General features: G+C 38.4%; 56 protein-coding genes (2 of these 56 running past the window's edge). 18 read left to right on the forward strand and 38 right to left on the reverse strand.

Annotation, left to right across the window (positions count from 1 at the left end):
* From N0B29_RS02815 to N0B29_RS02840, 6 genes are all read right to left on the reverse strand, one after another.
* Window positions 1-128: the beginning of an alpha/beta hydrolase gene (locus tag N0B29_RS02815; protein ID WP_263832169.1), read on the reverse strand. Its footprint begins 640 nt before the window's first position; only the first 128 of its 768 coding nucleotides appear in the window; the start codon lies at window positions 126-128; its stop codon lies off the left edge, out of view.
* Window positions 129-1,394, reverse strand: coding sequence for an exodeoxyribonuclease VII large subunit (xseA, locus tag N0B29_RS02820; RefSeq protein ID WP_263832170.1), 1,266 nt, complete (start codon window positions 1,392-1,394; stop codon window positions 129-131). It abuts the gene before it with no gap.
* On the reverse strand, window positions 1,394-2,113 hold the full coding sequence (ubiE, locus tag N0B29_RS02825) for a bifunctional demethylmenaquinone methyltransferase/2-methoxy-6-polyprenyl-1,4-benzoquinol methylase UbiE (RefSeq protein WP_263832171.1): 720 nt from the start codon (window positions 2,111-2,113) through the stop codon (window positions 1,394-1,396). The genes xseA and ubiE overlap by 1 nt, the downstream gene beginning before the upstream one ends.
* A gap of 148 nt (window positions 2,114-2,261) precedes the next feature.
* Complete coding sequence (locus tag N0B29_RS02830; RefSeq protein WP_263832172.1) at window positions 2,262-3,032, reverse strand: complement resistance protein TraT; 771 nt, start codon at window positions 3,030-3,032, stop codon at window positions 2,262-2,264.
* Window positions 3,033-3,123: 91 nt separating this feature from the next.
* Window positions 3,124-3,849 carry a hypothetical protein gene (locus N0B29_RS02835; RefSeq protein WP_263832173.1) on the reverse strand — a complete coding sequence of 242 codons (726 nt, stop codon included), beginning with the start codon at window positions 3,847-3,849 and terminating at the stop codon, window positions 3,124-3,126.
* A gap of 64 nt (window positions 3,850-3,913) precedes the next feature.
* The gene (locus N0B29_RS02840) at window positions 3,914-4,831 is read right to left on the reverse strand and encodes a manganese-dependent inorganic pyrophosphatase (protein ID WP_263832174.1); all 918 of its coding nucleotides are present in this window, start codon (window positions 4,829-4,831) and stop codon (window positions 3,914-3,916) included.
* Between the two features lie 153 nt (window positions 4,832-4,984).
* Here N0B29_RS02840 and N0B29_RS02845 point away from each other — a divergent pair, with 153 nt between their 5' ends.
* From N0B29_RS02845 to N0B29_RS02865, 5 genes are read left to right on the forward strand one after another with little or no spacing between them, the layout of a single operon-like run.
* A complete protein-coding gene (locus N0B29_RS02845) occupies window positions 4,985-7,066 on the forward strand; it encodes a TonB-dependent receptor (RefSeq protein WP_263832175.1) in 2,082 nt (693 codons plus the stop codon).
* Between the two features lie 10 nt (window positions 7,067-7,076).
* Window positions 7,077-8,525, forward strand: a complete 1,449-nt coding sequence (locus N0B29_RS02850; protein WP_263832176.1) for a 4Fe-4S binding protein — start codon at window positions 7,077-7,079, stop codon at window positions 8,523-8,525.
* The gene (gene exbB / locus N0B29_RS02855) at window positions 8,522-8,980 is read left to right on the forward strand and encodes a TonB-system energizer ExbB (protein WP_263832177.1); all 459 of its coding nucleotides are present in this window, start codon (window positions 8,522-8,524) and stop codon (window positions 8,978-8,980) included. Before N0B29_RS02850 ends, exbB begins: the two co-directional genes overlap by 4 nt.
* Complete coding sequence (locus N0B29_RS02860) at window positions 8,961-9,338, forward strand: ExbD/TolR family protein (RefSeq protein ID WP_263832178.1); 378 nt, start codon at window positions 8,961-8,963, stop codon at window positions 9,336-9,338. The genes exbB and N0B29_RS02860 overlap by 20 nt, the downstream gene beginning before the upstream one ends.
* Complete coding sequence (locus N0B29_RS02865; protein WP_263832179.1) at window positions 9,335-10,015, forward strand: energy transducer TonB; 681 nt, start codon at window positions 9,335-9,337, stop codon at window positions 10,013-10,015. The genes N0B29_RS02860 and N0B29_RS02865 overlap by 4 nt, the downstream gene beginning before the upstream one ends.
* An 11-nt stretch (window positions 10,016-10,026) precedes the next feature.
* On the opposite strand, the gene N0B29_RS02870 is transcribed toward N0B29_RS02865, so the two are convergent.
* Together N0B29_RS02870 and N0B29_RS02875 are read right to left on the reverse strand one after the other, a co-directional pair.
* Entirely contained in the window at window positions 10,027-10,497 is a 471-nt protein-coding gene (locus N0B29_RS02870; protein ID WP_263832180.1) for a hypothetical protein, read from the reverse strand.
* Between the two features lie 24 nt (window positions 10,498-10,521).
* Window positions 10,522-11,097 (reverse strand): hypothetical protein, encoded by a 576-nt coding sequence (locus N0B29_RS02875; RefSeq protein ID WP_263832181.1) that lies wholly within the window; start codon window positions 11,095-11,097, stop codon window positions 10,522-10,524.
* 336 nt (window positions 11,098-11,433) lie between these two features.
* On the opposite strand from N0B29_RS02875, the gene N0B29_RS02880 reads away from it, so the two are divergent.
* Complete coding sequence (locus N0B29_RS02880) at window positions 11,434-12,699, forward strand: coproporphyrinogen III oxidase family protein (protein WP_263832182.1); 1,266 nt, start codon at window positions 11,434-11,436, stop codon at window positions 12,697-12,699.
* On the opposite strand, the gene N0B29_RS02885 is transcribed toward N0B29_RS02880, so the two are convergent.
* From N0B29_RS02885 to N0B29_RS02945, 13 genes are all read right to left on the reverse strand, one after another.
* Window positions 12,692-13,537 (reverse strand): cache domain-containing protein, encoded by an 846-nt coding sequence (locus tag N0B29_RS02885; RefSeq protein WP_263832183.1) that lies wholly within the window; start codon window positions 13,535-13,537, stop codon window positions 12,692-12,694. The two genes, N0B29_RS02880 and N0B29_RS02885, sit on opposite strands and share 8 nt — an antisense overlap.
* Complete coding sequence (locus N0B29_RS02890; protein ID WP_263832184.1) at window positions 13,534-14,715, reverse strand: sensor histidine kinase; 1,182 nt, start codon at window positions 14,713-14,715, stop codon at window positions 13,534-13,536. Before N0B29_RS02890 ends, N0B29_RS02885 begins: the two co-directional genes overlap by 4 nt.
* The gene (locus tag N0B29_RS02895; protein WP_263832185.1) at window positions 14,702-15,370 is read right to left on the reverse strand and encodes a response regulator transcription factor; all 669 of its coding nucleotides are present in this window, start codon (window positions 15,368-15,370) and stop codon (window positions 14,702-14,704) included. Before N0B29_RS02895 ends, N0B29_RS02890 begins: the two co-directional genes overlap by 14 nt.
* 10 nt (window positions 15,371-15,380) lie before the next feature.
* Window positions 15,381-16,349 (reverse strand): NrfD/PsrC family molybdoenzyme membrane anchor subunit, encoded by a 969-nt coding sequence (nrfD, locus tag N0B29_RS02900; RefSeq protein ID WP_263832186.1) that lies wholly within the window; start codon window positions 16,347-16,349, stop codon window positions 15,381-15,383.
* The gene (locus tag N0B29_RS02905) at window positions 16,346-16,912 is read right to left on the reverse strand and encodes a 4Fe-4S dicluster domain-containing protein (protein ID WP_263832187.1); all 567 of its coding nucleotides are present in this window, start codon (window positions 16,910-16,912) and stop codon (window positions 16,346-16,348) included. The genes nrfD (N0B29_RS02900) and N0B29_RS02905 overlap by 4 nt, the downstream gene beginning before the upstream one ends.
* 9 nt (window positions 16,913-16,921) lie before the next feature.
* Window positions 16,922-19,210: a thiosulfate reductase PhsA gene (phsA, locus tag N0B29_RS02910; protein WP_263832188.1), complete on the reverse strand. Its 2,289-nt coding sequence runs from the start codon at window positions 19,208-19,210 to the stop codon at window positions 16,922-16,924.
* A 45-nt stretch (window positions 19,211-19,255) separates the two neighbouring features.
* Window positions 19,256-22,057, reverse strand: a complete 2,802-nt coding sequence (locus N0B29_RS02915) for an EAL domain-containing protein (protein ID WP_263832189.1) — start codon at window positions 22,055-22,057, stop codon at window positions 19,256-19,258.
* 160 nt (window positions 22,058-22,217) lie between these two features.
* Complete coding sequence (gene nrfD, locus N0B29_RS02920; RefSeq protein ID WP_263832190.1) at window positions 22,218-23,171, reverse strand: NrfD/PsrC family molybdoenzyme membrane anchor subunit; 954 nt, start codon at window positions 23,169-23,171, stop codon at window positions 22,218-22,220.
* A complete protein-coding gene (locus N0B29_RS02925) occupies window positions 23,168-23,743 on the reverse strand; it encodes a 4Fe-4S dicluster domain-containing protein (protein ID WP_263832191.1) in 576 nt (191 codons plus the stop codon). The genes nrfD (N0B29_RS02920) and N0B29_RS02925 overlap by 4 nt, the downstream gene beginning before the upstream one ends.
* A 15-nt stretch (window positions 23,744-23,758) precedes the next feature.
* The gene (phsA, locus tag N0B29_RS02930) at window positions 23,759-26,050 is read right to left on the reverse strand and encodes a thiosulfate reductase PhsA (protein ID WP_263832192.1); all 2,292 of its coding nucleotides are present in this window, start codon (window positions 26,048-26,050) and stop codon (window positions 23,759-23,761) included.
* Window positions 26,051-26,230: 180 nt separating this feature from the next.
* On the reverse strand, window positions 26,231-27,886 hold the full coding sequence (gene mnmL / locus N0B29_RS02935; protein ID WP_263832193.1) for a tRNA modification radical SAM protein MnmL/YtqA: 1,656 nt from the start codon (window positions 27,884-27,886) through the stop codon (window positions 26,231-26,233).
* Window positions 27,886-28,233 (reverse strand): nitrous oxide-stimulated promoter family protein, encoded by a 348-nt coding sequence (locus N0B29_RS02940; RefSeq protein WP_263832194.1) that lies wholly within the window; start codon window positions 28,231-28,233, stop codon window positions 27,886-27,888. Before N0B29_RS02940 ends, mnmL begins: the two co-directional genes overlap by 1 nt.
* Window positions 28,234-28,488: 255 nt before the next feature.
* On the reverse strand, window positions 28,489-29,484 hold the full coding sequence (locus N0B29_RS02945; RefSeq protein ID WP_263832195.1) for a c-type cytochrome: 996 nt from the start codon (window positions 29,482-29,484) through the stop codon (window positions 28,489-28,491).
* A 90-nt stretch (window positions 29,485-29,574) separates the two neighbouring features.
* On the opposite strand from N0B29_RS02945, the gene N0B29_RS02950 reads away from it, so the two are divergent.
* Genes N0B29_RS02950 through N0B29_RS02960 form a run of 3 tightly spaced genes read left to right on the forward strand, consistent with a single transcriptional unit; the run spans window position 29,575 to window position 32,379 of the window.
* A complete protein-coding gene (locus N0B29_RS02950; protein ID WP_263832196.1) occupies window positions 29,575-30,558 on the forward strand; it encodes a cache domain-containing protein in 984 nt (327 codons plus the stop codon).
* On the forward strand, window positions 30,555-31,214 hold the full coding sequence (locus tag N0B29_RS02955; RefSeq protein WP_263832197.1) for a response regulator transcription factor: 660 nt from the start codon (window positions 30,555-30,557) through the stop codon (window positions 31,212-31,214). Before N0B29_RS02950 ends, N0B29_RS02955 begins: the two co-directional genes overlap by 4 nt.
* Entirely contained in the window at window positions 31,204-32,379 is a 1,176-nt protein-coding gene (locus N0B29_RS02960; protein ID WP_263832198.1) for a sensor histidine kinase, read from the forward strand. Before N0B29_RS02955 ends, N0B29_RS02960 begins: the two co-directional genes overlap by 11 nt.
* On the opposite strand, the gene N0B29_RS02965 is transcribed toward N0B29_RS02960, so the two are convergent.
* Window positions 32,374-32,589 carry a cold-shock protein gene (locus N0B29_RS02965; RefSeq protein ID WP_025343528.1) on the reverse strand — a complete coding sequence of 72 codons (216 nt, stop codon included), beginning with the start codon at window positions 32,587-32,589 and terminating at the stop codon, window positions 32,374-32,376. The genes N0B29_RS02960 and N0B29_RS02965 overlap by 6 nt on opposite strands.
* A 207-nt stretch (window positions 32,590-32,796) precedes the next feature.
* On the opposite strand from N0B29_RS02965, the gene N0B29_RS02970 reads away from it, so the two are divergent.
* A complete protein-coding gene (locus N0B29_RS02970) occupies window positions 32,797-35,319 on the forward strand; it encodes an EAL domain-containing protein (RefSeq protein ID WP_263832199.1) in 2,523 nt (840 codons plus the stop codon).
* Window positions 35,306-35,620 carry a DUF309 domain-containing protein gene (locus N0B29_RS02975; protein ID WP_263832200.1) on the forward strand — a complete coding sequence of 105 codons (315 nt, stop codon included), beginning with the start codon at window positions 35,306-35,308 and terminating at the stop codon, window positions 35,618-35,620. The genes N0B29_RS02970 and N0B29_RS02975 overlap by 14 nt, the downstream gene beginning before the upstream one ends.
* Here the strand turns inward: N0B29_RS02975 and N0B29_RS02980 are convergent.
* The 14 genes from N0B29_RS02980 to nadA all read right to left on the reverse strand — a co-directional run bounded on the left by N0B29_RS02980 (window position 35,611) and on the right by nadA (window position 49,187).
* Entirely contained in the window at window positions 35,611-36,357 is a 747-nt protein-coding gene (locus N0B29_RS02980; RefSeq protein ID WP_263832201.1) for a sulfite exporter TauE/SafE family protein, read from the reverse strand. The genes N0B29_RS02975 and N0B29_RS02980 overlap by 10 nt on opposite strands.
* A complete protein-coding gene (gene ribD, locus N0B29_RS02985; RefSeq protein WP_263832202.1) occupies window positions 36,347-37,336 on the reverse strand; it encodes a bifunctional diaminohydroxyphosphoribosylaminopyrimidine deaminase/5-amino-6-(5-phosphoribosylamino)uracil reductase RibD in 990 nt (329 codons plus the stop codon). The genes N0B29_RS02980 and ribD overlap by 11 nt, the downstream gene beginning before the upstream one ends.
* A gap of 20 nt (window positions 37,337-37,356) precedes the next feature.
* On the reverse strand, window positions 37,357-37,785 hold the full coding sequence (locus tag N0B29_RS02990; protein ID WP_263832203.1) for an LSm family protein: 429 nt from the start codon (window positions 37,783-37,785) through the stop codon (window positions 37,357-37,359).
* Window positions 37,778-38,155, reverse strand: coding sequence for a 30S ribosome-binding factor RbfA (gene rbfA / locus N0B29_RS02995; RefSeq protein WP_263832204.1), 378 nt, complete (start codon window positions 38,153-38,155; stop codon window positions 37,778-37,780). The genes N0B29_RS02990 and rbfA overlap by 8 nt, the downstream gene beginning before the upstream one ends.
* Window positions 38,152-40,812: a translation initiation factor IF-2 gene (gene infB / locus N0B29_RS03000; RefSeq protein WP_263832205.1), complete on the reverse strand. Its 2,661-nt coding sequence runs from the start codon at window positions 40,810-40,812 to the stop codon at window positions 38,152-38,154. Before infB ends, rbfA begins: the two co-directional genes overlap by 4 nt.
* A 279-nt stretch (window positions 40,813-41,091) precedes the next feature.
* On the reverse strand, window positions 41,092-41,976 hold the full coding sequence (gene thrB / locus N0B29_RS03005) for a homoserine kinase (RefSeq protein ID WP_263832206.1): 885 nt from the start codon (window positions 41,974-41,976) through the stop codon (window positions 41,092-41,094).
* 9 nt (window positions 41,977-41,985) lie between these two features.
* Window positions 41,986-42,249 (reverse strand): hypothetical protein, encoded by a 264-nt coding sequence (locus N0B29_RS03010; RefSeq protein WP_263832207.1) that lies wholly within the window; start codon window positions 42,247-42,249, stop codon window positions 41,986-41,988.
* 191 nt (window positions 42,250-42,440) lie between these two features.
* Window positions 42,441-43,325, reverse strand: coding sequence for a UDP-3-O-acyl-N-acetylglucosamine deacetylase (gene lpxC, locus N0B29_RS03015; protein ID WP_263832208.1), 885 nt, complete (start codon window positions 43,323-43,325; stop codon window positions 42,441-42,443).
* Window positions 43,322-43,918: a septum site-determining protein MinC gene (minC, locus tag N0B29_RS03020; protein WP_263832209.1), complete on the reverse strand. Its 597-nt coding sequence runs from the start codon at window positions 43,916-43,918 to the stop codon at window positions 43,322-43,324. Before minC ends, lpxC begins: the two co-directional genes overlap by 4 nt.
* Entirely contained in the window at window positions 43,915-45,285 is a 1,371-nt protein-coding gene (gene pgp6 / locus N0B29_RS03025; protein WP_263832210.1) for a peptidoglycan metallopeptidase Pgp6, read from the reverse strand. The genes minC and pgp6 overlap by 4 nt, the downstream gene beginning before the upstream one ends.
* Window positions 45,282-46,226: a DHH family phosphoesterase gene (locus N0B29_RS03030; RefSeq protein WP_263832211.1), complete on the reverse strand. Its 945-nt coding sequence runs from the start codon at window positions 46,224-46,226 to the stop codon at window positions 45,282-45,284. The genes pgp6 and N0B29_RS03030 overlap by 4 nt, the downstream gene beginning before the upstream one ends.
* 66 nt (window positions 46,227-46,292) lie before the next feature.
* Window positions 46,293-47,351 (reverse strand): flagellar biosynthesis protein FlhB, encoded by a 1,059-nt coding sequence (gene flhB / locus N0B29_RS03035; RefSeq protein WP_263832212.1) that lies wholly within the window; start codon window positions 47,349-47,351, stop codon window positions 46,293-46,295.
* Between the two features lie 16 nt (window positions 47,352-47,367).
* Window positions 47,368-48,198, reverse strand: a complete 831-nt coding sequence (gene nadC, locus N0B29_RS03040) for a carboxylating nicotinate-nucleotide diphosphorylase (RefSeq protein ID WP_263832213.1) — start codon at window positions 48,196-48,198, stop codon at window positions 47,368-47,370.
* Window positions 48,195-49,187 (reverse strand): quinolinate synthase NadA, encoded by a 993-nt coding sequence (gene nadA / locus N0B29_RS03045; RefSeq protein WP_263832214.1) that lies wholly within the window; start codon window positions 49,185-49,187, stop codon window positions 48,195-48,197. Before nadA ends, nadC begins: the two co-directional genes overlap by 4 nt.
* A 100-nt stretch (window positions 49,188-49,287) precedes the next feature.
* Between nadA and plsY the strand changes: the two genes are divergently transcribed.
* The 6 genes from plsY (at window position 49,288) to N0B29_RS03075 (ending at window position 54,077) form a co-directional block, all read left to right on the forward strand.
* Window positions 49,288-49,914, forward strand: coding sequence for a glycerol-3-phosphate 1-O-acyltransferase PlsY (gene plsY / locus N0B29_RS03050; protein WP_263832215.1), 627 nt, complete (start codon window positions 49,288-49,290; stop codon window positions 49,912-49,914).
* A gap of 2 nt (window positions 49,915-49,916) precedes the next feature.
* Window positions 49,917-50,252, forward strand: a complete 336-nt coding sequence (locus N0B29_RS03055) for a dihydroneopterin aldolase (RefSeq protein WP_263832216.1) — start codon at window positions 49,917-49,919, stop codon at window positions 50,250-50,252.
* Between the two features lie 79 nt (window positions 50,253-50,331).
* On the forward strand, window positions 50,332-51,003 hold the full coding sequence (gene hsrA / locus N0B29_RS03060) for a homeostatic response regulator transcription factor HsrA (RefSeq protein WP_012856039.1): 672 nt from the start codon (window positions 50,332-50,334) through the stop codon (window positions 51,001-51,003).
* A complete protein-coding gene (locus N0B29_RS03065) occupies window positions 50,982-52,292 on the forward strand; it encodes an ATP-binding protein (RefSeq protein ID WP_438874155.1) in 1,311 nt (436 codons plus the stop codon). Before hsrA ends, N0B29_RS03065 begins: the two co-directional genes overlap by 22 nt.
* Window positions 52,293-52,359: 67 nt before the next feature.
* The gene (locus tag N0B29_RS03070; protein WP_263832218.1) at window positions 52,360-52,611 is read left to right on the forward strand and encodes a YfhL family 4Fe-4S dicluster ferredoxin; all 252 of its coding nucleotides are present in this window, start codon (window positions 52,360-52,362) and stop codon (window positions 52,609-52,611) included.
* Between the two features lie 47 nt (window positions 52,612-52,658).
* Window positions 52,659-54,077 carry a Ppx/GppA phosphatase family protein gene (locus N0B29_RS03075; RefSeq protein WP_263832219.1) on the forward strand — a complete coding sequence of 473 codons (1,419 nt, stop codon included), beginning with the start codon at window positions 52,659-52,661 and terminating at the stop codon, window positions 54,075-54,077.
* 62 nt (window positions 54,078-54,139) lie between these two features.
* Here the strand turns inward: N0B29_RS03075 and bamA are convergent, their stop codons facing one another.
* A complete protein-coding gene (gene bamA / locus N0B29_RS03080; protein ID WP_263832220.1) occupies window positions 54,140-56,377 on the reverse strand; it encodes an outer membrane protein assembly factor BamA in 2,238 nt (745 codons plus the stop codon).
* 130 nt (window positions 56,378-56,507) lie between these two features.
* Here bamA and N0B29_RS03085 point away from each other — a divergent pair, with 130 nt between their 5' ends.
* Entirely contained in the window at window positions 56,508-57,335 is an 828-nt protein-coding gene (locus tag N0B29_RS03085) for a prephenate dehydrogenase (RefSeq protein ID WP_263832221.1), read from the forward strand.
* Here the strand turns inward: N0B29_RS03085 and N0B29_RS03090 are convergent.
* Window positions 57,318-57,671 carry the 3' end of a BatD family protein gene (locus tag N0B29_RS03090; protein ID WP_263832222.1) on the reverse strand. Its footprint extends 1,071 nt past the window's final position, so only the last 354 of its 1,425 coding nucleotides appear in the window; the start codon falls outside the window, past its right edge; the stop codon is at window positions 57,318-57,320. The two genes, N0B29_RS03085 and N0B29_RS03090, sit on opposite strands and share 18 nt — an antisense overlap.

Below are 57,671 nucleotides of genomic sequence, written 5' to 3' on the forward strand. Positions count from 1 at the left end.
AAGGATTCAGGCGTTAAGACTAAAAGACGCTCACTGACACTGCTTCGGGTTGGAACATCAATAATACGCGATGTAACATCTGCAAACAACGAAAGGACTGTTAAAACGAAGATGGCAAGAAAACGCATCTATGACTCCTTGGTGAGGACTTTTTTCTCTAATGCTTTGGCTTTTAGAATGGTGTGGGGTGTTTGAAGCTCAAAAATTTCACCCTCAGCTATTTTTTCAAGGGCAATTTTTTTACCTTTTTGAACGACCTGTGCATAACACTCTTTTTGTTCGCGTGTCGGCTCTTTGGAATTTAGGGCAATCGTGTAGGAAGAGAGTAGTTGCTCTTTTTTAGCGAGATTTTGTCTGGTTTGAAAATGGATCTGTTCTTTGAGTAGATGGACGTGGCGTGACTTTTCGCGGTACAAAAGAGCGATTTTATCGTTGTATTGACTGCGTAAAATTGCTATCTCGTTTTTCCACAAAGAGAGTTTCTCATCGATGGAGCGTTTGGCAAAAAGGCGAGTCAGATGCGTCAAACTCTCATCTTTAGAGCGTAAAATGCGACCAAAAACTAGAGTGTACCGCTCCATCATACCATCAATGCGTTGCAACATTTCGGCACTATCAGGCAATATCATCTCCATAGCCGCAGAAGGTGTTGGCGCTCTTAAGTCGGCTACAAAATCGCTGATAACATAGTCTATCTCATGCCCTACTGCGGAGACGATAGGTGTTTTACATGTAAACAAAGCGTCGGCTACAATTTCTTCATTAAATGCCCACAAATCTTCCACACTACCACCGCCTCGTCCGACGATAATAACATCAGCCCCAAGGGCGTCTGCACGTGCAATATTTTCAGCAATGGAAAATTTCGCACCCTCACCTTGAACGAGGGTATCGAGCAGAGTGATTTTCACCAATGGCCAACGCTTCGTTGCAACACGAAGCATATCTTGAAGTGCTGCTCCCGTACCTGAAGTCACAAGTGCTATATGGTTAACGAAGCGAGGTAAAGACTTTTTACGCTCTGCTTCAAAGTAGCCTTTGGCTCCTAGTTTGACTTTAAGCTGCTCGTATGCCTTGGCTAATGCGCCACTGCCTGCTGGCTCCATCATCGTACAGTTGATTTGATAGGTTCCGCGCGGTGAGAAAACGGAAATGGAGCCATGAACAACCACCGCCATTCCCTCTTCCACTTGAAATTTTAAGGTTTTGGTATTACCTTTAAACATCACACAAGAGATGGAAGAGTCGGCATCTTTAAGGGTAAAATAGAGGTGCCCTGAGCTGTGATACGTAGGTCTGGAAACCTCACCTTCCACACTTACATGTAAAAAAGTGGTTTCCAATAATGACTTGATTTGGTTGTTTAAACTTGAGACACTAAGGGTTTGGCTCATTAGCGTTTTTTAGCAATGACCAACGTCGAAATATCCATCGAAAAGCTTTTGACAAATTCCGTTTCAAAACCAGCAATATCAAGCTCTTTTTGAAGCATGGAAGGGGTTAAAAAGCCTTCAATGGAGTTTGGAAGATACTCATAGGCTGCTTTGTTTTTAGAGATAATGCCACCCAAAATTGGTAAAACTTTATTGAGGTAAAAATCTTTGATGGCAAAGAAAAAGCCTTTTTTCTCATCTTTGGTAAATTCTAAAATGACCACATAACCATCTTTTTTGACAACACGCGCAAACTCGCTAAAGGCTTCTTGGCGTCTAACAACATTACGAATGCCATAGCTGATGCTTAAGATGTCGGCACTTTCATTCGGAAGTGGAATTTCAGTCGCTTCAGAGATCACAAATTCAAACTCGGGAAATTTTTGTTTGCCCACATCGGTCATACCAACAGAAGGGTCAACGCCTAAAATTTTGCCGATCTCGCGCCCTGCTTTTTTGGCCTGCTTTGCCCAATAACCCATCATGTCGCCCGTACCACATGCCACATCAACGATAAGATTAATCGGTTTAGTGTAACGTGCAAAGGTCTCATCGCAAGCCGTTTTGCGCCATTGAATATCAATGCCCATACTTAAAACACGGTTAGCAGTATCATAAGTGCCTGCAATCTCATCAAACATTTGAACAATTTTTTGTTGCTTGTTGTCGTTATTCTCCAAAACAATTCCTACATGTAAAATATATTGCCAAATGGATTGGCGAACTTGAGCATTTTATAGTACCAAACTGTTCTGCCTCGCAAGAGGCAAGCTTCAGTACCTAGTGTAACGTAGCTTCTCAAGCTTTGCTTGAAAAGCGTGTCAAATGTTAAAACAATCCTGCCACTTGTTGTGCGATTTTATCTTCCAAGATTGGGGTTGCTTCATACAAGGTGAGATTCATTTTAGTGGCTTCTGCAAACATCATTGTTTTATGCTCTATAAAATCACTCTCATACGATTGTGAATTTGAAGAGTAGGTATTGCTGTACATTTTACCACTTGCATCGGCATCACGAATTGGCCCACCAAAACTGTTCATTGTACCTGATTTTTGACCATCACGAATGCCAGCTTGTCCGCCTACAGTACCTGTATTTGCCATAACTTTGCCTTTGGCTTTTTCACGAATGACGATGTCCACTTGCATTTGGAAAATGGTGTCTTCGGTTGCTTTTCCTATCAATCCACCTACAACGGCACCACCCAATCCTGCAAGTGCCATGCTTTTACCGTTACTACCCGAATTTGCAATAGCGCCCGCGGCGCCGCCCATCACAGCGCCACTAGCAACGTTATTTTCGCTCTTTTTGTTACAGAACAAGATGTTTGTCATGAGCACATACGTTGCCATTTCAGGATCATCCACGATGGTGTATCCTTTAGCATACAATGCTTGAATAATGCGGTTCTCTAAGTTAATCGGAGCCCCACTGGTATTTTTAGTCGAAATAAAAATCGTTCGCTTATCTTTTGCCACAGGGTTTATAAAAACACTCTGTGTCATACGAGCACTTGTCTGAAGTTCACTTGTGGCACAACCACTCATTAAAATAAGCGCAGCACTGAGCGCAAGACCTACATGTAATGTTTTTTTCATTGTTTATCCTTATTTAAAAAATAGGTGCGATATTGTATCGCATTATCCCAAACTATTACTAAAATAGTACTCTATTAATTCAAACAAAATGTTAATAAAGCGCCTTTTTAAGCCTTTTAGCGATGCGAAATTCCTCTTTTTTGAGGTACTTCTTCACAAAGAAAAGCAGTGGCATTTCACTCTTTTTCAAAAGGTAAAAACCACTCTGTTCACGCAGGAAAAAAACCATATCTAACAGCAAAGTTGTATAGGCATGACTTTGCACGAATTTGAGCAATACCGCTCTATCTTCACTCAGCAATGGCTCAAATGCTTTTGCCATTCGCTCTCGCATCACCTCATCAAAAACGCTACTGCCAATACTTAAAATATAACGTATATTTTCAGCTATTTTGCAGAGATTTTTAGGCGCTTTGGCGTCATCGTCTAACAGCAATATCACTTCATGTTTTAAAAACTGCATTTCACGAAATAAAAGCACTTTGAGAACTTTTTGAGTACTCATGCCAGAAGAAAAAGCAAAATCAAAGGGATGTATCCCTAGTTTGTCGCACTTTTTATAAACATCTAAAAGCGAAAAATCATAATTTTGAGGAAGTCCAAATAAAGAAAGATAGCGTTTTTTATAGCGTTTATCACCACTCACATCGGCACATAAAAAATCTTCCAAATCTTTTTCAAAGTCATCAATCTCCCCCAGACTCTCAAAACGAACCCCTAAAACAGCTAGACGATCTGAGGCATGGGGATGATTTTCGACAAAAAGCTGTTGAAGATTTTTTTTATAAGAAGGGAAAGTGGTGAGGATACACTTCACCACCTCCTTTGGGTTTTGAATAAGATAGCGTCTTTTAAAAGTGCATTTTTTCACATGTCAGCTTTTAGAACTGCTTTTCCATGACAGGAATGACCTGTTTTTTACGACTCAGCACACCATCTACCCACATTTCATGGTTGACAAGTTTTGTATTGAAGGCACTTTCGACTTTACTCTCATCATCGCTCACCACTAAAAATTGTGAGCCTTCAATCATAATGTCTGTGAGAAGAAGCATCACAGTATGGCGACCACCCTCTTCTTTGTACGCTTTCATATCGGCAAACAGAGCCTCTTTCATGCCATCAAAGACTTTAAGATCAACCACTTCAAGTTGACCAATACCGATTTTGTTGCCACCCATTTCAAAGTCTTTGTAATCACGAAGGAGCAATGCTCTTGGCGTTGCACCAACCACCGCAGATTTGACCAAAAACATCTCCATACCCAATGCTTTAAAGTCTTCGACACCCGCAATAACGGCGAGTTCTTTAACTGCTTTGGTATCGACTTTGGTGCAGGTTGGTGATTTGAAAAGGACTGTGTCACTTAAAATGGCCATCATCATTGCACCCGCAATATTTTTAGGAATTTCAATTTTATAGTGATCAAACATCTCTTTAACAATCGTATTTGTGCAACCCACAGGGCGAATCCAGCACTCAAGGGGTGTGGTTGTAGTGATGTCACCAAGTTTATGATGATCGACAATACCTAAAATGTTCGTCTCTTTGAGATTGTGTGGTGCTTGCGCGAGATCAGAATAATCGGTAATGTAAAGATTATCGCCTGAAAAATCATTTTTAAGAAGCGGTTTTTCAAGCCCAAATGTCTTTAAAATAAACTCTGTCTCAGGGCTTAACTCGCCTTGACGTGCAGGAATACACGGCTCTCCTAATTGTGTTTTAAGATATGAAAGAGAGATTGCTGATACAACAGAATCAGAATCGGGATTAATATGTCCACATGCATACGTTTTCATGGAAAATTCCTTTAGTATTTTTACATGTAATTATAGCCGATTGTCCCCATTTTTTGAAATAATCCCTCTTAAAACTTTGTTGTCATTTTTATTTAACACAAATTTTATACTTCCTTATAATAATTTAGTTTCAATTTGTTATAAGGATCATATATGATAGACAAGAAGCGCCTCTACCAGACCCTCACTCTTTTGCCTCTCTTCGCCAATGCCGAAACCCTTCAACTCGATTCCATCAGTGTTACAGCAACCAAAGTTGAAACGGGAACCAAAGAAGTTTCTCAATCCATTGCCGTTGTCAACGCGCAAAAAATCGAAGATAAAAATGTCCTTGATGTTAGCAGCGCGCTTGAAAATATCCCTGGCGTTAATGTCGAAAGTTCTAGTAATTCGCCAAGTCCAAGGCTTATTATTCGCGGTGCTGGATTAAAAGCTAGTTATGGTGTGAGAGAAATTATGGTTATTAAAGATGGCGTTCCGATGACTGATCCTGATTCATTTACGCGTTTTGATTATATTGATATGCAAGATGTACAAAGCATTGAGGTGCAAAAAGGACCAGGTTCCATCAATGCGGGCAATACCACAGGCGGTGTTATTCAGCTCATCACAAAATCTGTTTTTGAAGAAGATAGCAACAGCATCAAAGTAGGTGTTGGCAATGATGGACAACGCAACCTCAACTTAAAACTAAGAGAAAAACTTGATGATAACGACTTTGTTTCCATGAACTACTCTCAACGTAAAATCGATAATGGTTGGCGAGATAACAATGCGTTCGATTCTAAACAAATAAGCTTCAAATACGGTCACATTTTTGATGATGATGCAACGCTTGAAAGTGAACTTTCCTATACCGAGTCCAATTTAGAGTTACCTGCATCTATGACAAGAGCAGAGTTTGAAGAATTTAAAAGAACAGGGGAACAGCATAACACCTCTAGCCCTTGGCAATACACAGCGAGGGATTCTAAAATCCTCTCTTTAAACACCAAATACTCCAAAGAGATAGGAAACTGGACCTATAAGCCACGCTTTTACATTAATAAATGGGAGCATTTCCACCCCGTTACGGGCATTATCAACGATGCAGATGAAAACTATGTCTACGGAACCGATTTAGAGGCTGACTATGCGCATAAACTCTTTGATCGCAATGCCATGTTAGTTTTTGGTGTCACCGCCAAACAAGATAGAAGTGATGATTCAAAACAGTATAAGTATGCCGATGTTCTTGTAGGGGGTGGAGGTAGAATTACCAAAACACTCTCAAATAGAGAAGGCGCATTAGCGAATGTCGAAGACTCTCTTGCTTCCTTATATGGCGTGTATGCGATGGAAACATTTTCGCCATTTGATAAAACGACCATTGACATCAGTGCTCGTGCCGATAAGCTTGCTTTTGACGTGAGTGGCACAGAATACAGCTATTTTAATTACAGCACTGGTAAATACGCCACTGGCGTGGGAGCTTATGCGATTGATAAGAGCTTTACACTTCTCTCAACAAAGCTTGGTATCACGTATGCACTCACAGATGCAACCAATATTTACAGCTCGGTTGCTTTTGCCAATCAAGCACCAACAACCAGTGAACTCACAGACAATGAAGCACTCGATAAAACCAAAAGCATCAACTACGAAATTGGCCTTAAAACACGAACAGGCGATTTCTCTTATGATATGGCAATTTATCAAAATGATGTCACAGATGAGATCATTCAAATTAAAGATGCTGGCGGTAACACCATCTACGATAATGCAGGTCAAACACAAAAACGTGGATTTGAGTTTTTAGGAACATACCATGTCACCCCAGCTTTAAATTTTGGACTCTCGTATGCATACAGTGACTTTAAATACAAAAGTTTTCAGGAAAAAGTGGGTGCTACATTTATAAGCCGAGATGGAAACTATCTGCCTTATATTCCAAAACAGCAATACGGACTTGAAGCCAATTATCGAATGGATAATGGCTTTAAAACACGCATTCAAACCAAGACGTGGGGAAACTACTATCTTGATAATGCCAACTCCGATAAATACACCGGATACGATTTTGTCACGGACTTGATGCTAGGGTACGAACACAAAGAGCATCTTATTCAACTCAACATCTACAATATTTTCGACAAACACTACGCAATGCAAGCGGATAAAAGCGTTTACGGTGTCGAGAGTTACAAAGCAGCAGCACCACGAAGTGGTATGGTTAGCTACCGCTACAAATTTTAAAGGATGAAAAATGGTTGATCAACAAAAACGAGACGCAAACGACCTTTTTGCCAATCCATTAAGTGCATTTTTCTTTAAAAACAGAATGTTTTTAATGCTTTTAAGAGTGAGTATTTTAGCCCTATTTGTCTATGCCATCATCTTGGGTTTTATGGCTCCTACCAAAGAGCAAAACAGCTTTACAACCGTTCTTTTTTGGTCGCTCTTTTGGCCGCTTTTTATGGTTGTAACCCTTTCCACTTTTGGACGTCTGTTTTGCGGTATTTGCCCCCATGCTTTTGTGGGTAAATACCTGACACGATTTGGGCTTCAAAAAACAGTGCAAACATGGCTCAAACAACCACTTATCGGTGTTTTATTACTCTTTTTTGGCTGGTGGACGGTCTATTATATCTATCCTACTGCTTATAAATCACCTTTAAATAGTGCAATCTTTTTTAGCGTTATGAGCAGTGTTGCATTTGGTTTTTTCTTTATATTTAAAGAGATGAGCTACTGCAAATACATCTGCCCTATTGGCACACTTACACGCACTTTTTCAAAAGTTTCGTTTACATGGCTTGGAACGTACGCGCAAAGCTGCCAAGTCTGTAAAACGTTTGAATGCACTAAAGCCTGCTCATACAATCTCAAACCTTTTAGTTTTGACACCAAAGCTTCTATGGGAGATTGTACTTTATGTATGAGTTGTGCGCAAAGTTGTGAGTCCGTGAGCTTTAAACTGACCAAGCCCTCTTCTTCACTTTTTCAGAAGTTTCAAACTTCAACGGCTGAAGTCTGGGCAATTTTGCTTATTACGGCTGCTATTACCATCACGATGAGTTTTCACCATGCCCTTAGTCGTGTCGCCATTAGTGACAGCTACTTTTGGGTTCAATTAGGTCAATGGCTTCAAACAAACATTGCCATTAAAGGGATTGATTATGTGGGTATAAGTGCGCTTTTTTTCGCGACTCTCATAACGATAGGCTTTGCAACGGGAGGCACGTTCATCGCTTCAAAACTTTTACATGTAAACTTCAAGTCGGCATTTTACACGCTCTCTTATGCCTTCATCCCCATTTTTATCATCGGTGGCTTGTCGCATACGTATGAATTTTTCTTTGTCCACCATTACAGCACCATCGTCAATGGTTTTATTGATGGACTGCATCTTCCATTTTCACCCGTTGAACCTTTGGCATCTAAAAAAGATGCGTGGCTTAAAATCTTTGGGGTTATGAATTATATTGCGGTATTTTGGGCACTGTTGATTATGGCAAAACGCATAACATTCTTTCAAGCATCCACAACAAAAAGAGTCATAGCCTTTTTCTTTGCTTCCCTTTTAATTTTTCTTTATTTGGGACTCAACCTTTATCGAAGCTACGCTTTTGCAACTTATGGTATGAAACAAGAAGGGCACGCACACCATGGAAGCGCTAAAACTTTGCAAGAGACTCCCAAGGAGATGAAATGATCTCCATTACGCTGTTGCAAGACATTGTGGACTATGGTGTCATTGGATTACTAGGTTTTATGAGTTTTATCACGCTCTTTTTTTGGATTGAGCGACTTTTGTTTTACCGTGCCTTAAAAATCTCACACTATACCTATAAAGAAAAATTAGAGATGGATGTGACCAATCACGTCCATATTCTCTCAACTTTTGGCTCAAATGCCCCTTACATCGGGCTTTTAGGAACGGTGTGTGGCATTATTATCACATTTTACACCATGGGACAAAGCGGGCAAATTGATGTTAAAACGATCATGTCATCCTTAGCATTGGCGCTTAAAGCAACCGCTATGGGTCTTGTAGTCGCTATTCCTGCGATCTTTTTTTACAACCATCTGGTACGTAAAATTGAGAAAATTTTAATGTGCTGGGATATTGCAAAACAAAGTGGAACTGATGAAAATACGTCGCTTTGAAACAATTAATGTCGTACCCTTTATCGACATTATGCTCGTACTCCTTGTTATTGTTCTAACCACGGCAACGTTTGTGGCGAAAGGCATTATACCTGTGGATTTAACACAAGCAAGTTCTGCCAAACCTTTGAGCGAGCAAAAAGAGCTTATCGTTACCATCACACAAGAAGAGAAATTTTTTTTCAATAACAAAGCCGTCGAGGAAGGCTCTCTTGAGAACGAGCTTTTACAGTTTGATGAGCAAACTCCCATTATGATTAATTGTGACAAGCACGCTTCTTTTGAGCCTTTTGTCAAACTCATGGATCTTTTAAAGCAACATCATTACACGCAAATTGGAATTTTAACCAAACAATGAAACGCTACATTCACGCTTTTACAATGAGCTTAATTGTGTACCTTATCGGTGGATTTGGATTGATGTACCACACTTCATTTATACACAAACCCTCTTCTTTGGCTGATTTATCTAAAGAAGTGATGGCAATTACTTTGTATGAACCCAAAAAGGAAGAACCTGAACTACATCCAACACCGCCTCCTCCCTCACCACCAACATTGACACACACACCTCAAAAAAATGTTGCTAAGAAAGAGTCTAAAACCTTGCCAAACGCACCTGTAACAAAAGAGTCTATGGTGGTTTCACAAGAGAGGGAACACGTTGATTTGGAAGAGCAAATGGTAACGAAAGAGGTAAAAGCTGAAGCGATGAGTATGAGTTCAGAAGTGAGTAGTAAAGAGGCTTTACATGTAAAACAAAAAGAGTATCTAGAAAACCTAAAAAGGCGTATTAATGAGCATAAGACCTATCCAAAGATCGCTCAAAATAGTCGCATTGAGGGAAATGTAATGATAGAATTTACGATCTCTCCCAAAGGAGAATTACTTTCATTTGTCGTTTTAGGGGGTAAAAAAATCTTCCATAAAGCGACGGAAGATGCTGTCCAAAAAAGCTTTCCGTTTCCTTTAAACGAAGATCTCTTTACCTCTGTTATGACATTTCAAATCGAACTGAACTATTCATTGCTCTAATGAATTAAACGTTAATACCCTTTTTTCCCGTGCTCTTTGTTACCATTTCCATGGTCTTGGTCATGGTCACCACGGTCACGATCATCACGTCTATCATCAAAATCACGCATATCATGACCGGCTTTAAGTGCTTTAAACTCACTTGAACCTGGTTTTATGCCAAGATCTTTTGCCATTGCACCCCAACCTTTATGCTTGTTAGCTTGATAGTATCTGAGTACATCTTCATGGCTTCTGCCTGATAATTCTGAAAGACGTAGTACCATATATGCATCCGCAGGTGCGCCTACACTTTTTAAAACAACGCTGAGTTGTGATTCTGGTAACCCAAAACGTGAAGCAAGCCCTGATCTATAAGCGTGCGGATCAGAATCTGATCTTAGATTTAGATTGACCATCCAATCAAAATCAGCTGCTATAAGTGCGGATCCACTTAAAAGTACAAAACTTGCAGTTGCTAATAAAAAACTTTTTAATTTCATAATGACTCCTTTAATTTGTTCATATTAGCGTCTATCGCGTCCGTCATCTCTTCGATCATCGTCTCTGTCTCTGTCATGATGCGGATTGTGATCTCGTCTTTCATCTCTTTCATAATCTCTTCTCTCAGGTTGGTAGTGCTGCTCATAATGCCTTGGCTCAACGTAGATTTTACGAACAGGCATCTCACGTCGATCTTCATAATGCTCTCTCGGATGATAGATATAACGTGTATCATATCTCTCGCGAAGCTCTACAAATTCATAAGCATCCGGTCTAATTCCAAGAGAAAACGCAATATCTCCCCAACCATGATGCCTTCGTTCACGATAAACCCTTAGAATATACTCTGGCGGGCGTCCTGATAACTCGGCAAGGCGAAAAACCATATAGGCGTCTGCTGGCTCATAAACACTTGTTAAGATGACCATCACATCTGGCTCTCTATACCCAAAACGATCCACTAAACTATAGCGATAGCCATAAGGATCTGAGTGGGAACGTACATTAAGATTGATCATCCAATCAAAATCAGCTGCTAAAAGCGAAGATGTGCTTATTAAGACACCTAAGCCTATTAAAAAAAGCTTTTTTAATTTCATTGTCCATCTCCATATAGAGTTAATAAAGCGTATTATAGTCAAAAAAGTGAACTTATCGTGAAAACGACAACGCCCCTTTCCCCTTTTTTCACCTTTTTTCTAGGTACTATCACATGTTTACATTAAAATTACTTTTCTCTTTTATAATGTAGGCAAAAGTTTCTTACAACAGTGAATGTTATGAGCGCGCATCGTACAAAAAAGTTTGCCTGTTTATTGAGTTATGTGATAATTTAAATGCAAAAAGAATCTATCTATTAATTTTGGATCATTCTAATATCACAGGCAATCATTATAATTCACTCAAATAGTAAGAAAATCTTAATAAGGATTATTATGCAAGCTCGTCAGTCAAAAATGATTACTAGCGCTACTAGCTATTTTATGAGCCAATATACAAAACACTATTTACATGTAGAAAAACCTTCTTTGGGTTTACCCCCTCCGCCCGAGGCGAAAAAATATCTGCTGTATATTCATGTCCCTTTTTGTACGATGTTTTGCCCTTATTGCTCTTTTAATAAATTTACCTACACCAAAGAGACTGCCGCAAAATACTTCCAGCATCTACGTGAAGAGATTTTACATGTAAAGGCATTGGGGTATGATTTTAACTATTTGGTCATAGGGGGCGGTACGCCTCTCATTGATGAAGAAGAGCTGATTAGAACTATTGAATTGGTCAAAAAACTCTTTAACGTTGAGCATGTTTCCTGCGAGAGCGATCCTAACCATATTCAAAAAGAGACGGTTACAAGGCTCAAAGGATTGGTTGACCGCCTTTCAGTAGGTGTTCAAACATTTGACGATGCTCTTTTGAAAAAACTGGGGCGTTACGAAAAGTTTGGTTCTGGAGAAGAAGTCTATGAAAAGATTGCTTCAATGCTTGGGATTTTACCCATCACCAGTGTTGATCTCATCTTCAATTTTCCAACCCAAACATCAGAAGGGCTTGTCAATGACCTTGAGCGACTCAAAAAACTCACTCCTGAACAGACCAGTGTTTATCCGCTAATGACCTCTTCTTTGGTGAAAAACAGTGTGAAAAAAACGCTAGGCAAATTTAGCCTTGAGAATGAATACAACTTTTTTAAAGTTATAAAAGAGTCCCTTAAAGAAACTTATCCTGCACGACATGGGTGGTCGTTTTCAAAAGAGAGTGATTTGATTATTGACGAATACATCATCGACAATGAAGAGTATGTTGGTGTAGGATCTGGTTCATTTAGCTTTTTAAAAAATACGCTCTACCTCAATGAATTTGCGCTTGATCCGTATGCTAGCCTCATTCAAGAAAAACATAGCGCCATTACGAAAGAACGTACTTTTCCACTCAATTCTCAAATGTATTATCGTTTGATGGTTGACCTGTTCAATGGTACGCTTTCTAAGAAAAAATTTGCCACCATGTTTGGAGTATCGATTAATGATGCACTGGGTAAAGAGCTAATGCTTCTTAAATTTGCTAAAGCAATCAAAGAGACTAAAGAGAACATCATCACCACAGAATATGGTGACTATCTCTTTTTAGTCATGATGAAAGAGTTTTACATGGGCATGGATCGCATTCGCAATGATGCTCGCAAAAATCTTATTATTTAAATGAGGCGAGAGAGAGGCTCTCACTCCATGTTAGAACAAAAAAGCCAATATGTTCACCATTGATGTCTACAATAGGGGTGTAAAGAACATAATTGTCCCCTCGTTTCAAAAACCCCGTTCCTTGAAAATTAACCTCTTTGATAAAATTGAGTCCATTAATCTCTTGATTGACAATCGTGTAGTTATCTAGCATCAGTTTATCATTGTAAGCAACTGCATTAGCAATCGTTCGATACTCATTTTTCATGAGTACATAAAATTCAACACCATCCTTTTTAAAGTAGGTGTTCAAATCTTTAAAATCCACCACCGTTTCGATGGTTCCCACATATTCTCCTTTTTGAAACACCGGAGCAATAGCACGCATAAACATACCCGAACGACCAATTTCAATCCCTTTGATCGGATGTTTTGTCTGTTTTATTTTATCAAGCGCATGACGGAAAGTGCTAAGATCATCATTGGTCTGATTGCTGTAATCCCACAAACGCATAAAGCTTTTAAAATCTTTAGTATGCAGATGCAGACGTGCATTTTCAAAGACATTGGCAAGCGCCATTGTGTTTCGGATATCTAATAAATAGTGCAAGCAGATATTACGATCTTGCCTACTTAAACAATCAATCACATAAGGGCTTTTCGCCAAAATAACCGAACTGGTTAAGGAGACTTTTGTTGTCTCTTCGATTTTATTATGCAAGGTTAAAAGCAAGGCATCCATCTGTTTTTTACGTGTTTCATCTTCTTCGTAAGAGATCGATTTGTCATACAAAAAAAGTATGACAAGCCCAAAAAAGAGCATCAATGCAGCACTGAGAAAAAACCTTTTTTCTTTCATATTTCACCCTTTGTTGCTTCATTATCAACAGTATCCAGCAGCTTCTTTTTATCAAGTTTAAAAATATATGTAAAACGCGAGCCTTTGTTTTCATAAGACTCTATTTCTATATCAATGTCATTTTTATTGCAAATATTTTGCACGATATTAAGCCCTAATCCAAAGCCACCTTGCACAGAGTCTTCCCGCTCAAAGCGTTGAAATACTTTGTAAAGATCTTTAATACCTTGTCCGTAATCATGAAAACAGAGCACACAATGTTCATCATCTTTTCTGGCAAGATTGATCTCTACTTTACCTTGGAAAAAAGAGTATTTGATAGCATTGGAAAGCGTATTGTCAATAATGCGTTGCAATTCTACTTTACTGATATAAATCATCATATCTGGCTCTATCTCGTATTCGAGTACGATAGATTTTGAGACAGCAATATCTTCAAAAAAAGCAATCCTAAGCCCCAAATACTCAGAAAGATTGATCGGCTCTTTGGCATAAACAAGCTTTTTGTGCTTAATGTAATACTCCACATCTTCATACGTCATCTGCATCTGTTTTGTTGCTGCTTTAATGCGCTGAAGATGCTTTGAAGAGGTTACATAACTTGAAAGTAATTCAACGTTGATATTAATAACCCCAAGAGGTGTTTTAAGCTCATGCATCGAATCATTGAAAAAATCATTCATATAGCGTTGCATCTTTTGATAAGGATAGATGCTGGAATTGACAAAAAGATTACTCATCAAATAGACTAAAAAAAGCACAATAAAAAAGAGCATCGTCGTCACAAAAATAATTTTGGCGTAATTGAGTTGCATCTCCACGACAAGAAAAACAAGTTCAGTGTCTGTTTTAATCTCTTTTTGATAATACAAAAAAGGATAAATAACGCGTACTTTAAAGTTCAAGTCATCAAAATTTTGCTGAATTCCCTGATACATGAGCTTATGAGCGTCATCGTAAATATTGAGATGGAACCGCACACTGCGAGGAATATCAAAACTCTCTTTAGCAAAAATACTTTTTTCATGCGCTTCAACCCACTCAAGAATTTCTTGGGTTGCTTTGTATTTTTCCTCCATGATGGTACTTTGAATGGCAAAGTAACTGGGCACACAAAAAAGTGTCATGATAAGAATGGTATAGACTAAAACCGAACGAAGTGGATTATACGATAACATCGATCTTGTATCCTAAACCTCGAGAAGATTTTATAAACTCCTCTTCATCTACTTTAAGCCTGATTTTTCTTATATACATACGAATATCGGCATAACTGATCTCTTTGCCTTCCCAAACATTTTCACGAATAAGCTCGATGTCACAAAACGTATTTTTCCTGCGAATCAAAAAACGTACAAGATCTTGTTCCTTAGAGGTTAAAGAGACAATTTTATCGCCTTTTCTAAGATCACCTGTCTCAAAATTGAAGATAAATCCACATCCCAATTGAAACTCGCCCGCCGTACTGGTTTGATAATGTTTTTTAATGAGCTCTTTCACGCGAAGCTCAAGCTCTTTAAGCTCAAAAGGTTTTTTAAGGTAATCATTACACCCAAGTTCATAACCAATAGCAATATTATCAATATCGACTAAAGAAGTAATGATAATAATCGGTGTGGTAATATTGGCTTCTTTAATGTATTGAATCAATTCGTGACCACTGATTTTTGGCACTTTAACATCAAGCAAAAAAAGATAGTAGCACTTTTGCATAATGGCATCAAGCGCACTCTCGCCATCAAAAAAGGCATCGACTTCATACCCTAAAAGCTCTAAGTACTCCTTAATGCTCTCATTGTAATTGTAGTCATCTTCTAACAATAAAATTTTCATGCCTTTTTCCTTAACCAAGATAAATTTGTCCTGCGTAAATAATGTAGTAACGAAGCATCAAAACGCCCAAAATAACGACCATTGAGTTAATGATAATATACCCTACACGGTAGACGTGGCTGCGAAGAGCCACAATAACGGTTAATAGAGGTAAACCTAATCCAACACCTATGACCCCTAGCCAAAAAATGCCTGCCCAAAAACCCTCTGTTAGTGCCATTCTAGCAGCTTGAGGGGCATCTCCACCTGCGTAAAACATCCCAATAAAGAAAAGGGCTAAAAGAGGAAGCTCTGTTAATATAACCCTTGTATCCAGCACTAAAAGATATTTGATACTTTCGGTATTGATTGTACTTTTGAAAAACAGCAATCCGATTAAAATATTCACCGCAACACCCGAAGAGAGACTGGATGTTAAAAACAGAACAGGCAAAAGTGGGCTATTCCATAAAGGTATAGCATACAGTGCCGAGAGTAAAAAACCAGTATATGAGCCAACACACAGAGCTGCTACAAAGAGAAAATATTCGATGATTTTAGCATAAGAGTGGAAACTTTTCACGAGATTAATCAGCCCTTCTAAAGGTGCTAAAATGGGGTGTTTTATGACATTTCGCTCAAAAACAAGCAACATGAAAACCACAACTATCGGCGTATAGATGAGCAAGAAGAGCACGCCTAAACTCATCACCGATGTGATGTTATAACGTACTAAAAGCCAATAAAATGAAAAAGGACGCCCAAGATCAATGACTAATAGAAACAATCCTAAAAAGATCGCAGTAGGAGCAACCACCGCACCCGCTTTGATCATCGCATCCCAAATGGAAGAGTTACTGCGTTCATGGCGATTCCACTTTACCAATAGTGCCACAATAATTGAGCCCGAACTAAGACCGGCTAAAAAGAGATAAATCGCAATCGCCCATGACCAATGAATCGTGCTGTATTGCTCCACACTTCCCCACATAGGACTCATACTTTTACTCCTTTGCGACTTGGAATAAAAGCCACTTTTGGCTTGGTTCCAAGATGTGCTTTTGGAAATACAAGTACCTCTTTTTGCGATTTTTGCTCTACTAAAGAGCCTTTTTGTCTCATATCTCCAAAACTGAGGGCTTCTGTGGGACAGGTGCTGACGCAAGCGGGTAAAAGCTCTTTGGATACACGTGTGTCATAACAAAAAGTACACTTCTCAACCACATTTTTAAGAGGATTGACAAAACGTGCATGGTACGGGCATGCAAGAATGCAATATTTACATGTAATGCACGTTTTCTCATCAATGTGAACCAATCCATCTTTGCTCTGAAAGGAAGCATGTGTGGGGCAAACACTTACACAAGGAGGGTTTTCACACATCATGCAAGAAAGCCTCTCATAGCTCATCCCAAGATTAGGAAATACCCCTTTGGTCTGTACATGCACTTGTAGCCTAAAGAAATTATCGGGAACACTGTTTTCTACTCGACAGGCAACACTGCATGCTTGGCATCCGATGCAAAGGTTTTCATCATAAAGAAGTCGATACTGTTTTGGCATGCTTCTTCCTTATGCTTTTAGTATTTCGACACCAACATTGGTGATCATTGCCCCACACAATGTGGCACTTTGCAGTGATAAAAGCTTTGAAGGATTCATTCCTTTGCCATGTGTTCGCTTCATCATCGGTGCATCTCTGCCAAATCCCATATAAGCAAAGAGCGTATCAGGACGAATACCTTCGGTGATAAAAACAGTTCCTTTCTCTTTTGAAATACCATTTTTGAGGTAAAAAGTATCGCCTTGTTTCAGTCCGTGCTCTTTAGCGGTTAGTGGGTTCATCCAGATCGGATTATCGGACATTAACATATTCAAATAAGGAATATTTTGAGTATGTCCATTTGTATGTACCGCACTCTTTCCGCTGGTTAAAACATACGGATAGCCTTGTTTTACATCCATATCTACCGCACTTGGAACACCATAGCCTTTAAATGCCTTCTCCACCGTTTTACAAAAAATCTCGATCTTGCCAGAAGGTGTTTTGAGCTGTGTAAGCATAGAGCTTAAAAGACCATTGCTATCTAGCAAAGAATTACATTTGGGATGACGCTCGCAAAACCGTTCCACAAAAACGCTCTCTCTTGCAAACAATTCAGGAACATCAAACGAAGCAACGCCTCGCCTTAACAGTGTTTCCAATAGCACGCTATCGCCTTTGGCTTGAAAAGCGCGTAACTCTGCAACAGTTCGCCATACGAAGTGACTACCAAATCCCATTCGTTCCGCTAACTCTCTTACAATTTCAATAGCACTTCTATTCTGATGCAGTGGTTCTACAATGCGATTACGCATCGCATAACACGGTGTTTTAAATGCAATTTTGCTAATCCCCTCATCTCGCTCTAAATAAGTGGCTTCAGGCAAAACAACATCTGCCATCATTGCCGTATCTGAGAGATAAATGTCATTGACCACAATAAATTCAAGTTGCTCCATTGCCTCTTTCATCTTTTGTGGATGTGCGACAGTGACCAAAGGGTTATGTCTGGTTAAAAACCATCCTTTAATTTCATAAGGCGTTTGGGCAAGAATAGCTTCAGGAATAGCCGTTAAAGAGCCATGTCTTTTAGAGACAAAGCGGTTTGCACTTCCTTCTTCTCCTGCGCCATCAAGGCGTTTTTCGTTGACCAAAGGTCTAGGATAGGGATCATTCAGTACGGGTACGATCATCTCTTTGGCAAAAGCATTGATACGTTCAGCTGTTTTTGCAAAATAGATGCCACCTTCTCTTTCAACATTGCCCATCAAAATATTGGCGATCAAAATGGCCCTGCTTCGCTGATACTCCGCTTTGGTTGTCGTTGCTTTGTGCCCCCAGTCGATAATACATTTAGGCGAAGCTGCGTAAATCTCTTCGGCAATCCGTTCTACAACCTTTGCATCAATGCCGGTGAGTGTTTGTTGCCACTGAGGTGTCGTTTCTTTAACCGATTGCGCTAATGCCTCAAAACCAATTGTATACTGCTCGACAAATTTTTTGTCATATTTAGCATCCCTGATCCATACATGTAAAAGGGCTAGAACAAAGGCTAAATCGCTTCCAGGGTTGATCGGATGCCACTCGTTGGCTTTTGAAGCGATCACAGAAAAACGTGGGTCAAGTACCACTAATTTTTTGGAAGGATTGGCTGAAAAATGTGCCATCGCTTTGGTAAGAGGTATATCTAAGCCCTCAAAAAGATTATGTCCAAAGTTAAGAATGTAGTTTGCGTTTTCAAAATCACGGTGTAACTTTTCGCCAAAAGTGTGTTCAAAAGCACTTTCAATCGCAATGGGACAAGAGCTCCAATGCGAAAAAACATTGGGTGAGCCAAAGGCTGAAGCAAAAGAGCGCAAAAGGTCATATTGCTCGCCTGTTTTAGCCGAGAAAATGACACTACGAGCACCATAACGCTCTCTTAGCGCACTGAGTCTTCCAGCTACAAGACTAAGCGCTTCCTCCCAACTTGCTTCTCTCCACTTATTTTCGCCTCTTTTTCCCAAACGGATCAGTGGTTTAACCAACCTTTGCGTATCATAGAGTTGAGATGCGCCCGCAACACCTTTAGCGCATAAGCTCGTTCCCATCTCTTTAGCAAAAGGGTTTCCTTGCAACAAGACGGTTTTACCATTCACCACACGTGCCTCCATAGGACAACGGCTACTACACATTTCACAGATGGAGCGAATAAATTTATCTTCACTTTTAAGAGCAACTTCTCCTAAGGCACCCAAGCTTCCAGGTATCACAACAGTGGTGGCTACACCCGTTGTTGCTATCTTTAAGAAGTCTCTTCGCGCTTGGAGATATGCCATACTTCACCTTTGTCTAATTTAATACTATTGTATGATAATTTGACTTCAAAGTGAAATGATTGGGTTCGGTTTACTAAAGAGGTAGCCTTGCGAAAAGTCTACATGTAAACTCTGAAGTTTTTGTTGAACACTCATTTTGTCCACAAATTCAGCAACCGTGATATATCCCATTTTTTGCGCAAAAGAGATAATCGTCTCTACGGTCATGGCACTTGTTTCGTTGGTATCAATATCTTTAATCAAAGAGCCATCAATCTTAATGATGTCAACCTTCAATTTCACCAAGTAGGCAAAGTTAGAATAGCCTGTGCCAAAGTCATCAATCGCGATGCGACATCCAAGCTTTTTAACCTCATGAATGAAAGCTGTAATCTCACCAAAATTTTCAATACCCTCTGATTCTACAATTTCTATAATGACCCGATGGGCACACTGATATTTTTTGAGATTGCTATACAAACACTCTTTCACGGAAGTTGAGAGGATATCTCCCTTGGTAAGATTGATCGAAAAATCCACCTTAAAGTCTTTGAGATAGTCAAATGATTTGTTGATCATAATCTTGGTCAATTTTTCATAAAGGCGTGTTTTTTTAGCTTGATCCAAAAAGTAATAAGGACTAAGATAACTTCCATCCTCTTCCTGCAGGCGCATTAAAACTTCGTATTTAGTAATTTTATGCAGTTTATTGTCATAAATTCCTTGAAAGAATGGCACAATGCGGTCATTTTCTATCGCCGTGCGAATCTTTTGAATGATTTGCAAATTTTGTCTTGTTTTTGCTTTTAAAGCTTCATTGATGTCATAAAATGTAATGGCGTGATTATGTATTTTTGCCTCTTTAAGCGCTATATGTGATTGCATATAGATCTCATCATTATCGCCTTGTGCTACGCCTACATTAAGCCTAACAACCACTTCATAACCCTTAATCGTAAAGACTTTTTTCTCTAAATTATGAACCATTTTTTTAATTTTGTCATGCACATTAGCAAGCAGTCTTCCATCATTTTGACACAGTAGCACTGCAAATTCATCGCCATTGATACGAAAAACCACATCGGGGTGATTATCAAACGTATCCATTAAAAACAGAGCAATTTGCTTTAAAAGCTCATCGCCTACATCATAGCCTAAGTAGTCATTAATCTCAGAGAATCCTACAAGATTGAGCAAAATCAAAAGCTTTTCTTTGGCATCCAAACGAATGCGATGGAACAACGCTTCACGATTTCCAAAACCCGTTAATTCATCTTTAAAATGCTTTTCAATCAACTGCTCTTTTAAAATCAGCTCAGTAATATTGATGCTACTGGTAATATACTCAACGATATTGCCTTTCTCATCTAAAAAAGGCATGAGTGTGCTTTTAATATAAAATGTTTCTCCTATAGGATTGATACATTGAAGAACCCCACTCCAAATCTCCCTTTTTTGAAGAGCGCCCCAAAGATCTCTATATACAGATACATCTGAATTTGGATGCCGAAACCGGCTGTGTTGACTTCCTAAAATCTCTTCTTTACTTAAACCTGTCACCCTACAAAAAGCATCATTGACATAGGTAATATTACCGCTTGTATCCATTTTGGAGACAATTGCACTTTGGTCTAATATCATCTTATACTGATTCAAAGAGTTGAGATTGACATCAAGTTCATGTTGTGTTGTATTGACAAGATGTGTTAAAGACTTGAGCATTGAGCAGTTGACTTCTGGTTTTTCACCTAACGTATGAGAGACGATATAGTCTGATTCACTCAGTGTTAATACCGTGGTTGTAACATTGAGCAGTTGATTTTTATGCTCTGAGTGAAAAAACTCTCCATAAGTGAAAAAACCCGCTGTTGGAGCAATTTGCTGTAAAAGTCCAAACTCATAATTGAGTTGTTCTTGCAGAAAAAGCTTTCGCGCACTACAAGAGTAAATCAAAATGGCTTCGGTGGGTTTTTCATTGATTTGTGTTTGCATAAAGATGGCTCGATCCATCATGTCTTCTACATTTCCCATCGAAAAACAGACTTTATCACCCTCATTTAAATGACCTGCAAAGACCAATGAACCATCATCATTGCAACCAATCAGTGAGCGGCACACATTTATGTCATCACTTACTTTGACAAAAGGAAACTCTATGGCGCTGTTAGGAAGATTTTGTAAAATATCTTTACCCAAATAGTGTTGATACACCTCTTTCACGGGTTTATAATCAATCTCATAAACAGTATTGCCATCGGATTTTGTAATCGTTAGTTCTTTACCAATTTGTGTCCATGGCAATGAATAAACATTGTTTACATGTAAGTTCTTGCCACTCAACGTTGCAATGACAATACCTTGGTCTAAAATCTGATCTTCACAAATAACAAAAGCGCTTTGAAATAAAAAATCATCAGCAGCATTGCCGCCAGAGAGAGGTATATCAGCTCTTATGCTATTAAATCCTTCGATAAAATCTTCACTATCGTCCTCGCCAAAAGGATGTGCTAACGCAATACAAACCTTTGTATCTTTCTCTAAAATAGAAGAGGCGGCCTTTTGACCACTTTCAAAGTTCACATCTGCAAAATAGTAAACTTTCGCACTGCTTTTTTCAAGCTGAGTAAAACTAATTTGAATGGAGGCTGTTTTGATGCGACCTGATTTAATTTCACCAGCAGTACTTGCACCAATAATAACGCAGTGAGGAAAATTTCGTTTAAGAAAATGAAGGATTTGTGTTATTTTTATTCTATCAACATCACCACAAAAAAGTTGCACCAGCAAATGATCATTAGGTCTAAAATAGGTTCTAATGAATTTTTCTAATGACTCTGGTGTTTCGTAGGTATAGTTAATTAACTTCACGTTAAAACCTTGTCTTAAAATATTACATGTAAAGTTATCTTATATTTGCCTAACAGTACTAATTTTTGTCAAGGAGCTTATTTTATCACAAATATTCAAATTTTGCATACAGTAACATCAAAAGAGGATGCCCCCTCAAATTGAGGGAGCATAAGAAGGTTTATCCGACGAAGGTTTGACCTGCATAGAGAATATAATAACGAAGTGCCATAACACCTACAAGAACGATGAGCGCATTGAAAATGACAAAGCCTTGAGAGTGTTTAACCCCATGAGGCAATGCAAAATTCAGTCCGATTGGTAAAATCAATCCTAGACCAATAACACCGAACCAAAGCAAGGTTGAAAGACCTCCTGTACTGAGTGCTGCTTTTGCGACATGTGCCGTAGCCCCTCCTTGATACATCATACCTACAAAGAGGATAAAGAGGAAGAAAAGTTCAGCAAAAATCACTTTGACATCTAAACCATGCAGATAACTCACATTACCCTCATTCGTAGAGCTATTAAAGAAAAGAAGCCCTACTACCAAGTTTGCAGAAATACCAGCCGATACACCCGAAGCTAAGAAAAGCGCTGGAAGAATTGGTGTGTTAAGTAACGGGAAGCTGTTCATCGCTGAAAGCAAGAAACCTGTATACGCACCAACACCTACGGCTAAAACCAGTGTCACACTCTCAATCAACTTCGCTTGAGAAAGTGCTAGGTCTGCAATTGGAGCTAAGAATTTAAACGGTCCATTTTCAACCAACTCTTTTTTAAAGACACCCAGTAAAAAGAGAAGAACGACAGGAAAATAAACAAACAGTGCTAAAACACCCAAAGTCATGACTGAGCCAAAGTTATAGTGAATCAACAATTTCCAAAACATCAATGGGCGTGTAAGGTCAGTAATTAAAAGTAACAAACCTACCCCAATAGTTACAGGAGCTAGAATTGCGCCTGCTTTAATGATACCATCCCATGGAGAGACATCATTACCTTTCATCCACTTAATCACGATAGCAGAAATTATAGCTCCCGCAGAGAGACCTGCTAAAAAGAGATAAACCGCAATTGGCCAATGCCATACGACTGTGTTATATTGCTCCATTGAGCCCCAGATCTGATTCATGAGTTGATCCCTCCTTTGTGATTAGGTACGATAAACATTTTTGGGCTTGTTCCCAATTTCTCTTTTTGACGATACGTTACACGCTCTGAGCGTACTTGGTTGATTTTACTTTTTGGATCGTTCAAATCACCAAAAACCAATGCGTCAGTTGGACAAACAGTGACACATGCTGGCTCTTCACCACGACTTAAGCGTGATTCATGGCAGAATGTACATTTATCAGGTGCTTTGGTCACAGGATGCACGTAGCGTGCTTGGTAAGGGCATGCTGCGATACAGTACAAACAGCCTACACACAAATCAACATCAACCAACACGATGCCTTCTTCATTAACATGTGAAGCTTTTGTAGGACAAACGCTAACGCATGGTGTATTTTCACACTGAACACATGATTGACGGTGGTACTCATAACCGAGCGTTCCATTTGGATATTCAGTAGGTCCATTGACCCATACTTGTAAGCGATAGACGGATTCTGGTATTTTATTTTCAGATCTGCACGCAACACTACACGCTTGACAACCGATGCAAAGATTATTATCGTGGATCATTCCATATTTTTTTGCCATTGTTTTTTCCTCCCCTTACGCTTTTCTTACTTTGACGCCAACAACATGCAGGTTCATACCTGAGTTTGGCGATACAAAGGAAGCATAAAGCGCATTGCTGTTGACACCTTTACCATAAGCTCTCTTAAGCTCTTTACTGACGTGCCCAAATCCAAAGTAAGCAAAAATAGTATCTTCACGTACTCCTTTTGTCACGTTAGCTTTGCCTTTTTGGGTGCTGTATTTATTATAAACTTCAACTTTGTCACCCTGTTTGATGCCAAGACGTTCTGCTGTTTTTGGGTGAATCCACACACCTGCATCATCACAAAGGTTGTTCAACCAAAGGTTGTTACCATTGTGGCCATTGGTACGTACCGCTGACTTACCATTGACAAAGTAGAGTTCATCTGCCTCTTTGTATTTGTAAGGCTCATAGCTAAGAGCGCCTTTTTTAGAAACCTCTTCCAGTTTATGGCTAAAGAGTCGAATTTTTTCAGGGAAATTAATCGTGCCCTCTTCGTTGACTTTGCTTGCCGCACTTGGATATTTTTTTACAAACTCAGCCACACTTTTTTTATCTTGAAGTAACAATGGAACACCAAAGCTAGCACTACCTGTTGCTTTAAGTTTGGCAAGAAGCTCAACATTGTCACCCACTTGTTGTAAACGATAATCTTCAATGTCTTTGTATGGGAAATAATCCCCTAAGCCCATTTTTTCTCCAAGCTCTTTTGCCACTCTCCAACCTGGACGAGACTCACCGACTGGCTCAACCACTTTTTGACGGCCTACACCATACCCTGGATTTTTACTGCCACTTGCGGTAAACTCTTCATCTCGCTCTAAATACGTGGTATCGGGAAGAACAATGTCGGCATACCAAGCGGTATCAGAGACTTGAATATCAAAAACCACCACCAAATCCATCGCTTTAATTGCTTTAATGACGGTTTCCATATTGGACTGTGTCATTACAGGATTGTTACGTGCGATGAACCAACCATGAAGTCTATAAGGTACCCCTGGAAGATCTTCTAAGGTTGCTTTAGGTATTAAAGTGACAATACCAGCGCCTTTTCCCGCCAAGAAGAACTCATTGTCTTTTTCACCGATGCGATCAATTCTAGGAACCGCAATTTTTGGATAAGCAGGGATTTTTGGTTTTTTAAGACCTGGCGCTTTGGCATCGCCTTCACCAAGGAATTTATTGTAAAAACCAGCACCTTTATTAAGATAATAACCACCTTCTTGCTCCACTGCACCTACAAGAACGTTACACATCATCATTGCACGACGAAGTTCAAGTTCTTGTGGTGTAAATCCACAACGGTGACCAAAATCAAAGATGGCTTTTGGCGCAGCTTTGGCAAATTCACGAGCTAAACGTTTAATGGTATCCGCTGGAATATCACACTCCGTTGCCATTTTCTCAGGAGTATACTCAGCCACTGAAGCTTTCAGTTCTTCAAAACCTTCACAGTATTTTTCAACGAATTTTTTATTGTATAGATTTTCATTAATAAGAACATTGATAAAGGCTAAAACAAATGCAATATCATGTCCTGGTTTAATCGCATGCCATTCAGTTGATTTTGCTGCCATTGCGGAGAATCTTGGCTCTAAAGTAACCACTTTACCACCGTGTGCGAGCATATCCATGTACTGACGTGCGTAAGAGATAACGATACCTTCAAAGACATTGTGACCCATATTGATGATATATTTGGCTTTACCAAAATCACGGCTAATGCCATTTTCAAAAATATCATCCATTGCCATATCGTATGCTAAAGGACAAGTAGCCTCATGCCCGAAAAGGTTGTGTGAGCCATACGCTTGAGCCAAATTATGGAACCATGTTTTGTTCCAACCGCTACGTGCTGTAAATGCCACCGTATGCGCACCATGTTTTTGTTTAATCTCTTCAAGTTTATTGGCAATAAAAGTGTAAGCTTCGTCCCAACTGACCACTTTCCACTTTCCTTCACCACGTTCACCCACGCGCATAATAGGCTTAACCAGACGCTGTGGATCATACAACTGATTAAATCCTGAAGAGCCACGAGCACAGATTTTTCCACCTCTGCTTTTGTCCGCTGGATTTCCTTTGATAAACACACCCTTGCCCTCTTCCACCTTTGCTTCGATAGTACAAGCGCTCGTACACATCTCACAAATACTTGGTGTATATTTGGCATTCCCTTTAAGTTGCTTTTGACTCTCTTCAAGTGCACCCAGTGTTCCTGGAATGCTTGAGAGACTAGCAACTGCTGCGGCTGCAGAAGAGAGCTTTAAAAAGCTTCTTCGACTAAGCATTTGAGTCATCTTTTATCCTTTTACTAAGATTAAGTACGGTCATCTTAATCATTGTATGTAAATTTTATGTAAATTATAGGATTAACGTACTCTTTATGTAGATGAAGTGTTTCGATCTATCTCTTGATGCACTACGGTGCTGTCACGAAAATGTTAAAAAAGCTCAAAAAAAGGTGACGAAGAAAGTCTTTAAAAAGATTTGGCTATCTCCTTATCGCTCCAAATACCGTAAATATCACGATAAGGAGAGCCGTCTATCTGTTCTTCGCCAATGCTATGCGTGGCAACCAACCCTTTGATATCGCTGGCTTCATCATTGCAGACTTGCACAGTAAACCCTGCTTGTTTTAACGCAATTTGCACAATCGTTAAAACGGTTGAACAGACCAAAACGCCCTCTTTTTTTAAAAGCTTTTTGAGTGTTTGAAACAATTCTAAGCTCACCAACGAAGCGTTATTGCTCTCCAAAAACGGATCTAAGTAAATGACATCAAACGGCTCATCTAAAAGCGTTAACGCATAACGCGCTTCGGCATTGAGAAACGCAACCGTTGCAAAATGATCTTCATAGTGTTTGCATGTAAAAAGAGCGTCTAATATCTTTACATGTAAAGATTCTGGAACGGTTTGCATACTCTGTTTTAAAAGCATGCGATCTTGGTCAATCGCTTTTACATGTAAAGTATGTTTGGCAACTTTTTGAGCCACTTTCACAGACTCTAACGTGTTGTAACCCATGCCAAATCCAATGTCTAAGAGTTTTACATCACCTTTTAAAAGACGCTCTTCTAACCGTGACTGTTTAATAAAAAGCGCTTGTGCTTGAGTGTAAGCTCCCGCTTTGGGATGGTAGTAATCTTTATAAGTTTTATTCCAAAAAGTCGTACTTCCATCATTGGCTACAATTTTGTTTTGTATTACATCATTTTTTAAAACATTATTTTCCACCAAATCACCTTGCCTTATGCCTCGATAACGCATAGTTTTAACAAGATATTCGCCAAACTGACCTTTTTGCATGTGCCACAAAGGAGCTACTAAATCTTTATCGGGGGTGTCCGTGGCAATTCTCAAAATGGGTATATGAGAAGGAATCCGTCTTAGAATCTCCATGAGTTCTTCTGCGTACTCATATTCGCTGAATGTTTTAAAAGGTTTTAGGGCATATTGATGCGCAAGTTCCGTGTTTTTGATGACATGTAAATGGTGAATTTTAATGCCATCCACACCTAATTTAACCAGCTCCTCTGTTGTGGAAAGCCAATGCGCTCTTGTTTCATTCGAAAATCCTACAATGATATGCGCATAGACTTTAATACCATGATGTTGAAGATGGAAAATCGCCTCTTTGCTCTTGGCAAAATCATGCCCACGATTGATAAGACGCAGCGTCTCATCGTGCGATGTTTGCACTCCTAGTTCGACACATACATCTATCATTTGATTCAGTGATTGCAGATACTCAAGTGTCGCAGAATTTAGACAATCAGGGCGAGTACCGATATGAAGTGCATCAAAAGCGTGCATTTTCAAAAGCTTTTCATACTGCTCTTTTTGCGTTAAAACGGATGCAAATGTTCCCGTATACGCCTGAATATAAAGCGCAAAACGCTTCGCTTTATACCGTTTTTTCGCAAAGGCAACTCCTTTTGCTATCTGCTCTTCCACACTTTTCGCATCAGCAATTTGAGCCGCACGCGCACCGTGTTCTGGGCAAAAAGAGCAACCACCACTGCCATCATGCTCGCGGTTGGGACAACCAAATTCTAAATTGACGGGAATACTAAAGAGTGCTTCACCATACCTGCTTTGCATGTAAGCTTTATGGCTAAGATACGGTAGCATTATTTAGAAAAGAGTTTGCGTATTTTTGTAAGGCCTAGTTGCATACCGCTAAACATCATCACGTTTGCCATCTTTTTCCACATCGGTTTCTCGTAGCAAGAATTTGGGCATTTACGACAACTTGGTTTATTTTCATGCGGGCAATTTTTCAGCTTCCCATACGCATAAAGCATCAGTGTTTCACACTCTTCACACACATTGTACGGCAATTCTGCTAATGCCTCTTCTTTAAACGTTACCTCTAAAGTACCTCTTTTTTTAGGCACATCGTGATGTTTTTTATCGCAATGAAGTTGAATGAAACGACGTAAGGTCTCTGTGTCAGAAAGTAGTTTTTCTTTAGTCATTTAGGCTCTTTTTTGATTTTTACTAGAGTTTTTACAAAACTCTTAACACGCTTTTAAAGCAAAAGCTTAAAAAGCTACGTTAACACTGAGTTTTCTTCGGCAGAATGCCCCATGCACCCTTGGTGCTTTAATTTTTTGCAAATTTAGCTTTGTAAAAGTATATTATAAAGAAATAGTCTAAACAAAAAGTTATTACCTGTAAGAAGTATTGAAAAATTGAAGCGCGGCAGACTTTGGTCTGCCACTTTATTGAGACTATTTTGCAGGAATAATGATACCTTGGTATGGTCCAAATTTATGTTGGTGACGTGTTTTATTGTCATCATAAGGTCCAATATCACTATCAGGAACTTTCATGCTAAGATCAGGAAAATCTTTTTCACGGTTTGCTTTAACATCGCGTGGCTTGTCATAGTTGTTGATATACGCCGCGACATTATAGGCTTGTTCATCGGTTAAGATACGATTTTTATTGTCCGCACCAAAAGGCATATTTGCCACGATCCAGTCTGCCGCACGAATGACTCTAAACATACCAGCACCTGTGTTATAGCTGTCTTTGCCCCAAAGCGGTGGATATTCATAACCGTTGGCTTTGCCTTCACGTTTCACGCCTTGACCATTGTCACCATGGCATGAAGCACAAAACTCTTTATACACTTTTTCGCCTTTGATCGGATCGGCCGCTTGACTCATAATCATCTTGCGATTGACTTGAGGAAACTCAGCCCCTTCCACTTTTGCACCCAAAGGGATTCCTTGTCCTAGCCAATACATATACGTTACGATTGCTCGCATCTCTTTGCCATTTTCAGGAAGTGGTTTACCGTTCATACTACGCCCCATACAACCATTCACGCGCTCTTCAATACTTCCAATGCTCTCATCGCGGTTACGATACTGCGGGAAGGAGGCAAAAGATGCCATAAACGGACCAGACCATTTTTTTGTACCGGCTTCTTGATGGCATGATGAACAGGCAAGATTATTACCCGCATATCGCATTTTCGGATCGCTTACTTCTGGACCTATGTATTTATACGTTTCATTGACGAGTGCTTTACCATAGCGCACTGTATCGCCAAAAAGAGTGTTAGGAATGGTACTCTCATCAGGTGCTTTCCAATCTTTCACCACCACAGGTTTAAACCCTTTGTCTGAACGTTTATTGAGTTCTGCTGTATCAAATGCAAAAAGCCCGCTTGCGCACGATACAATCAGTGCTAAACGTACGATTGAACCTACCTTCATAATGCCTCCTTAAAATAATTCATATCGTTATGATAGGCTTTTTTTGTCAATTTAACGTCAATTCCTCTTTGTCTCTTTTAAGGTATAATTTTGAAACGGTTTCCACGAAGAAAGAAAGGATATCCCATCAAAAATTTTCGCGCACTGGCTCTTTTGTTTGGACTCTTTTTTATCACAATACTTGTATTGGTTTTTCTCATCTATCGCGCTAACCATAACCTCTATATCGAAGATGCCAAAAACAGTGTGGAGAGTGTTTTAGGGCACACACAAGAGCTTATTTCGCACGAAAAACAGCTTGCCCTTAGCATTGCATTGATGCTTGCGCAAAATGAAACACTTAAGCAAGGCTATCTCAAAAATGATCGTCAACTCCTTTTTGAAACGTTACAAAGCGAAATTCCAAAGATCAAACAATATCTTCAAATCGAAAACCTTGAAGTACAGCTTCACACCAAAGAAGGTAAATCGTGGGTGCGAAGTTGGGATTTTGAAAGTTATGGGGATGACCTCTCCTCTTTTCGTAAAGGCATAGCACTCCTACACCAAACAAAAACACCTCTTGTTGCCATTGAGCTTGGAAAGCGTCTCAATATCAAAGCACTGTGTCCTATCTTCGATAAAGAAGAACTGATAGGCTCTTTAGAAATTATTATTGGATTTGATGAAGTGGCACAAAAACTCAGCGATAAAAAAATTCGCTTTGTTGTGCTCATGGAGAAAAAATTTCTAGAAATTGGTGAATGGATGAAAGAGTTAGAGCAAATCAATGACTATGTTATCATCAGTAACAGTTGTTCAAACCGTTGTGTAGAAACCCTTTCTTCTATTATCACGCCTGAAATTCTTAACAAAGGATTTGCACGCTCTAACGGGGCACTTTTCGGATTTACACCCCTTTTCGACATTGAAGCCAAACAAGTGGGCTACATTGGAATTTGGTTTGGCGAATCTCTTTTAAAAGAGTCTCTACTCCTTCGTGCAACACTAACACCCAACACAAAACCTTTACATGTAAAAACGCTTCAACCCTCCAGCAATGCCTCAACACCAAGTGAGGTGATCATACGATGAAGATTTTATTGCTTGAAGATGACTATACGTATAGTGAAAGCATCAAAGACTCTCTTGAGGAGATGGGCTATAGTGTCGATGCGTTTGATGATGGCTTAAAAGCACTCGATGCACTCTTTGAAAAACGTTACCATCTAGCACTTCTTGATATTCGTGTGCCCCATATAGATGGGTATGAAATCTTAAAAGAGATTCGTAAAGCTAAACTTGATCTACCCATTATTTTTATCACATCACTCACAGATATTAACAATCTCTCTTTAGGGTATGAACTGGGCTGTAACGACTATTTGCGTAAACCATTTTCACTCAAAGAGCTTCAGTATCGCGTCTCGCAAACACTCAATAGTTATCATTTACACACGACCCTAGGAGTCATTGCCCTAAGTAACGGCTTTTCTTACAATGTGGATGATCATTCCCTATGGTATGATACCTTGCAAGTACCCCTCAGTAATTATGAAAAAAAACTTCTCTTCTTATTGGTTAAAAACAGAGGTAATTTTATCTCAACCGATCTCATTCATGACTACGTATGGGAAGGTAAGGAAGTCGGTGACAATGATATTCGTATGCTGATTAAAAAGTTGCGTGACAAGACCGATAAAGACTTCATTATTACCGCAAAAGGAATAGGATATAAAATTGAAAAATGAGACCAAAAACGCTTTTATTTTTGCAATCATTTTTACATTTTTAACGCTTCTTGTCGTTTTATTTCCCATTTTAAACTACTTAAGTGTCTCCATGCGCCTCAACCAAGTCAATCAAGAGGTACAATTAAAATCCTACGCAAAAGAGATCGAAAATACAATTTATAGTATTTCTCCTTTGCAAAAAACTTTTCTTTTCCCACGCTCTATCATTTATAAAACAGCCCTTTTAGATGCCAACAATCATATCGTTTTTTCTCTCATCGAAGAGCCTATTCCTAGCTTTAGTGATGAATATATGCACAGTGAAAACTCTCTTTTTTACAAACATCAACTCTTGCCAAATCCTTTACATGTAAAGTTTCTCATCGTGCAAAAAGAGCTCTCTCACTCTCAAGTTATTTTTGATATTTTGGTCATTATCGCCGTTGTATTAGTAGGAATGTTTGTTATTTCTTACTTACTGCTTCAAATTCTTTTGAAACCTTACATTGAAACGTCATCACGTATGAACAGTTTTTTTACAGATGTTATGCATGAACTCAAAACGCCACTTGGAATAATGCAACTTAACATCGAAGGGTTAGTTGAAAAGTATAAAGATAAACGCCTTAATCGTACACTTGCAGCACTCTCTACACTTTCAACGCTTTACGATGATTTAGAGTACCTCATCAAAAATAAAACGATTACCTACACAACAGAAATCTTGAATTTTTCTACCTTTTTAGAAGATCGCATTAGCTACTTTGAAGCACTGAGCTCATCTAAAGAGATCATCATTACTTCACAGATTGAACCTGAGCTCTATCTTGCCATCAATCGCATTGAGTTACAGCGCGTCATTGATAACAATCTCACCAATGCGATCAAATATTCTTCGCCTCAAACAACAATCAAAGTTACATTAAGTAATCAAAAAGAATTTATTTTCTTTAGTGTAAGAGATCAAGGGGTAGGGATAAAAGAGGTTGATAAGATTTTTGAGCGTCACTACAGAGGTGATATTTATAAAGGTGGTTTTGGAATCGGACTTAGTATTGTCAAAAGTATTTGTGAAAAATATCACATTACAATTGAAGTAAAATCGGAAGAAAATAAAGGAAGTGAGTTTGTCTATCGGTTTGTAAAGGAGGTGGAGGAGAAAATCTCCCCCGAAGAATTATAGTGCTGTTACGTTCTCAGCTTGTGGGCCTTTTGGACCTTCGCCTAGTTCGTAAGTTACTTTTTGGCCTTCTGCCAAAGATACACGACCATAACCTGATCTATTTACTTGACGAAAGTGTACGAATACATCTTTTCCGCCATCATTTGGTTGGATAAAACCAAAACCTTTTTCGTTGTTAAACCATTTAACGGTTCCCTCTAATAAAGCCATCTAATGCTCCTGTGTAAAAATACTTCATTGCTGAAGTGGTCGAAAAGTAGAAAATTGAGTATTTTTGGAGTATTTTAGGATGCTAACTAAAGGTCACGTATCAAAAAACTACCAAAGATGAACTCGAACCTCATCTTTCTAGGAAAATATAGTATCTTATTTTTTAAAATAAAGCAAATTTAAATCGCTTTTAACTATACTGAGTCCATGAAAATAGCAAAAACATACGCACTTTACAGCGCACTCATCCTCTTCTGTGCCTTCATTTTAATGGCAAGTGTCTGGGTAAGTCAAAAAACACAAGAGCAGCACCAAATCAAACAAGAACAAATGAGTGTGTTTGAGCGATACAAAGCGGTCTTAAATCTTGAAAGTACCTCGATTAGACAGGTTACCTATGACTACTCTCGTTGGGATGAAATGGTGGCATTTGTCAACAAACAAAATTTGGTCTGGAGCCAAGGTAATTTAGACCCTATATTAGAGACTTTTAAAATCTCTTATATTTTTGTTTTTGATGCTGCGCAAAACCAAGTTTATACCCATAAATCAGCTCATGCTGATGCCCTTAATTTTGATTTAACATCATTTGATCCAACTTCTTCCTTATTTAAAGAATTTTTTTACATTCATAATGGAAAATTTATTCAGTTTTTTTTAGCCCCCATTCATTATTCGGCTGACTTAGAACGAAGTGGTAAACCATTGGGATTTTTTCTTTTGGGACGGGTTATGGACGATGCTTTTTTTGCCAATATGGAACTCATTACGTTAGGGAAAGCTTCTCTTTCTACAAGTCTGAATCATCCTTCGTCAGAGGATCACTTTCACATTTCTCTCTCTTCTTTACAAAATGAGATTATTGGTTATATTGATTTTTACTATTCGCCTTCCGTTATTTTATTTATCTCAGAACTACAAAATTCTATTCTATTCGCAGGCATTGCCATTACGCTCTTTGCTATTTTTCTTTTCTATATACTAACGCGCGCCATACTTTTCATACCTATAAAACATATCTCTATGGCACTTAAAACGCATCATCTTGGGTATATTTATTCTCTTTCCAAACAAGAAAATGAGCTTGGCGAAATAGCACATCTTATTGGAGAACATGAAAAGCAAACAAAACTTTTGGAGCATTATAAGGAAGCTATTGATGAAAACACCATTGTTTCTAAAACAGATACCAAAGGTATCATTACCTATGCTAACGACCAATTTATTGCAATTTCCGGCTATTCAAGAAACGAGCTTTTAGGTCAACCTCACAACATTGTCCGCCATCCCGATAATCCCGCAAGCTTATTTAAAGAGATGTGGGAAATCCTTAAATCTGGCAAACCCTGGAAAGGTATCATTAAAAATAAACGTAAAGATGGCTCTTCCTATTATGTTAAGTCGGTTATTGTGCCTCTGCTTGATACAAATGGTGACATTCAAGAGTACATTGCCATTCGTTATGATGTCAGCGAACTTTTTGAGCAAGTCGAACACTTTCGCAAAGAAAAACTCACAGAACTACCAAGCCGTAAGGTTTTATTTGAAAAAATTGAGCAATCAAAAGATCCACATCTGGCGATTTTAAATATTTGCGGCTTTCGCGATATCAATACATTGCATGGACAAGCCTTTGGTGATATTTACTTACGCCATTTAGTGGCAAAAATCAATTATCTTTTATCAAATACTTGGATTTTATTTCACCTACAGGGTGATGAGTTTGCGCTCTTTTGTGATGATTTAATTTCACAAAAAGAATTTATCGAAGAGGCACAAAGACTTTTTGCTACCTTAAGCCATGAAGGCTTATTTATTGATCATCAGTACTATCCACTCTCTCTTCGTATGGGTATTGCAAATGGTTTGGAATACCTCTACAATCGTGCTGAAATCGCGATAAAAGAAGCTAGAGATTCTCATAAATCGGTTGTAATCTATGATGATAATGAAGGCTTTGAGCAACGCCTACAAAAAGATATTCAGTGGAATGAAACCATCCGCCATGCTCTTAAGGAGAACCGTTTTACGATCTTTTTGCAAGAAATCATTCCTTTACATGTCAAAAATGGTGAGCGTAAAAAATATGAGGTACTCATTCGTCTTATTGACAACAATGGGCACATTATCTCACCTTTTCATTTTCTTGATCTTGCCAAACGTATGCACCTCTACGATCAACTTACTCGCTTTGTACTTCAGGAGGGCTTTCGTGCTGCCCTTGAATTGCATTGTGATGTTTCAATCAATATTACCAAAGAAGATATTTTAAATCTAGAAACAACCACTTACTTAATGAATTTATTAAAGCAATACCCTATGTTAAAAAAACGTATTATCCTAGAGCTTGTTGAATCTGAAGGCATTGAAGACTCTGTTGAAGTGCGAAACTTTTTGCAACAAGCAAGAACAAATGGCTGTTTACTTGCTATCGATGATTTTGGAGCAGGCTATTCTAACTTTGAGTACCTTTTACGTTTAAATGTTGATTTTATTAAAATTGATGGTTCACTTATCAAGCACCTTGACACAGATGCCAATGCCTATGCAACCGTCAAAACAATTACACATTTTGCAAAAAACCTTGATATTTTGGTTGTAGCAGAGTTTGTGCATAACAAAGAGATTTTAGATAAAGTACAAGAACTTGGCATCGACTATGCACAAGGCTTTTACTTACATGAGCCTTCTCCTAAACCCAAAATAAAGAGTTTAAATGTTAGAAATTGAACACTTTTTAAAAGTTGTTGAAAACGATGCATTTGTTGAAGGTCATGAAGTTTTAGAAGAAGCATGGCATCGGCTCAAAAAACTTCCCGAATATGAAGAGGAAGCCAAAATTCTCAAAGGGCTTATTAACGCCTCTACGGCTTTAGCATTAGCGTGTAAGGGCAAAAAAGAGGGAGCTCTCAGAGTGTGGCAAACCTATGAAAAATACGCTCCACTTATCAACACGACACCATCATCTCATAAAAAATTATATAAAGAGGCTCAAACGCTTCTTTTGCGTAAATATGCTCTTTACATGTAAAATGTAGAAAAAATCAAATAAACCGAAATGACCCAAAGCATATAATTTAAAAGAGCGGTATAACGCTTTTCATTAATGCGTTCATGAATTTTATTGCCAATCCAAAAACCCACCAGCGAGATGACTACAAAAAGTGCAATAAGAGCACTAATTTCCAGAGTAAAACTTCCATGGTAACCAAAAATCATAATTTGCAATGTCTTATTGGCAATAAAGCAAAAACTCATCACACCGATAGCATGTTTTTTATCAAGCTTGAGTTCTAAAATCAGCATAATTAAAACGGGCGACATAATGTTTGCCATCCCGCCAACCAAACCACTTAAAAGCCCCATTGCAACGGTAACACTTCCTTGTCGTTTTGAGACTGCACGCGTTAATGAAAAACGTAATCGCTCTTTATTGAGGTAAAAAAGCATCACTCCTGCTACAACCAGTTTATAATAGTGATTGTAATAAGCCACAAGTAGATGTGTCCCTATAATGCTCCCAACCATAACCGAGAGAATGAGCGGCCAAAACTCCTTCCAAATGTCGGTAAATGAGTTTGCTTTTTTAAGACTAATGATGTTCGTAATCAGTGTAGGAAAAAGTGTGTATAAAACAGCAAGTTTTAGGTCTAAAAAGAGAACAAAAAGCGGTGTTGCGATCATGGGAAAGCCAAAACCAACAATGCCATGGAAAAACCCTGCCAGCAGGACTATAAGAATTTCAAAAGCAAAAAACTCACCTTGCATGCTTATAATACCAGTTCATGGTATCTTCTCCCACTTTTTGAGAGAAAATCTTTTGCAATCCTTCTGGTAAACGAATTGCCTCGCCCTCTTTCTCATGGGGTGATTCAAAAATCAAGTACCATTCTATTTCGCAACTAAGAGTATCCAGTAAACCTTGCCCACCTTCAACCATGACCATTGAATAGTCATTGATCTTATCCAAAGTATCCGCAATCATTACAGAGCGATTCGGAATATTAAAAAGAGGTATCGTTTGATCAAACGTTTTTTGTTTAGAGTAAATCAGCACATCGGGAGCCTTGCCCTTGCACAATCTTGCATCTAAAATAGGTTTATCAATTCGCACGGTATTACCACCAATAACCAAAAGATCACAGTGATCGCGTAAATGATGAACCATTAAACGCGAATCCAAAGAGGTGATAATCCCTCCTGTTGCCACGCCGTTACTGCTGACAGCTAATTTGAAAAAAACAAAAGGACGTTTTTGCTCTTTACATGTAAAAGGGGTAAGCAGAAGATCACACTTCTTTTTCAGGCATCCAAAGAGCACATCAACGCCTTTGCTTTGAAGGTATGTGCCTCCTCCTTTGGCTCTTTCGCTCTCATCGTATGAGCCAATCACTATGCGCTTAAGGCCTAGTTCTTCAATCAATGATGAACAAGGAGGTGTTTTGCCAAAATGATGACATGGTTCTAGGGTTACATGTAAAGAGAGTTTGTGAAAAAGATTGTTGTGGTGTTTTTTTAAAAAAGTATGTAATTGCGCTGCATCTTCTATATCATTGATGCGTGAATCGTGAGTTAAAGCTTCATAAGCCGCTTTAAGAGCAAGTACTTCAGCATGAGGAGTACCTGCTTTTTTGTGCGCACCAATGCCTAAGACATCCCCTTCGATATTGCTAACAACAGCGCCTACAGCAGGATTTGGGAACGTTAACACTTGACGCGTCCAAGCGGCATCAAGTGCTTTTTGCATTAAAATTGCGTCAAATGCGCTTACCATTCAAAATAAGTTCGAGCACTTTCAATCTCATCCAGAGAAATCTGTTTGAGTTCATTTTCAACGCGCACAGAAGCAACGTTACCATCAAAGGCTTCAAGTAGACCAATAAATTTCTCTTTGGTATTAAGCTTCACTTTAACTTTTTCACCTATGGAAGCTGAAAAATGTTCTGGTTTTGTAAGTTTTCGCTCAATTCCTGGAGAGCTGACTTCAAAAAGATACTCACCCTCAAGTGGTGGTTCCAAGTCAAAAATAGGTGATAAAATGCGACTAATCTCAGCACATTTATCAAGGCTGATGCCTTCTTTTGAGGTAATGTAAATGCGAAAAATTTTTTTATCAAATTCGTTTGCTACTTCTGTATCGTACAAAGCCACACCGCAGCTCTCTACAATTTTGACAATTTGTTCTTTATCAATCATCGCTTTTTTTACCTTTTTTTAGCTCTTCTTCGACTTTCGCAAACAAGGCATCCATTTTATTCTGTCGCTCGAGGCTATCATCGAAGCGAAATTTGAAATGCGGGCAACGAAACCAGCCTTCTGCTTGCATACAGTGTGTTTGAATGTGACGCTGAACACGATCTAAATGAGAGACGATATAACGCTTCTCAGCTTCATCATAGACCGAGCCATCCAAATAAACAATCGCATCATACTTACCGCGGCTACACTCAACGTCGATCACGCATACGCCGCGTAGCATCTCATCCTCTAAGGTTGAAAGCGCCTCAGGGATTAACTCCCTCAAAACGCTTTGCGTTCTTTGAATCTTGATACTTTTATCTATCATAGTTTTGCTTTTTCTTCAACCTCTTTAAAGCTTTCGATATAATCGCCTACTTTAATATCAGTGTAGCCTTCAATGCCCACACCACATTCATAACCTTTACCCACTTCTCTTACATCATCTTTGAAGCGTTTGAGTGATGAAACACTGCCTTCATAGATGATAACGCCATCGCGAATAACCCTAATTTTAACACCTCTATTGATGGTACCATCGGTTACGATACAACCAGCAATATGCCCCAATTTTGGTACGGCAAAGACTTCTCTAACCATTGCTTGTCCAATGTTTTCTTCACGAATAACAGGAGCCATAAGACCTGTTACTATGTTTGTGACATCATCAATCAAATCATAAATAATGTTATACGTTTTAATTTCAACGCCAGCACTTCTAGCTTTTTCTTTAACGACACCTGTAGGACGTACATGGAATCCTAAAATGATACAGTCTGAACTTGCACTCGCAAGCGCTACATCACTCTCTGTAATACCACCAATACCTGCACTAACGATATTAACTTTAGTTTCAGCATTTCTGATCTTCTCAAGGCTACCTTTAATCGCTTCAAGACTGCCTTGAACATCCGCTTTAATAATAACTGGTAATGTTTTTAAAGCACCCTCAGCAATCATCGCACTTAAATCATCTAAACTTACTTTAGTTGTTTTAGAAAGCTCTTTTTGGCGTAAATATTCAGCTTTTTTCTTCGCATATTCGCGTGCTATTTTATCTGACTTAACGCTAATAAGCGTATCACCCGCAGCTGGTACTTCACTAAGCCCCAGAACAACAACAGGCTCACCAGGAAGCGCCTCTTTGACAGAATGTCCAAGATCATCAAGCAAGGCTTTCACTTTACCAAAAGCAACACCAGCAACAACAATATCGCCTACCCTCATCGTACCATCTTGTATAACAACGGTTGCGACAGGACCTCGTCCTTTTTCTAGTGAACTTTCAATAACGGTCGCTTTAACTTCGCGGCTTGGGTCAGCTTTAAGCTCTAAAAGATCCGCTTGTAATAGAATAGTTTCCAAAAGGTCTTCAATACCCATACCTGTTTTAGCAGATACCGGTACAAACTCATGCTCTCCACCCCAATCAACAGGCGTAATGCCAAGTTCTGCAAGCTGTGCTTTTACAAGATCTGGATTGGCTGATTCTTTATCCATTTTATTGACAGCAATAATAATAGGAACACCTGCTGCTTTTGCATGCTCAACTGCCTCTTTAGTTTGAGGTTTCACACCATCATCGGCTGCAACAACAACAATAACAATGTCAGTTACTTTCGCACCACGTGAACGCATTTCTGTAAAGGCTTCGTGACCTGGAGTATCGATAAAAGTAATGTTTCTACCATTTTTTTCTACCATGTACGCACCCACGTGTTGGGTAATACCACCCGCCTCGCCAGCAGCAACTTTGGCACTTCTAATATAATCAAGTAATGAAGTTTTACCATGATCTACGTGACCCATAATGGTAATAACAGGAGCGCGCTCTACGAGATTCTGCTCACTCGCTTCACCCTCTTCATCATAAGCTTTTACGTAGTCAAAAGACTCTTGATCATTGACGGTTGTAACATTAATGCCAAAGGTCTCCGCTAAAATTTCAATAGAATCTTTATCTAAAAAGTCATTTTTAGTAAACATAACACCCAGTGAGAAAAGCTCTTTAATGACTTCACTTACAGGTTTATTGATCTTCTCTGCAAATTCATAAACCCTAATCTCTTCAGGAATCTCAATCGCACTAACGGCTTCTGCTTCTTGAACTTGAGTAGGACGACGTCTACGTTTGCGCCCAACTCTTTGAATTCCCTGCATCACAAAATTGGTTTTTTTAGTCGTTCTAATTTGACTTGGATCGATCTGTTTCTTCTTTTTGGCTTCTTCATTGACCGTAATGCCGACATTAAGATCTGGAAGAACGATCATGCCGTCTTCTTCAGTATCAATATTGGTATCTGCCATTTCAATATTTAAAGCAATATCCAATTTTTCAGTATTGGTTTTCTTCTCGGCAGGTACTTTTTTAAGTTTCTTTTTTTTCTTCTGAAGTTCACTGGCACTGTTTGAAGAAGAGAACATTGACTCAATGCTTCTTGAAGGAGTGTTCTCACGAGAGCCATAAAAAGATGATGGACTTTGTTTCTCTTCAACTTCGACCTCTTTAACATCAGGTCTTTTCTTTTTAACAATCACCAAGCCTCTGCGTTTACGTACATTGGTTGGATCTAATTTATCTTCCATATCCTCTTCTTCATCTTCACCCAAAGTTTCTACAGATACTTTGTTAGCCGTTTCTTTTTGAGGAACAGCTTTTTCGATATGCCCAGTTTCGAGCTCTTTTTCTTTCAAGGTTTTGGTTTTAGGAACAACAACTTCGTGTACTTTTGGTTTTTCAACGACAGGCGGTGTCTCGACGACTTCAACTTTTTTAATCTCTGGAGCTTTTGGTTGAGGAGACGGTTTGCTAACTTGTGCATTCTCTCCACTCAATACATAGTTCATGAGTTTTTCGGCATCTTCTGTACTGATTGAACTTGAATGCCCTTTGACATCAAGACCAAGATCTATCGCTTTGTCGACGATTTCTTTGTTCTTCATGCCCAGTTCTTTTGCTATTTCGGTTATACGAACTTTATCCATTCGACCCTGTCTCCTTAAATATTTTACCAAATTCCATCATTGCTTTGTGATTTGTTTTGCATTTATTGTTGAGTATTTTTACAACTTTCTTTTCATTGTTTGTCATACATGCCTTGCAGATATAAAAGCTTCTTCCTACTTTGGAAAAGAGCACGAGCTCTCCATTTACAATCTGCAATCTTTGTAAACTTTCTTGCAAAGATCTTTCTCTACAAACAATGCACATTCGTATGGGTTGACTCATTTTTGCGCCTGATTATATCAAATTTTAGCTGTCTTTCAGCTTTTTACGATTTCAAAACCGTTATTATCTAATTCAAAGATTTCTACTCTAAACATTCCAAACGCACTTTTAAGCGCATTTGCAACCCTTGGAGCATCTTCGGCCTTAACAAGATTGAAAAATGATGAGCCACTTCCTGAGAGCGTACTCATTAATGCGCCGTTTTTTAAAGCAATCTCACGCACTTCAAAAAGCTCTTTTAATTGCTTCATACGACGATGTTCATGCATGCAATCCCTCGATGCTACCCTTAAAAATTCCCAATTTTCACTGAAAAAAGCTGCTGTCAGCAACGATGCACGGGAGAGATTGTAAACCACATTTTTCATCATATAAGACCTTGGAAGGAGCGTCCTTGAATGTGCCGTGGACATGGGACGATCAGGAATGACCATCACCACTTTGAGCTTTTCACTCAACTCTTTTTTTAGCGTTCTAACTTTTCCATTTTCAACCACTGAACTTGTAAACCCACCATGAACTGCTGGAGCAATATTATCAGGATGTGTCTCATAAAGGATTGCTTTATTGAGAATACTTTCTCTGCTTGCCTTTACACCTGCCATTTCATAAGCACTTGCTATGGCACCTACGATCACCGCAGAACTACTACCTAGCCCTCTTGAAAAGGGAATATTATTATAAAACTCAAAACGAAAAGGATCTTTTCTGCCCGTAAGTTCTTGATATATGTCATAAAAAATTGAGACGAAAATATTGTTTTTCTTAAGCTTTGCATTCTCTTCACCTTCTCCCTTAACAGAGATACTTTGGTAACTTGAAGGTTTAATACAAACTTCGTTATACAGCGCAATGGCAAGACCTAAACAATCAAATCCGGGTCCTAAATTGGCACTGGTCGCTGGTATTTTTATCTTCACGCATCGCTCCTAAACTGCTGGTAACATATAAAGTGGTTCAACATCATCGTTAAAAAGGGCCTCATCTAAAACTTCCGGAAGTGTAAAGGACTGTTCAATGGGATCATCCAAACGCTTCATTACAATCTCATGCGCCTCTTTTATAAAATAGAGATTGCGCATCGCGCGAATAGGTCTGCTCTGATTAAAGACAAACCCATCACATGCCAGAAGAGGAATTTTTAATGCAATACTCAGTGTTTTTAAAAAAATGTAAGTAATTTTAATTGCCATAAAGCTTCCAGGCCCTCTAGCAAAAAAGAGTCGTACGGGTCGATACACTTTCAAAATTTCTTCGAACAGTAAGGGTAATGCCTCACTGGTTTGGTCTGTTGTTTCAAAAGTTTTAATCAATTGGTTATTTTCATAAATGCCTACATGTAAAGGCGAAGTAAGTGTGATAACAACAATATCAACAGCCGTTTTTATGCGTAAACCTTTTCAAACTCTTGTGCTTTTTCCACACTGAGCGTTCTAATTTCATAATTGCTTGGATCTCTTAAAATGGCTTTTGTTAGTTCATGGTTGAGATTATGGCTACCTGCAAATGAGGTATAATCTCCTACAAAAGGAGCTCCTAATAATGAAAGATCCCCAATCGCATCGAGTATTTTATGCCTCACAAACTCATTAGAAAAACGTAATCCTTCAGGATTTAAAATTTTATTATCATCCATAACGACAGCATTATCAAGCGATCCACCCAGAGCAAGTCCACGAGAACGCAACATCTGCACATCTTTTAGAAACCCAAAAGTACGAGCACGAGCTATCTCTTCAATAAAGTTCTTTTTACTAAATTCGAAACTATACTCTTGTCTACCAATGGAAGGATGGCTAAATTCAATCATAAAATTGTACGAAGGTTTTAAGCTAGGCGTTACACGTGCAAATTTTTTTCCATCTTGCACTTCAACTTCTTTTTTGATAATTAACACTTGCTTGGTTGCTTCAAGTTTTCGAATTCCCGCCTCATCCAGCATCATACAAAAACTCGCACTACTTCCATCCATGACAGGCACTTCTGCACCATCTAATACAACTCTAATATTATCAATCCCATACGCATAGACAGCTGAGAGAAGATGCTCAATCGTTGAGATATAAGCACTCGAATTACCAATAACCGTAGCCATTTGGGTGTTCACAACATTTTGAGGCAATGCTTGAACCAATAATCCTACATCGCTTCGATAAAAAAGAATACCGCTATTTGCCTCAAGTGGTTCCAGACGTATTGAAATTGGCTCACCCTTATGAAGCCCAATTCCTACACCGCTGACCGCTTTAGCTAATGTGGTTTGTTTCACACAACTTCCTTTATCTCAAGAACATTATCGCGCATAACGATTTTTTGAAGTACATTTTGTTTTAATCTCTCTCTATCCACAATCTCACCATTAAAAATGAGATGACCTCGTGGACTGATACCATTCAGTACGATATATTCACCATCGCACTGCACTAATCCGTCAATAATACCATAAATACTCATACTCTCTTCACAAAAAACTTTTGCACCACTGTTGACACGCCCAAAAATAACAATAGGCAAATTCTCAACGATCTCTTCGCCTGAGCGAATGGGGCGATCATAAAGTTTCAGTTTTACTAACGGTTTTGGCTCAGAGACTGTCTCGGAAATCACCTCTTTCTTAGGCTCTTCTTCAAGCAAAGGTGCTTCTTTTTTGATTCCACCAAAACGAATATTGCAGTTGTTAATTTCTTTATAACAAACTCCGCTTTGCTCTAAAACAAAAGCAATATTCTTCGTTATATTTCCTTCAACAAGCAAAAAGAATTCCTTCAAAAGAAGCGTATTCTTTCTAAAATAATCTAAAAAAGAGGCTTCATCATCAATTTCGATATGAAACACTCTCACATTTTTTTGCGTTACTTTCATCTATCCATAATCTTCTTTGCTGATTCTATTACATTAAATACGCTCTCTTTAAGCCAGACCTCATCCATCCACTCCTCAGGTCTAACATCAACACCTTGAACATACATTCCAAAGTGAAGGTGATCGCCTAGTGCTAAACCCGTAAGTCCTGTTTTGGCAATAGACTCTCCAGCTCTCACAACATCACCCTCTTTGACCATAAAACTAGAGCAGTGACCATAAAGTGAATAAACCCCTAAGCCATGCGAAATAATAATGTTATTACCATAAATTCCATTTTCACGTGCAAAGACAACAACACCATCGTTTGAAGTTTGCATAGGAGCCTGAGCGTTACTCGCAAGATCTAACCCTAAATGGTAAGATTCACTGGCTGGTTGTTTCTCGTATTCATAAAAACGATGATCTCCAAAACTTGCAACCACTTTACCATTACGAAGTGGATAAAAAGGTTTAAGTGTAAATCCACTCATAAGCTCTCTTGGCGCATCCAATGTTGCTTTCAAAATATTCGCCTCATTGCCTTTACGCATATCTTCATTGACAAATTTAAACTTTTCTAACTTAGAAAGAGAAGATCTCTCCGGCGCCATTTCTGACACAAGATCGGCAATTTTACCATCTAAGAATCGATCCTCAAGAGCGATCGTTGATGTTTTATATTTTTTATCTTGTAAAAAATAAGGGATATGTGCTTTGGTTAAGTTTCCTGCTCTATCAATAGCAACAATTGAAGCACTAAAATTATCAATATGTGTAGGCCACGCAACGAGCGTAATGTAGTAACCCTCTTTATAAAACGGTGTCGGATAGAATTTTTTGCCAAAATTCGTCTCAATGTAGAGCGATTTCATCGCTTCATCTTGTGCCTTGAAAATAACTGTAGCAACGCCACCTTTCATAATTTTATACGAACTTCCAATCACATTGACTTCAGGTCTTTTGGTATCAACTTTCACAATAGATTTTTCACTCATACTATTACCAGCAAAAAAGTTCCATTTACTGCCATCAACAGCTTCAATGGTTAATTCAAACACTTTCTTGTTTGCACCAAAACCTGTCTTAGGGAATGAGAGATTGAGATCAACCACTTTTTCAGGTTTTTTATATTCTTTGGTCTCTAAAACAACACTTTTTTCACCATCAAAAAGCGTTGCACGAACAAAACGAAGACCACTTTCATCGCCAATTTGAACTTTAATCGGATCTTTTAAATTCCAATCTATCTCTTTAGGAAGAACTATTTTAGGAGCTTCTCTTTCAAATAAACTGGAGTTAAATATAAAGGCAACGCCACCTACCAATACTAAAAAAATAAGCCCTAGCACAACTGCTGCTACGGATGATTTTCTCTGTTTTCTCATTTTTTGTCTATCCTTTTGATTTTTTCCACAATTTCATCTCGAAGTGCTTTAGGATCACATGCTGGAACTTCAAATCCAGCGGCAGTTTTATGCCCGCCTCCTTGATACTCCAAAGCAATCTTTGAGACATTAATATCTTTACTTCGTAATGAGACTTTATAGCCTCCCTCTTTCTCTTCCAGTATCATAATCGCAATGGTAACATTAACAATACTTCTAAGCATATTGACAATATTTTTAGTATCGTGTCTTCTTGCTCCTGTTGCCTCAAGTGCAGCTTTATCGAAAATAATCGTAGCTATTCGTCCATTTTCATACAGGTCAAAATGATTCAACATATAGCCATACAATCTTATTTTAGAAAGTGGCTCTCTTCGTTTTACTTTGGAAGCAATCTCTTTCGGATTTGCCCCACATTTAACCAACTGTGCCACAATCGTGAACGTTTGCTCATCCATATCGCCATAAAGGAAAAAACCTGTATCATCGGCAATAGCCGTATACAGACAGATGGCACACTCTTGGCTGATTTCGATGGCATTGGCTTTAAGAAGTTCATACACGACCATCCCCGCACTCGTAAAACGATCAACCACTAAATTCATATCCCCAAAGTAGTGATTGGTAAGATGATGGTCAATATTGATAATCTCATAAGTTCCCTCAGGAATTTTAAGTCTATCACGTGTTGAACAGTCACAACTTACAACCAAATCAAAGCTTTTAGGCAAACTATTTTTAATCTTCGAATAGCCCGGCAAAAAGTCATAAGCTAAGGGAAGTTCACTGTTTTTATTGTAGTGCGTCACTTTTTTACCAAGGTGGGTTAGCACATTATACAAAGCTAAAGCACTTCCTAATGTATCGCCATCGGGATGAACATGAGAGACAATAACAATGTGATTGGCTTCAAGCATTCGTTTCCACGCTTGTTGATACATTATAACTCCACTTAGTGATAAAATGCAGATTATACTTAATTTCGACTAAAAAGTTATTGATACCCTCTATCGCGGTTTTTTGGAGCTTTTATAAACAAAGGCTAAGACTTCGGCAACTGCTTTATAAAGATTTTCAGGGATAATATCTCCAAGATTGCATTTTTTGTAAAGTTCTCTAGCCAGTGGTGGGTTTTCAACAATTTGAATGTTATAGTTCATCGCAACCTCTTTAATACGAAGAGCAACAAAATCTGTTCCTTTTGCAATGACTTTTGGAGCAGCTTCTTTGTCTTGATTGTAACGAATGGCGACGGCATAATGTGTTGGGTTGGTAATGACAACATCCGCCTGAGGAATCTCTTGCATCATACGTTTACGCGTCATTTGCATCTGAATTTGCCTGATTTTCGCTTTAATCTTAGGATCACCTTCCATCTGCTTATACTCATCTTTTATCTCTTGCTTGCTCATACGTAAGCTTTTAAAATAAGTAAAACGCACATAGAAAAGATCTGCTAACGCCAAAATCAAAAAAAGAAGCAAAATAACCGAGACCAAAATAATCATTTTGTGCTTCAACCACGCTAATTGCTCATAAAGTGGAAAATAGATCACCGTAGGAAGCTCTTTCGTAAAAGAGAGCAAAAAATAGTAGCACACCCACAAAATAATGCCGACTTTTAAAAGAATTTTGATGGTTTCAACCGCCTTTTTCATCGAAAAAAGGTTAGCTAATCCTTTCATAGGATCTAGTTTTGAAAGATCTGGCATAAGTGGTTTGGTCGTAAAAATAAACCCTGTTTGCATAACATTGGCTAAAATTCCAGCAATAGCAACGGCCAAGGATAGAGGTATAACCGTGAAAATAATTTCTCTGAATGTAATTATAGAGATTTGAAGTGTTGCTTCTTTGGTTATTTCAGTTCCGATAAGTGATTGATAATAAAGATAAAGATAGACAACGCGAGCTTCAATCCACGATAAAAGGGCTAAAAAAGCAACTAATGCAACCACCAATGTGACGAAAGCACTGGTGTCTTGACTTTTGGGAACATTACCATCTTTTCTGGCATCATCAATTTTCTTGGAACTGGGTTCTTCCGTCTTTTCTTGATCATCTGCCACAGTGTAACATTCCTACTTAGATCACTGTTTTATGCGTGATTTTCATCGAAAAATCAAGCCAAACTGCTTGATGAATCAAACTTCCGCTACTAATCGCATCAACACCTGTTTTGGCGTATTCTATAATATTCTCTTTCGTGATATTGCCACTTGCTTCTAAAAGCACATGGGGGAAGTGGCTGTTTTTATAAGCAACAACTGCTTTAATATCATCATGCGACATATTGTCGCACATGACAATATCAGCGCCACATTGCATTGCAAACTTCGCAAATTCAACATCTTCTGACTCGATTTCAATCTTACATGTAAAAGGAAGTTTTTCTCTGGCTTCGACAATAAAAACTTTCAAATCATCAATCGTTTTTAGATGCGTATCTTTGATCATTAAACAATCATCCAACCCCATACGGTGGTTATTGCCTCCACCACAACGAATCGCATACTTTTCAAAAATTCGCAAATGTGGTCTGGTTTTTCGCGTATCTAAAAGTTTGAGCGCATACCCTTCCAATACTTTTTTATAACGTGCTACATTGGTTGCAATACCACTGGCATGTTGCATGAGATTAAGAATGGTACGTTCACAACGCAAAATATTTTTAGATTTGCCCTCAATTAAAGCAACTAAATCGCCCTTTTGAAGGGCATCGCCATCATCAAAATAAAATTTCACATCAAGCTTATTCATCTTACACAACGCCTTAACATAAGGACGTCCTGCAAAAACACCTACATCTTTGCAGATGATATTAGCACTCGCAAAGCTGTCTTTTCCCACTAACGAGAAGAGATCACCTCTGCCGACATCTTCTTCAAGTGCTTTTTTGACAAATTTTTTGATCATAGCTCAAACATCCTATTTAAGGCTGTATATGCCCATTTTCGTGTCTCTTCCAAGACGCTAATTTCATTCTCAAATCGCCCCTCTTTAATGCTTATTAGAACGTTGTAAACGTCTTGGAGTGTTGTTTCATTCATGGTTGGGCATTCTGGTTTTGAGGAAGAGAGCACATAAGTATTCTCTTTACGTAGCCGTTTAATCATGTTATATTCAGTGCCGATTGCCACTTTTTGATCTAAAGGAAGTTTGTTCACATACTCAATAATCTGACTGGTTGATCCTACAAAATCAGAGAGATCGCATACTTCAGGTTTACACTCTGGATGCGTGACGATTAAAATGCCCGGATACTTCTCGCGGTAAAAAGCAATGTCGTCTACATCAAAAAGCTGGTGAACGGAGCAAAAACCGTTATAACATAAAATATCAGCCTCTTTAGGATCACTTCCATCGCCCACGACACAGGATTTAAGCCCCATCTCTTTGGCAATGTTTTGCCCCAAGCAACGATCGGGGACAAATAAAATTTTCTTGTTGCTCTCAAGTGCTTTTGTGATAATTTTTTTAGCATTAGAACTGGTGCAGACATAACCACCCATTTTTCCTATGGCAGCTTTAACATCAGCCGAGGAGTTTATATAGGTGACGGGTAAAATATCTTCTTTAGTAATCCCCGCTTTTTCTAAAACCGCTACGTTTTGATCAAAATAATCCACATCGATCATCCGAGCCATCGCACAACAAGCAATTTTAGGCATTAAAACACGTTTTTCGGGTGCCAAAATTTTAACACTTTGTCCCATAAACCCCACACCGCAAAACACCAAATAAGGGTTGGCATCTTTGGCTGCCCATTGAGCGAGTTGAAGAGAATCTCCCGAAAAATCTGCTAATTCAAAAACTTCATCTTTTTGATAAAAATGCGCCACAATACTTACATGTAACTCTTGTTTGAGTTTTAAAATTTCTTTTTTTAATGTTTGATTATCCACTCTAAATTCCTTCCGTTCTATCGAAAAAAGCCATTATAGCGTTAAAGAAATAATAACAAAATTATTGCTATACTGTGACAACTTCAACAAAGGATCGTGTGTGGATTTTCTCTTTAATATTAACATTCAATTTTACATTTTGAGCTATCTTGTGGGTGGTATTCCCTTTGGTTTATTGCTAGCAAAGCTTTTTACTGGCAAAGACATCAGAGAAAGCGGAAGCGGAAGTATTGGAGCAACCAATGTTCTTCGCGTTCTTAAAGAAAGCGACCCAAAATTGGCGAAAAAATTAGCTATTTCTACCGTTGTATTGGACGCTCTAAAAGGTATTATTTTACTGTTGATTGGAAAATTAATTGGATTAAGTATTGAAACACTTTGGGCTATTGCGATTTTTGCCGTTATTGGACATTGTTACAGTCCTTATCTTAAATTTGAAGGTGGAAAAGGTGTTGCAACAGGAGCGGGTGTGCTTTTTGTGATGCTTCCCATTGAAACATTGATTGCGTTTGGTACATGGTTTATCGTTGGTAAAGTCCTTAAAATTTCTTCTTTATCTTCGCTACTAGCGCTTTGCGCTTTAATTATCTCTTCGTTTATCATTCATCCAGATATTGAGGGTATCAAAACCCATGCGCCCATTTTTATTATCGCTTTTGTCATTGTATATAAACATATCCCCAATATTATCAGGCTTTTTCAAGGCAAAGAATCTAAAGTCATCTGAAAATGCACATTCTCATTAAAAACTTGACGTTTGAAACAATCGTAGGCATTCTTGAAAAAGAACGCCTCACGCCACAGAAAGTTATTTTACATGTAAAGATTGATTATGTCTACCATGGAGAAAACTTTATTGATTACGCAAAAGTGTGTACTTTTTTGGAAACAGAAATGAATCAAATGAATTATTTTTTGCTGGAAGATGCCCTTGATGATTTAAGCCAAAAACTTAAACTTTCCTATCCTCAAATCAACAAAATGAAAATAAAAATTTTCAAACCTGATATTTTGCCAAATGCGATGGTTGGGGTTTCACGAACCATCGACTACTCCAAAAATTAAAATTTAATTAAAAAAACTTTAAATCTAGCTAAAATTATGGTATAATCCCGTTTAAATTTTAGCAACTAAGGAATTTATAATGCGAATTTTAATCGTTGAAGATGAAGTAACCCTCAATAAGACAATTGCAGAAGGCTTACAAGAGTTTGGTTATCAAACCGACAGCTCTGAAAACTATAAAGATGCAGAATACTACATTGGTATTCGTAATTATGACCTCGTTTTAACAGACTGGATGCTTCCTGATGGCGATGGCGTTGATCTTATCAACCTCATTAAACAAAAATCCCCTCGTACCGCTGCAGTGATTATTTCTGCAAAAGATGACAAAGAGAGCGAAATAAAAGCACTTAAAGCAGGTGCTGATGATTATATTCGCAAACCATTTGATTTTGATATTTTAGTCGCTCGTATCGAAGCTCGTTTACGCTTTGGCGGCACAAATGTTATCAAAATTGATGACCTTACAATCGATCCAGATGAAGAAAAAATTACCTATAAAGGTCAAGAGATTGAACTTAAAGGTAAACCTTTTGAAGTTCTTACTCACCTTGCTCGTCATAGCGACCAAATTGTCTCAAAAGAGCAACTCCTTGATGCAATCTGGGAAGAGCCAGAGCTTGTAACTCCAAACGTTATTGAAGTTGCTATTAACCAAATTCGTCAAAAAATGGACAAACCATTAGAAATCTCAACGATTGAGACAGTAAGACGAAGAGGTTATAGATTTTGCTTTCCAAAAAAAGTATAAGAGAAAGCTTTATATTACAATTGGTGTCCGCTTCGGCGACACTGATTGTAATCTTCTCCGTCATTCTTTACAATTACATTAAAATCTCCATTTTCGAAGACATTACTCAAGAACTCACCAAGCAAGCTCAGATTATTGCAACATCTCGTACCAGTTCTGTAGAACGCATGGGCATTAATCTTTTCGATCCATCCCTAAGTTCCATCAATAATCCTGCTGACATTCAAGTCAGTATTGCGATTCGTGTCAATCAAGGGAATGTCCCATCCTTTGAGCATAGTGAAAAAGATAACCAAAAATTTCTTACGATCTATTACCCTTTAGAAAAACGTGACCACTACTTTATCTCTATCACCAAAGATATTTCCAATACCGACATATTGCTCAATAAAATTCTCAAAAATATTCTTATTATTAATTTGACAGCCATTTTTTTAATTCTTTTTTATGCTCTATTTCTATCTCGCATGCTCGTTTTACCCATCCGATCTTTAACCAATAAACTAGCGAGTATGAATGAAAATTTTTTACAAATCATTGACACACAAAAAGTCCCCAGCGAATTTCAACCATTAGGTGCGAGCATTAATAAATTAGTAGAGCGTATACAAATCTTTGTCAACTCTCAAAAAGAACTTTTTATTGGCGCTGCACATGAGCTTAAAACACCCCTCGCTGTTATGAAAACAAAAAATGAAGTCACCCTTTTAAAACCACGAGAAAACGAAAAATACATTGAAACCATTAAGAGTAACAACCAAACGATCAACGATATGAACAAGATGATTAGCAATATTTTAGAGATCGGAAGACAAGAAGGGGCACAATTTGAAAAACCTGTGGAAATTGACCTGATTGTTTTTCTCAAAGAACAGATCAATAACTATACTATCTTAGCTAAAATGGAAGAGAAACATATTATTGAAGATATTATTCCTATAAGCTATAAAATTACGATTCAGCCGACACTTCTAATGCATATTTTGCAAAATTTTGTACAAAATGCGATCAAATTTACGCCTAAAGAGGGTAAGATTACCATCCAAGCTTACCTTAATAAAGAAGGCTTTTTTGTTCAAGTGATTGACGAAGGTATTGGTATTGATGAGAGTAAAGATCTTTTTGCTCCGTTTAAACGTTACGGCAATCAAACAGGTGCTGGACTTGGGCTTTTCCTTGCCAAAAATGCAGCTGATGCTATTGGTGCTAAAATCACCCTCAAAAACAGAGAAGATGCTCAAGGAACCATTGCAACTCTTTTACTTCCTCAGCGCAAACGCTCTCTTTAAATTTCGTTAAAGTATTTTTAGTGTATAAACTCGTCAATAAATTTGACTTTAAATAAGGAAAACCAACATGTCTTTAATGATCACGGAAGAGTGTATTGCGTGTGACGCGTGTCGCGATGAGTGTCCAAATGGAGCGATTGAGGAGTCTGATCCTATTTATATCATTGATCCAGATGTCTGTACTGAATGTGTAGGTCATTACGATGAACCAGCATGTATCTCTGTTTGCCCTGTAGAATGTATCATTCCAGATCCAGATAACATCGAAAGCGTTGAAGAGTTAAAGCTAAAATTTGAACAGCTTAACAGCGACAATTAATGTCAAAACGCACTGCCATTATTGACATAGGATCCAATTCTGCAAGAATGGCAATCTTTGAAAAAAGTAGCCGTTTTGCCTTCCATTTGATTAACGAAACCAAAAGTCGTGTACGTATTGGAGAAGGTGCGTATAATTTTGGTGGTGTGTTACAAGAGCCAGCACTCAAGCGTGCTTTTACAACACTGGAAGAGTTTGGGCATATTATAAAAGGACTTAAATGCAATAAAGTTCTCTGTATTGCAACTTCTGCACTTAGAGATGCTCCAAATGCCCATTTATTTATCAACAAAATACGCAACGAACTTGGCATTAATATCAAAATCATTGAAGGTACTAAAGAGGCTTATTATGGCGCTGTAGGAGCTATTAACTACCTCAATGACATCCATGAAGCTGTTACTATTGATATCGGCGGTGGCTCGACAGAACTGGCAAAGATTGAAAATGGTGTCATTGTTGAAACAATCTCGTTAAACATTGGAACGGTAAGACTCAAAGAGCTCTTTTTTGATAAAAAAATACCTCTAGAAAAGATTCGTGCTTTTATCGATGAAGAGATTGAAAAAATTCCTGAGCGTTTTACATGTAATGATATGATTGGTATTGGAGGAACACTTAGGTCACTTTCTAAAATCATTATGGAAAGTACCAACTATCCTCTTAAAACAGTTCATGCTTTTGAGTATGAGATCACTTCACATGCCTCTTTAGTGGACGCGATTGTAAGTTCCGATGTCTTAGGGCTTAAAAATCTAGGTGTCAGAAAAGATCGTTATGATACGATGAGAGAAGGGTGCATCATCTTTCAATCAATCTATCAAAAACTTGCAACCAAAAAAATTATTACCAGTGGTGCAGGGGTAAGAGAAGGTGCTTATTTATGCGATCTTCTCCGTTCAAATCATCATAAATTCAATCCTGAATTTAAACTCAGTCTACGAAGTTTTAAAGATCGTTTTTCCATGATGGAAGAGGATAATCTCTACATTAAAAGAGTGGCAAATCTTCTTTTTGACGCATTAGCACCTTTACATAATATTCCCGTAAACTATAAAAATGAGCTTGGCGTTGCAGCAGAACTTTACAATATTGGTGCCAAACTTGGCTTTTATCAAAATCATCTTCATAGCTTCTATTTTATTCTCAACAATCTCAACTACGGCTTTTCTCATGAACAGAAGATATTGGTTGCTATGCTGATTAAATACCATGTCAATAAGCTTCCAAGCGTTGAAGATATGGCAACCTATAAGGCATTACTACCTGATCTTCAAACAGTACAATGGCTTAGTTTTCTACTCTCATTGGCCAAGGCGATTAATAGTGATATGAGCCGAAGCCCCATAGCCTTTAGCTATCAAAACCATACCCTTACCATTCAAGCAGAGAAAAAACTCTTTTTGGCTCGTGAACAGATCAAGCAGTTGATTAAACCTGCTTCTTTTGCAATTATAATTAAATAAAAGAGAGATTGTTGAATAGAAGAAAGAAGGGAGCTTTCTAGCTCCCTTCTGCGTAGTATAGATTAAAATTTCTGTCCAATTGTAAATTCAAAGGAAGCTTTTTTATCGCCGACTTCAGACAAAACTGGTTGAGAGAAAATCAAGCCAATAGGGCCTAATGGTGAAACCCACTCAAGTGCCACACCCGTACCACCACGTTTAATATCAAGGTTATCTTCACCAATCATACCATAGTCAAAGAAAATTGCTCCACGCATTTTGAGTCTTTCAACCAATGGGAAACTCGCTTCTACCGTATTGACCAACATGGTATTACCACCAATCAAGATGTTTGTACCACTAAGCATTGGAGAGAGTGAGTTCGATTCATATCCACGAACGGTTCTAACACCACCCATATAGTATTTTTCACCATAAGAGTATTTTTCATCAGCCGTATTCATAGCAAGGTATTTAAACTGTGCTTTATAACGCAAAATAAGATCATAATCAATCAGATCTTGCAAACCATAATATGTTGCAAATTTATTGACACTGCTCATAAATTTCTCATCACCACCCAATCCTGCAATCTCTAAAGTTGAACTTGCAGAAATACCACTTCGAGGAAGATAATAATCATCCGTATTGTTAAAAGAGATACCTGGAACAACAGAACTTTTAAGCGTTGTTTCATCAGTCCATAAAATATTTTTATAGGGTTGAAGCTCATTAGTAAGATTTGAAAGTTTATTTTGTTCTATAATATAGCCAAGAGATACACCCCAGTTACGTGCGATCTTGCGACCCAAAACAACATTAATACCATATTTTTCTTGATCATAATAGAAGTAGTTGTTACTCGCTGCATAAATTTTGCCACCAAGGCTATACACGGAGTCAAACAAACGCGGATTACTTAAAGAAATGGCGCCATTGAGCTCACTATCAGACCTTTCCACATCAATACCCGCTCTTAAACCTGAGCCAAAAATATTACCATCAGAAACACTAGCACTTAATAAAACTCCATCAGATGAACCATATCCGATACCGCCGCCAATAGATCCTGTTGAAGCCTCTTTAACATTAACAACAATATCCATTTTATCTTTACTGATACGCTCTTCTTTAATTTCTACATCTTCAAAATAGCCGGTTCGTTTGAGTGCTTTTTTTGTATCATCAACGTCTGTGCGGCTGTAAAGATCATTATTTGCCAAATAAACTTCACGTCTTACAACTCTATCAATTGTTCGACTGTTACCTGCGATTCTAACATTGTTGATATAGACTTTCTCACCAGGGATGACACGATATGTAATATTCGCAATGTGATTTTGTTTGTCATTTTTGACATCAGGAATAATTTTAACAAAAGCATAACCTTGATCGGCCACTTTGGTCTCGATAAGCGTCATATCTTTACGTAATTTTGCAACGTTGAAAACTTTACCATTTTGAAGGTACATCGCATCAATAACCTCTTTGGTATCAATAAAACCTTCTGGAATTTCAATAGCAACGGTTCCAACTTTATACTGTTCGCCTTCGGTAATGCTATAAACAAGATCCGCGGTATAGCTATCGAGGTATGTTTTTAAGAATGGCTGACTTACTTCACAATCGAGATAGCCTTTTTGCATATAAGCATCTTTAATACGTGCTGAGTCATGTTCTAAATCGCCTGTTCTAAGTTTTCCATCATTGAAACCCCACATCCAAGGAAGCCACTCTGCTGACTTATTGGCAATGTTCGGCTCAACATCATCATAACCAAGCGCTTTAGAACCACACAAAGTAACTTTTTTAATGACAACGTTTTCACCACGATTGATCACAAAGTCAAGCGACATTGAAAGTTTTTCACTGAGTGGCGTCGTTTTAATCTCTACGACGGTGTCAAAATAACCTTTATCTTCATAAAACTTGATGATTTTCAGCTTAGAAAGTTCAGCTCTTTCCGCATCATAAACTTCACCTTTTTTGATACCAGCAAGTTTATTCATCTCATCTTTATCACTATCACTAATGCCTAAAAAATCAACTTTAGCAATGACTGGTTTCTCTTTAACATGGATCATTAAAGCACCTTCACTCACCTCTTCGATCCATACATCTTCAAAATAGTTCTGTTTGTAAAGCGTTTTAACCGCTTTATCGATTTTTTCCATATCGACAGAGTCACCGGCTCTCATATCGATCATCTCTGAAGCCATCTCTGGTGAGAGGTGGATCAAACCATCAAACTGAAGGCTTTTTAACGGAGCCGCACACAATGTAGTTGCGACAACAAGAGACAACGCAGTTATTTTTTTCATACTGATTAGCCCTAAAATTTATTTTTTTTAGATATTTTGAATATAATACCATCTCTAGAATTAAGTGCCTATTAAACCCGTAAAATGGCTGTTTTTTGGCACTCAAAGTTGTGTGAATGAAGGAGTTTTTATGGTTGTGGGTATTGTCGGATTAGGTTTAATGGGAGGCTCATTAGGATTAGCGCTCCAAAATACAAAATTGGTCTCTAAAATTGTTGGCTTTGACCACAACCTAAGCCACTGCGAAGAAGCGTTAAAGTTAGGTCTTGTTCACGATATTGTCTCTTTTGCAGAAATTAAAATATGTGATGTTATTTTTCTTTCTATCCCTGTTGGTGGCATCATTAAGGCACTTCAAGATCTTCAAGATGTCTCGTCTAAAACAACCATTATTGACATGGGAAGTACCAAGGCTGAGATTGTTGCTTCGGTGCCCAAGGCAATTCGAACGAATTTTATAGCCGCTCACCCAATGACAGGAACTGAAAAATTTGGTCCAAGTGCGGCGATTCAAAACCTTTACCATGACAAAGTTGTTGTTCTCTGCGATACGGATAACAGTGGCGATCTACATAAAAACAGAGCGATTCAAATTTTTTCACATATTGGTATGAAAATTGTTTTTATGGACCCTATTTCACATGATGCGCATGCCTCTTTTATTTCACATCTTCCTCACGTTATTAGTTACGCGTTGGCTAATAGCGTTATGGGGCAGGAAGATCCAAAAAGTATTTTAGCACTTGCAGCAGGTGGTTTTCGCGATATGAGCAGGGTTGCTAAAAGTTCCCCTCAAATGTGGTCAGATATTTTTAGACAAAATAAAACAAACCTTTTAAGTTCCATTGAGGTTTTTGAGCAAGAACTCGAAAAATCGAAAAAAATGATCGAAGAAGAGGACTGGAAAGGGCTCGAAGCATGGATGAGTCGAGCAACTACCCTACACAAAATCCTCTAATATTTTACCAATTATTTTACGATCTATGGGGTGTTTAGCACCCCCGTAAAGATTGGCTTCAAGTTTTTCGATCCAACGATCAACTTCTTCATTTTTACCTTGATACTTGAGCAACTTTTGCAACAATGCTTTTTGTTGCATACTGCGTGGAATAAGCTTCACTTTTTTGAAACGGTACACTAAACTCAGAGCCAAAATCATTGCTCCTGCAAAACCAAAACCTAATGCAAAACTTCGCCCATCCATCTGCCATGAAACCGCCAAAGGTAGACTTTGAGCTCTTTCTTCTTCTGCCACACCTTTTTCGCTCTTGGCTACCAAAGATTCACCTCGTAC

The organism is Sulfurospirillum oryzae (assembly GCF_025770725.1).
GTDB classification, from domain to species: Bacteria; Campylobacterota; Campylobacteria; order Campylobacterales; family Sulfurospirillaceae; genus Sulfurospirillum; species Sulfurospirillum oryzae.

Excerpts from the sequence above, each read along its gene's own strand:
- xseA (WP_263832170.1), bottom strand. The coding sequence starts at position 1,394 with ATGAGCCAAACCCTTAGTGTCTCAAGTTTAAACAACCAAATCAAGTCA.
- N0B29_RS02830 (WP_263832172.1), bottom strand. The coding sequence starts at position 3,032 with ATGAAAAAAACATTACATGTAGGTCTTGCGCTCAGTGCTGCGCTTATT.
- N0B29_RS02840 (WP_263832174.1), bottom strand. The coding sequence starts at position 4,831 with ATGAAAACGTATGCATGTGGACATATTAATCCCGATTCTGATTCTGTT.
- N0B29_RS02845 (WP_263832175.1), top strand. The coding sequence starts at position 4,985 with ATGATAGACAAGAAGCGCCTCTACCAGACCCTCACTCTTTTGCCTCTC.
- N0B29_RS02850 (WP_263832176.1), top strand. The coding sequence starts at position 7,077 with ATGGTTGATCAACAAAAACGAGACGCAAACGACCTTTTTGCCAATCCA.
- exbB (WP_263832177.1), top strand. The coding sequence starts at position 8,522 with ATGATCTCCATTACGCTGTTGCAAGACATTGTGGACTATGGTGTCATT.
- N0B29_RS02860 (WP_263832178.1), top strand. The coding sequence starts at position 8,961 with ATGAAAATACGTCGCTTTGAAACAATTAATGTCGTACCCTTTATCGAC.
- N0B29_RS02865 (WP_263832179.1), top strand. The coding sequence starts at position 9,335 with ATGAAACGCTACATTCACGCTTTTACAATGAGCTTAATTGTGTACCTT.
- N0B29_RS02870 (WP_263832180.1), bottom strand. The coding sequence starts at position 10,497 with ATGAAATTAAAAAGTTTTTTATTAGCAACTGCAAGTTTTGTACTTTTA.
- N0B29_RS02875 (WP_263832181.1), bottom strand. The coding sequence starts at position 11,097 with ATGAAATTAAAAAAGCTTTTTTTAATAGGCTTAGGTGTCTTAATAAGC.
- N0B29_RS02880 (WP_263832182.1), top strand. The coding sequence starts at position 11,434 with ATGCAAGCTCGTCAGTCAAAAATGATTACTAGCGCTACTAGCTATTTT.
- N0B29_RS02885 (WP_263832183.1), bottom strand. The coding sequence starts at position 13,537 with ATGAAAGAAAAAAGGTTTTTTCTCAGTGCTGCATTGATGCTCTTTTTT.
- N0B29_RS02890 (WP_263832184.1), bottom strand. The coding sequence starts at position 14,715 with ATGTTATCGTATAATCCACTTCGTTCGGTTTTAGTCTATACCATTCTT.
- N0B29_RS02895 (WP_263832185.1), bottom strand. The coding sequence starts at position 15,370 with ATGAAAATTTTATTGTTAGAAGATGACTACAATTACAATGAGAGCATT.
- nrfD (WP_263832186.1), bottom strand. The coding sequence starts at position 16,349 with ATGAGTCCTATGTGGGGAAGTGTGGAGCAATACAGCACGATTCATTGG.
- N0B29_RS02905 (WP_263832187.1), bottom strand. The coding sequence starts at position 16,912 with ATGCCAAAACAGTATCGACTTCTTTATGATGAAAACCTTTGCATCGGA.
- phsA (WP_263832188.1), bottom strand. The coding sequence starts at position 19,210 with ATGGCATATCTCCAAGCGCGAAGAGACTTCTTAAAGATAGCAACAACG.
- nrfD (WP_263832190.1), bottom strand. The coding sequence starts at position 23,171 with ATGAATCAGATCTGGGGCTCAATGGAGCAATATAACACAGTCGTATGG.
- N0B29_RS02925 (WP_263832191.1), bottom strand. The coding sequence starts at position 23,743 with ATGGCAAAAAAATATGGAATGATCCACGATAATAATCTTTGCATCGGT.
- phsA (WP_263832192.1), bottom strand. The coding sequence starts at position 26,050 with ATGACTCAAATGCTTAGTCGAAGAAGCTTTTTAAAGCTCTCTTCTGCA.
- mnmL (WP_263832193.1), bottom strand. The coding sequence starts at position 27,886 with ATGCTACCGTATCTTAGCCATAAAGCTTACATGCAAAGCAGGTATGGT.
- N0B29_RS02940 (WP_263832194.1), bottom strand. The coding sequence starts at position 28,233 with ATGACTAAAGAAAAACTACTTTCTGACACAGAGACCTTACGTCGTTTC.
- N0B29_RS02945 (WP_263832195.1), bottom strand. The coding sequence starts at position 29,484 with ATGAAGGTAGGTTCAATCGTACGTTTAGCACTGATTGTATCGTGCGCA.
- N0B29_RS02955 (WP_263832197.1), top strand. The coding sequence starts at position 30,555 with ATGAAGATTTTATTGCTTGAAGATGACTATACGTATAGTGAAAGCATC.
- N0B29_RS02965 (WP_025343528.1), bottom strand. The coding sequence starts at position 32,589 with ATGGCTTTATTAGAGGGAACCGTTAAATGGTTTAACAACGAAAAAGGT.
- N0B29_RS02970 (WP_263832199.1), top strand. The coding sequence starts at position 32,797 with ATGAAAATAGCAAAAACATACGCACTTTACAGCGCACTCATCCTCTTC.
- N0B29_RS02975 (WP_263832200.1), top strand. The coding sequence starts at position 35,306 with ATGTTAGAAATTGAACACTTTTTAAAAGTTGTTGAAAACGATGCATTT.
- N0B29_RS02980 (WP_263832201.1), bottom strand. The coding sequence starts at position 36,357 with ATGCAAGGTGAGTTTTTTGCTTTTGAAATTCTTATAGTCCTGCTGGCA.
- ribD (WP_263832202.1), bottom strand. The coding sequence starts at position 37,336 with ATGCAAAAAGCACTTGATGCCGCTTGGACGCGTCAAGTGTTAACGTTC.
- N0B29_RS02990 (WP_263832203.1), bottom strand. The coding sequence starts at position 37,785 with ATGATTGATAAAGAACAAATTGTCAAAATTGTAGAGAGCTGCGGTGTG.
- rbfA (WP_263832204.1), bottom strand. The coding sequence starts at position 38,155 with ATGATAGATAAAAGTATCAAGATTCAAAGAACGCAAAGCGTTTTGAGG.
- infB (WP_263832205.1), bottom strand. The coding sequence starts at position 40,812 with ATGGATAAAGTTCGTATAACCGAAATAGCAAAAGAACTGGGCATGAAG.
- N0B29_RS03010 (WP_263832207.1), bottom strand. The coding sequence starts at position 42,249 with ATGGCAATTAAAATTACTTACATTTTTTTAAAAACACTGAGTATTGCA.
- minC (WP_263832209.1), bottom strand. The coding sequence starts at position 43,918 with ATGAAAGTAACGCAAAAAAATGTGAGAGTGTTTCATATCGAAATTGAT.
- pgp6 (WP_263832210.1), bottom strand. The coding sequence starts at position 45,285 with ATGAGAAAACAGAGAAAATCATCCGTAGCAGCAGTTGTGCTAGGGCTT.
- N0B29_RS03030 (WP_263832211.1), bottom strand. The coding sequence starts at position 46,226 with ATGTATCAACAAGCGTGGAAACGAATGCTTGAAGCCAATCACATTGTT.
- nadC (WP_263832213.1), bottom strand. The coding sequence starts at position 48,198 with ATGATCAAAAAATTTGTCAAAAAAGCACTTGAAGAAGATGTCGGCAGA.
- N0B29_RS03055 (WP_263832216.1), top strand. The coding sequence starts at position 49,917 with ATGCACATTCTCATTAAAAACTTGACGTTTGAAACAATCGTAGGCATT.
- hsrA (WP_012856039.1), top strand. The coding sequence starts at position 50,332 with ATGCGAATTTTAATCGTTGAAGATGAAGTAACCCTCAATAAGACAATT.
- N0B29_RS03070 (WP_263832218.1), top strand. The coding sequence starts at position 52,360 with ATGTCTTTAATGATCACGGAAGAGTGTATTGCGTGTGACGCGTGTCGC.
- N0B29_RS03075 (WP_263832219.1), top strand. The coding sequence starts at position 52,659 with ATGGCAATCTTTGAAAAAAGTAGCCGTTTTGCCTTCCATTTGATTAAC.
- bamA (WP_263832220.1), bottom strand. The coding sequence starts at position 56,377 with ATGAAAAAAATAACTGCGTTGTCTCTTGTTGTCGCAACTACATTGTGT.
- N0B29_RS03085 (WP_263832221.1), top strand. The coding sequence starts at position 56,508 with ATGGTTGTGGGTATTGTCGGATTAGGTTTAATGGGAGGCTCATTAGGA.